At 70.2% G+C, this 56,885-nt stretch carries 52 protein-coding genes (2 of these 52 only partly in view); 14 read left to right on the top strand and 38 right to left on the bottom strand.

The annotated features are described in order from the left end of the window. The 6 genes from rodA (K5L01_RS10290) to K5L01_RS10265 form a co-directional block, all read right to left on the bottom strand. Positions 1-179, bottom strand: partial view of a rod shape-determining protein RodA gene (rodA, locus tag K5L01_RS10290; RefSeq protein WP_250064303.1) — the beginning only. Its footprint begins 919 nt before the window's first position; only the first 179 of its 1,098 coding nucleotides appear in the window; the start codon lies at positions 177-179; its stop codon lies beyond the left edge, outside the window. Between the two features lie 125 nt (positions 180-304). Further along, complete coding sequence (gene rodA / locus K5L01_RS10285; RefSeq protein ID WP_272494180.1) at positions 305-1,387, bottom strand: rod shape-determining protein RodA; 1,083 nt, start codon at positions 1,385-1,387, stop codon at positions 305-307. A 26-nt stretch (positions 1,388-1,413) separates the two neighbouring features. Continuing rightward, a complete protein-coding gene (mrdA, locus tag K5L01_RS10280) occupies positions 1,414-3,429 on the bottom strand; it encodes a penicillin-binding protein 2 (RefSeq protein WP_425603878.1) in 2,016 nt (671 codons plus the stop codon). A gap of 3 nt (positions 3,430-3,432) precedes the next feature. Then, positions 3,433-3,918: a rod shape-determining protein MreD gene (mreD, locus tag K5L01_RS10275; RefSeq protein ID WP_250064301.1), complete on the bottom strand. Its 486-nt coding sequence runs from the start codon at positions 3,916-3,918 to the stop codon at positions 3,433-3,435. Further along, positions 3,915-4,928 (bottom strand): rod shape-determining protein MreC, encoded by a 1,014-nt coding sequence (gene mreC, locus K5L01_RS10270; RefSeq protein WP_250064300.1) that lies wholly within the window; start codon positions 4,926-4,928, stop codon positions 3,915-3,917. Before mreC ends, mreD begins: the two co-directional genes overlap by 4 nt. 148 nt (positions 4,929-5,076) lie before the next feature. Further along, the gene (locus K5L01_RS10265; RefSeq protein ID WP_250064299.1) at positions 5,077-6,123 is read right to left on the bottom strand and encodes a rod shape-determining protein; all 1,047 of its coding nucleotides are present in this window, start codon (positions 6,121-6,123) and stop codon (positions 5,077-5,079) included. Positions 6,124-6,351: 228 nt separating this feature from the next. Here K5L01_RS10265 and K5L01_RS10260 point away from each other — a divergent pair, with 228 nt between their 5' ends. After that, on the top strand, positions 6,352-7,284 hold the full coding sequence (locus tag K5L01_RS10260; RefSeq protein WP_250064298.1) for a carbohydrate kinase family protein: 933 nt from the start codon (positions 6,352-6,354) through the stop codon (positions 7,282-7,284). A 27-nt stretch (positions 7,285-7,311) separates the two neighbouring features. Here K5L01_RS10260 and K5L01_RS10255 read toward each other — a convergent pair whose 3' ends face one another. From K5L01_RS10255 to ubiE, 7 genes are all read right to left on the bottom strand, one after another. Next, positions 7,312-7,884, bottom strand: coding sequence for an HAD family hydrolase (locus K5L01_RS10255; protein WP_250064604.1), 573 nt, complete (start codon positions 7,882-7,884; stop codon positions 7,312-7,314). Between the two features lie 47 nt (positions 7,885-7,931). Then, entirely contained in the window at positions 7,932-8,663 is a 732-nt protein-coding gene (locus tag K5L01_RS10250) for a hypothetical protein (protein WP_250064297.1), read from the bottom strand. Positions 8,664-8,730: 67 nt separating this feature from the next. Continuing rightward, the gene (locus tag K5L01_RS10245) at positions 8,731-9,132 is read right to left on the bottom strand and encodes a roadblock/LC7 domain-containing protein (RefSeq protein ID WP_250064296.1); all 402 of its coding nucleotides are present in this window, start codon (positions 9,130-9,132) and stop codon (positions 8,731-8,733) included. A 13-nt stretch (positions 9,133-9,145) separates the two neighbouring features. Beyond that, positions 9,146-9,751 (bottom strand): GTP-binding protein, encoded by a 606-nt coding sequence (locus tag K5L01_RS10240; protein ID WP_250064295.1) that lies wholly within the window; start codon positions 9,749-9,751, stop codon positions 9,146-9,148. Beyond that, entirely contained in the window at positions 9,748-10,185 is a 438-nt protein-coding gene (locus K5L01_RS10235) for a hypothetical protein (protein WP_250064294.1), read from the bottom strand. The genes K5L01_RS10240 and K5L01_RS10235 overlap by 4 nt, the downstream gene beginning before the upstream one ends. A 388-nt stretch (positions 10,186-10,573) precedes the next feature. After that, on the bottom strand, positions 10,574-12,508 hold the full coding sequence (locus K5L01_RS10230; RefSeq protein WP_250064293.1) for a M1 family metallopeptidase: 1,935 nt from the start codon (positions 12,506-12,508) through the stop codon (positions 10,574-10,576). Positions 12,509-12,586: 78 nt separating this feature from the next. After that, positions 12,587-13,351 carry a bifunctional demethylmenaquinone methyltransferase/2-methoxy-6-polyprenyl-1,4-benzoquinol methylase UbiE gene (gene ubiE / locus K5L01_RS10225; RefSeq protein ID WP_250064292.1) on the bottom strand — a complete coding sequence of 255 codons (765 nt, stop codon included), beginning with the start codon at positions 13,349-13,351 and terminating at the stop codon, positions 12,587-12,589. Between the two features lie 111 nt (positions 13,352-13,462). Between ubiE and K5L01_RS10220 the strand changes: the two genes are divergently transcribed. Beyond that, positions 13,463-13,915, top strand: coding sequence for a nucleoside deaminase (locus K5L01_RS10220; RefSeq protein ID WP_250064291.1), 453 nt, complete (start codon positions 13,463-13,465; stop codon positions 13,913-13,915). A 263-nt stretch (positions 13,916-14,178) separates the two neighbouring features. Here the strand turns inward: K5L01_RS10220 and smeE are convergent, their stop codons facing one another. Both smeE and K5L01_RS10210 read right to left on the bottom strand, forming a co-directional pair. Next, positions 14,179-17,325, bottom strand: coding sequence for a multidrug efflux RND transporter permease subunit SmeE (gene smeE / locus K5L01_RS10215; RefSeq protein WP_250064290.1), 3,147 nt, complete (start codon positions 17,323-17,325; stop codon positions 14,179-14,181). A gap of 12 nt (positions 17,326-17,337) precedes the next feature. Next, complete coding sequence (locus K5L01_RS10210; RefSeq protein WP_250064289.1) at positions 17,338-18,507, bottom strand: efflux RND transporter periplasmic adaptor subunit; 1,170 nt, start codon at positions 18,505-18,507, stop codon at positions 17,338-17,340. Between the two features lie 223 nt (positions 18,508-18,730). On the opposite strand from K5L01_RS10210, the gene K5L01_RS10205 reads away from it, so the two are divergent. Next, positions 18,731-19,402, top strand: a complete 672-nt coding sequence (locus tag K5L01_RS10205) for a TetR family transcriptional regulator (protein ID WP_250064288.1) — start codon at positions 18,731-18,733, stop codon at positions 19,400-19,402. 83 nt (positions 19,403-19,485) lie between these two features. Here the strand turns inward: K5L01_RS10205 and hslU are convergent, their stop codons facing one another. From hslU to K5L01_RS10165, 8 genes are all read right to left on the bottom strand, one after another. Further along, positions 19,486-20,859: an ATP-dependent protease ATPase subunit HslU gene (gene hslU, locus K5L01_RS10200; protein WP_250064287.1), complete on the bottom strand. Its 1,374-nt coding sequence runs from the start codon at positions 20,857-20,859 to the stop codon at positions 19,486-19,488. 98 nt (positions 20,860-20,957) lie between these two features. Continuing rightward, on the bottom strand, positions 20,958-21,509 hold the full coding sequence (gene hslV, locus K5L01_RS10195) for an ATP-dependent protease subunit HslV (RefSeq protein WP_250064286.1): 552 nt from the start codon (positions 21,507-21,509) through the stop codon (positions 20,958-20,960). 289 nt (positions 21,510-21,798) lie between these two features. Beyond that, a complete protein-coding gene (gene xerC, locus K5L01_RS10190) occupies positions 21,799-22,692 on the bottom strand; it encodes a tyrosine recombinase XerC (RefSeq protein WP_250064285.1) in 894 nt (297 codons plus the stop codon). A gap of 12 nt (positions 22,693-22,704) precedes the next feature. Further along, complete coding sequence (locus K5L01_RS10185) at positions 22,705-23,382, bottom strand: DUF484 family protein (protein WP_250064284.1); 678 nt, start codon at positions 23,380-23,382, stop codon at positions 22,705-22,707. After that, positions 23,379-24,224: a diaminopimelate epimerase gene (dapF, locus tag K5L01_RS10180; protein ID WP_250064283.1), complete on the bottom strand. Its 846-nt coding sequence runs from the start codon at positions 24,222-24,224 to the stop codon at positions 23,379-23,381. Before dapF ends, K5L01_RS10185 begins: the two co-directional genes overlap by 4 nt. Continuing rightward, a complete protein-coding gene (gene lptM, locus K5L01_RS10175) occupies positions 24,217-24,429 on the bottom strand; it encodes an LPS translocon maturation chaperone LptM (protein WP_250064282.1) in 213 nt (70 codons plus the stop codon). Before lptM ends, dapF begins: the two co-directional genes overlap by 8 nt. A gap of 47 nt (positions 24,430-24,476) precedes the next feature. Continuing rightward, positions 24,477-24,899, bottom strand: coding sequence for a YbaN family protein (locus K5L01_RS10170; RefSeq protein WP_250064281.1), 423 nt, complete (start codon positions 24,897-24,899; stop codon positions 24,477-24,479). A 13-nt stretch (positions 24,900-24,912) separates the two neighbouring features. Further along, positions 24,913-27,021, bottom strand: coding sequence for a S9 family peptidase (locus K5L01_RS10165; protein WP_250064280.1), 2,109 nt, complete (start codon positions 27,019-27,021; stop codon positions 24,913-24,915). Between the two features lie 112 nt (positions 27,022-27,133). Here K5L01_RS10165 and K5L01_RS10160 point away from each other — a divergent pair, with 112 nt between their 5' ends. Continuing rightward, the gene (locus K5L01_RS10160) at positions 27,134-28,327 is read left to right on the top strand and encodes a pyridoxal phosphate-dependent aminotransferase (RefSeq protein WP_250064279.1); all 1,194 of its coding nucleotides are present in this window, start codon (positions 27,134-27,136) and stop codon (positions 28,325-28,327) included. Positions 28,328-28,363: 36 nt separating this feature from the next. Here the strand turns inward: K5L01_RS10160 and K5L01_RS10155 are convergent, their stop codons facing one another. After that, a complete protein-coding gene (locus K5L01_RS10155) occupies positions 28,364-29,623 on the bottom strand; it encodes a threonine/serine exporter family protein (protein WP_250064278.1) in 1,260 nt (419 codons plus the stop codon). Positions 29,624-29,718: 95 nt separating this feature from the next. Between K5L01_RS10155 and K5L01_RS10150 the strand changes: the two genes are divergently transcribed. The 5 genes from K5L01_RS10150 to K5L01_RS10130 all read left to right on the top strand — a co-directional run bounded on the left by K5L01_RS10150 (position 29,719) and on the right by K5L01_RS10130 (position 34,057). Continuing rightward, on the top strand, positions 29,719-30,831 hold the full coding sequence (locus K5L01_RS10150; RefSeq protein WP_250064277.1) for an ABC transporter permease: 1,113 nt from the start codon (positions 29,719-29,721) through the stop codon (positions 30,829-30,831). Positions 30,832-30,841: 10 nt separating this feature from the next. Next, positions 30,842-31,654: an ABC transporter ATP-binding protein gene (locus K5L01_RS10145; protein ID WP_250064276.1), complete on the top strand. Its 813-nt coding sequence runs from the start codon at positions 30,842-30,844 to the stop codon at positions 31,652-31,654. A 3-nt stretch (positions 31,655-31,657) separates the two neighbouring features. Beyond that, on the top strand, positions 31,658-32,581 hold the full coding sequence (locus K5L01_RS10140) for an MlaD family protein (protein WP_250064275.1): 924 nt from the start codon (positions 31,658-31,660) through the stop codon (positions 32,579-32,581). After that, a complete protein-coding gene (locus K5L01_RS10135; RefSeq protein ID WP_250064274.1) occupies positions 32,578-33,222 on the top strand; it encodes an ABC-type transport auxiliary lipoprotein family protein in 645 nt (214 codons plus the stop codon). The genes K5L01_RS10140 and K5L01_RS10135 overlap by 4 nt, the downstream gene beginning before the upstream one ends. A 382-nt stretch (positions 33,223-33,604) precedes the next feature. Beyond that, the gene (locus tag K5L01_RS10130) at positions 33,605-34,057 is read left to right on the top strand and encodes an REP-associated tyrosine transposase (RefSeq protein ID WP_250064273.1); all 453 of its coding nucleotides are present in this window, start codon (positions 33,605-33,607) and stop codon (positions 34,055-34,057) included. A gap of 237 nt (positions 34,058-34,294) precedes the next feature. Here K5L01_RS10130 and K5L01_RS10125 read toward each other — a convergent pair whose 3' ends face one another. The 11 genes from K5L01_RS10125 to K5L01_RS10075 form a co-directional block, all read right to left on the bottom strand. Beyond that, positions 34,295-34,906, bottom strand: coding sequence for a response regulator transcription factor (locus K5L01_RS10125; RefSeq protein WP_250064603.1), 612 nt, complete (start codon positions 34,904-34,906; stop codon positions 34,295-34,297). Between the two features lie 14 nt (positions 34,907-34,920). Beyond that, the gene (locus tag K5L01_RS10120) at positions 34,921-35,979 is read right to left on the bottom strand and encodes a sensor histidine kinase (protein ID WP_250064272.1); all 1,059 of its coding nucleotides are present in this window, start codon (positions 35,977-35,979) and stop codon (positions 34,921-34,923) included. A 115-nt stretch (positions 35,980-36,094) separates the two neighbouring features. Further along, the gene (locus K5L01_RS10115; RefSeq protein ID WP_250064271.1) at positions 36,095-36,823 is read right to left on the bottom strand and encodes an MgtC/SapB family protein; all 729 of its coding nucleotides are present in this window, start codon (positions 36,821-36,823) and stop codon (positions 36,095-36,097) included. A 36-nt stretch (positions 36,824-36,859) separates the two neighbouring features. Beyond that, positions 36,860-39,634 (bottom strand): magnesium-translocating P-type ATPase, encoded by a 2,775-nt coding sequence (gene mgtA, locus K5L01_RS10110; RefSeq protein WP_250064270.1) that lies wholly within the window; start codon positions 39,632-39,634, stop codon positions 36,860-36,862. Positions 39,635-39,665: 31 nt separating this feature from the next. Beyond that, positions 39,666-41,120, bottom strand: coding sequence for an efflux transporter outer membrane subunit (locus K5L01_RS10105; RefSeq protein WP_250064269.1), 1,455 nt, complete (start codon positions 41,118-41,120; stop codon positions 39,666-39,668). Further along, positions 41,117-44,224 (bottom strand): efflux RND transporter permease subunit, encoded by a 3,108-nt coding sequence (locus K5L01_RS10100; RefSeq protein ID WP_250064268.1) that lies wholly within the window; start codon positions 44,222-44,224, stop codon positions 41,117-41,119. The genes K5L01_RS10105 and K5L01_RS10100 overlap by 4 nt, the downstream gene beginning before the upstream one ends. After that, positions 44,217-45,326 (bottom strand): efflux RND transporter periplasmic adaptor subunit, encoded by a 1,110-nt coding sequence (locus K5L01_RS10095; protein WP_250064267.1) that lies wholly within the window; start codon positions 45,324-45,326, stop codon positions 44,217-44,219. The genes K5L01_RS10100 and K5L01_RS10095 overlap by 8 nt, the downstream gene beginning before the upstream one ends. A 52-nt stretch (positions 45,327-45,378) precedes the next feature. Next, on the bottom strand, positions 45,379-45,705 hold the full coding sequence (locus K5L01_RS10090) for a hypothetical protein (protein ID WP_250064266.1): 327 nt from the start codon (positions 45,703-45,705) through the stop codon (positions 45,379-45,381). A gap of 400 nt (positions 45,706-46,105) precedes the next feature. Further along, positions 46,106-46,453, bottom strand: coding sequence for a disks large-associated family protein (locus tag K5L01_RS10085; protein ID WP_250064602.1), 348 nt, complete (start codon positions 46,451-46,453; stop codon positions 46,106-46,108). Positions 46,454-46,536: 83 nt separating this feature from the next. Continuing rightward, the gene (gene map, locus K5L01_RS10080) at positions 46,537-47,283 is read right to left on the bottom strand and encodes a type I methionyl aminopeptidase (RefSeq protein WP_250064265.1); all 747 of its coding nucleotides are present in this window, start codon (positions 47,281-47,283) and stop codon (positions 46,537-46,539) included. A gap of 69 nt (positions 47,284-47,352) precedes the next feature. Further along, positions 47,353-47,838 (bottom strand): DUF2938 domain-containing protein, encoded by a 486-nt coding sequence (locus K5L01_RS10075; RefSeq protein WP_250064264.1) that lies wholly within the window; start codon positions 47,836-47,838, stop codon positions 47,353-47,355. A gap of 76 nt (positions 47,839-47,914) precedes the next feature. Between K5L01_RS10075 and K5L01_RS10070 the strand changes: the two genes are divergently transcribed. Continuing rightward, complete coding sequence (locus tag K5L01_RS10070) at positions 47,915-48,334, top strand: helix-turn-helix domain-containing protein (protein WP_250064263.1); 420 nt, start codon at positions 47,915-47,917, stop codon at positions 48,332-48,334. Positions 48,335-48,390: 56 nt separating this feature from the next. Here K5L01_RS10070 and K5L01_RS10065 read toward each other — a convergent pair whose 3' ends face one another. After that, positions 48,391-49,587, bottom strand: a complete 1,197-nt coding sequence (locus K5L01_RS10065) for a serine hydrolase domain-containing protein (RefSeq protein ID WP_250064262.1) — start codon at positions 49,585-49,587, stop codon at positions 48,391-48,393. Positions 49,588-49,939: 352 nt separating this feature from the next. Between K5L01_RS10065 and K5L01_RS10060 the strand changes: the two genes are divergently transcribed. The 4 genes from K5L01_RS10060 (at position 49,940) to K5L01_RS10045 (ending at position 53,412) form a co-directional block, all read left to right on the top strand. Further along, on the top strand, positions 49,940-50,563 hold the full coding sequence (locus tag K5L01_RS10060) for a GntR family transcriptional regulator (RefSeq protein ID WP_250064261.1): 624 nt from the start codon (positions 49,940-49,942) through the stop codon (positions 50,561-50,563). Between the two features lie 235 nt (positions 50,564-50,798). Continuing rightward, a complete protein-coding gene (locus K5L01_RS10055) occupies positions 50,799-50,942 on the top strand; it encodes a benenodin family lasso peptide (protein WP_250064260.1) in 144 nt (47 codons plus the stop codon). 52 nt (positions 50,943-50,994) lie between these two features. Continuing rightward, the gene (locus K5L01_RS10050) at positions 50,995-51,672 is read left to right on the top strand and encodes a lasso peptide biosynthesis B2 protein (protein WP_250064259.1); all 678 of its coding nucleotides are present in this window, start codon (positions 50,995-50,997) and stop codon (positions 51,670-51,672) included. Beyond that, positions 51,673-53,412: an asparagine synthase-related protein gene (locus K5L01_RS10045; protein WP_250064258.1), complete on the top strand. Its 1,740-nt coding sequence runs from the start codon at positions 51,673-51,675 to the stop codon at positions 53,410-53,412. A 100-nt stretch (positions 53,413-53,512) separates the two neighbouring features. Here the strand turns inward: K5L01_RS10045 and K5L01_RS10040 are convergent, their stop codons facing one another. Beyond that, the gene (locus tag K5L01_RS10040) at positions 53,513-55,654 is read right to left on the bottom strand and encodes an Atxe2 family lasso peptide isopeptidase (protein WP_250064257.1); all 2,142 of its coding nucleotides are present in this window, start codon (positions 55,652-55,654) and stop codon (positions 53,513-53,515) included. Between the two features lie 99 nt (positions 55,655-55,753). Beyond that, positions 55,754-56,885, bottom strand: the 3' portion of a protein-coding gene (locus K5L01_RS10035; protein ID WP_250064256.1) for a TonB-dependent receptor plug domain-containing protein. It continues 1,292 nt past the right edge of the window; only the last 1,132 of its 2,424 coding nucleotides appear in the window; its start codon lies beyond the right edge, outside the window; the stop codon is at positions 55,754-55,756.

The following is a 56,885-nucleotide window of genomic DNA, read 5'->3' as shown; positions in this document are numbered from 1 at the left end:
AGCCACAGGGTGCCGAGCCCGAGCACGAAGTGCAGCGCCTGGCTGCGCACCGGGCCGCCGATGCTGTGCAGCACCGCCAGCCCGACCGCCATCAGCGCCAGCAGCGCACCCAGCAGTGGGAGGTCGAGGGTACGGAAGACCTCGCGGCCACCGCGGAGGATCCAGGGATAGACCCGCATGCGCGCTCCCTGCGCCCCGGTCGCCGATCCGTGCAGCGGCCCGGGGAGGCCGTGCTGCGCGTGCAGCGCCGGCGGCGATGCGGCGGGTACCCTAGCGGCGGCGGCTTGCGCGAACCTTGCACGGCTCAGCCATGGCCGCCGTGCACCGGGTTGTGGCTGCGCGCGGCCATCACCAGGCCGAAGCCGGCCAGCAGCGACACCGCCGCGGTGCCGCCGTAGCTGATCAGCGGCATCGGCACCCCCACCACCGGCAACAGCCCGGAGATCATGCCGCCGTTGACCAGCGCATAGACGAAGAACGACAGGCCGATGGCGCCGGCCACCAGCCGCGAGTAGCCGTCGCGCGACTGCACCGCGATCCACAGGCAGCGCCCGACCACGAACAGGTAGAGCGCCAGCACCACCGCGACGCCGGTCCAGCCGAACTCCTCGCTCAGCACCGAGAAGGCGAAATCGGTGGTCTGCTCGGGAATGAAGTTCAGGTGCGACTGCGAGCCCAGCCCCCAGCCCTTGCCGGTGAGCCCGCCGGAGCCGATCGCGATCTTGGACTGGATGATGTTCCAGCCCGCGCCGAGCGCGTCGCTCTCCGGGTCCAGGAACATCAGGATGCGGTCCTTCTGATAGGGCATCAGCAGCCAGAACCAGGCGATCGGCGCGACCGCCGCGACCCCGCCCACACCCATGCCCACCCACCACCACGGCAGCCCCGCCAGCAACAGCACGAAGACCCCGCTGGCGGCGATCAGCACCGCGGTGCCGAAGTCCGGCTGCAGCATCACCAGCGCGGTCGGCACCCCGATGATCACCGCCGCCGCCAGCACCGCGGGGATCCGCGGCGGCAGCGGTACCCGGTGCAGGTACCAGGCCACCATCATCGGCATGCTGACCTTGAGCAGCTCGGCCGGCTGCAGGTAGAACAGCTTCAGGTCCAGCCATTGCCGGCCGTACTTGCCGGTGCCCAGCACGAACACCGCCAGCAGCGGCAGCATCGAGACCGCGTAGATCATCGGCGTCCAGGCACGGATGCGCAGGATCGGCATGCGCGCGATCACCCACATCGCCAGCAGGCCGACGCCGAAGCGCACCCCCTGCGCCATCACCAGGCTGCCGCCGCCGGCGCTGTCCAGCACCGCCAGCCCCATGCCCATCAGCGCCAGCAGCGCGAACAGCAGCGGCCAGTCCAGGCCGCGGCCGAGCCGCTGCACCATCTCCAGCAACCAGCGCAGGAAATCCCTCACGGCCGTTCCTCCGGCGGCACTGCGGCCGGCGCCGCGGTGTCCGCTTCCCTTTCAGTGTCCGTGTCCGTGGCCGGCAGCGTCTCCTCCGGCGCGTCCGGCGTACCGGCATCGGCGGCCGGCGGGGCGCTTCCGGCCGCCGCGCCTCCGCCCTCGGGCGGCGCGTCGTCGGCATCGCCGGGCGTGACGCCCAGCAGCCAGGCGTCGAACACCTTGCGGGCGATCGGCGCCGCCGCGGCGCCGCCGTAGCCTCCGCCCTCGACCGCGACCGCGATCGCGATCCGCGGCTCGTCCGCCGGCGCGAAGCCGATGAACAGCGCGCGGTGGCGCAGGTGCATCGGCAGGCTCTTCGGATTCACCGCGGCCGTGCCCTTGCGGCTGACCACCTGTGCGGTGCCGGTCTTGCCGGCCATGCGGTACGGCGCGCCGGCGGCCACGCGCCAGCCGCTGCCGCCAGGCTGCATCGTGCCCATCATGCCTTCGCGCACCGCCTGCAGGTTGGCCGGATTGGGGCTGATCGGCCGGGCCGGCGGCTGCGGCAAGGGCGCCCAGTCATGGTCGAACGCCACGCGCTGCTCGACCGCCAGGTGCGGCCTGCGCAGCTGGCCGGACGCCAGCCCGCCGGCGCCGCGCACCAGCTGCAGCGGCGTCACCTTCCACAGTCCCTGGCCGATGCTGGCATTGACCATGTCGCCGGGATACCAGCGCTCGTTGCGCAGCCGGGCCTTGGCCGCCGGCGACGGCAGGATGCCGTCGATCTCGCCGGCCAGGTCGATGCCGGTGGGAGTGCCGAAGCCATAGCCGCCCATGTACTGGTCGTAGCGCTCCACTCCCATGTCGGTGCCGAGCTGGTAGTAGTAGGTGTTCACCGACTGCGAGATCGACTTACGCAGGTCGGTCCAGCCATGTCCGCCCCGGTTGGCGTCGCCCCAGCCGCGGCTCACCCCCGGCAGGTAGAACATGCCCCGCGACAGCACCTTGTCCTCCGGCCGCCGCAGGCCGCTGTCCAGCCCGGCCAGGCCGAGGAACGGCTTGACCGTGGAGCCGGGCGCGACCCCGCCGAGCACCAGCCGGTTGAACTGCGGCCGCGACGGGTTCTCGTTGAGCCGCTTGAAGTCCGCGTGGGAGATGCCGTTGACGAACAGGTTCGGGTCGTAGGACGGCAGGCTGACCATGGCCAGGATCTCGCCGCTGCGCGGATCGATCGCCACCGCCGAGCCCTCCTGGCCGGTGAAGGCCTCCACCATCGCCCGCTGCAGGTCGACATCGATGGACAGGCGCAGGTCGGTGCCCGACTGCGCCGGCACCCGGCCGACGGTACGGATCGCCCGCCCCTGCACGTTGGTCTCCACCTGCTCGTAGCCGACCTTCCCGCGCAGCTGGCGCTCGTAGAACCGCTCCAGCCCGGACTTGCCGATATGGGTCAGCGCGGCATTGCCCTCGCCCAGCTCCTTGAGGTCCTTGTCGTCGACCCGGCCGACGTAGCCGATGACATGCGCGAGCAGCTCGCCATAGGGATAGCGGCGGGTCAGGTAGGGCTCCAGCTCCACGCCCGGGTAGCGCCAGCGGTCCACCGCGAAACGGGCCATCTCCTCGTCGCTGACGCGCAGTTTCAGGGTCACCGGGATGAAACTGCGGCGCGCCTTGCGCGACTGCTCGAACCGCTCGATGTCCTCGTCGTCGAGATCGAACAGGGTGCGCAGGCCGGCCAGCGTGGCGGCCATGTCCTCGACCTTGTTGGGGGTGACATCGAGCCGGAACGCCGGCACGTTCTCGGCCAGCAGGCGGCCCTTGCGGTCGTAGATCAGGCCGCGCCCCGGCACCACCGGCCGCGCCTTGATGCGGTTGGCCTCCGAGCGGGTGGCGTAGACGTCGTGGTCGAGCACCTGCAGCTTGAAGTACCAGGCCCCGAGCACGCCCAGCCCCAGCACCACGCCGAGGAAGCCGAGCGCCGCACGCCGCCGGAACTGCTCGACCTCGGCCTGCGGGTTCTTCTGCTGGCGTCGCCCGTACATGGCCTAGCGCCCGCGCTTGCCCAGCCGCGCGGCGTCCAGCAGCAGGTACACCGGCAACCACAGCAGCATGCCCGGCAACGGCGCCCACCAGTAGCTCCACGGCAGCAGCGGCTCGACCGTGAACAGATGGATGGCGGCGTCGATGATGCGGTCGTTGACCAGCAGGCCGCCGATCGCCAGGGCCTGCTGCGACAACGGGAAGAAGCGGATGCGGGCACGGAAGCGCTGCAGGATGAAGGCCAGCACCACCAGCCGCAGCGCCTGCTCGCCGAGGATCCCGCCGTACAGCAGGTCGGCCAGCAGCCCGATGCAGAACGCGAAGCCCAGCCCGGCCCGTTCCGGGGTCTCGATCACCCAGTAGGCCAGCACCAGCGCCAGCCAGTACGGCCGGATCGGCTGCAGCAGCGCCGGCAGCGGCACCAGCCCCAGCAGCAGCGCGGCCGCCACGCTGACCGGCAACACCCAGCCGCGGTTGCGCAGGCGGCTCATGGACGCTCTCCCGCCGCGGCCGCCGGTGGGCCTGCCGGTGCCGGCGGCTCCGCGGGGCGGTCCGCGGGCGGCGGCACCGGCTCGCGGGCACTGCCGGCGGCAGGCGCCGCATCCGGGTCGGCCGGCCCGGGCGAAGGCGGCTCCAGCCCGCTGGTCACCGGCATCCGCGCGATTTCCGGTACCGAGCGCAGCAGCAGCACGTCGCGGCCGCGGTCGAGCTTGGCCGCAGGCTCCAGCCCGCCGACCAGGAACGCATGGGTATCGTCGGGGCTGAGCTCCAGGATGCGGCCGACCGGGAAGCCGGCCGGGAACCGGCCGCCGAGCCCGGAGGTGACGATCTCGTCGCCCACCTCCACGCCGGCGCTGAGCGGAATGTCGCGCAGCTCCAGGCGGTCGCCGCGGCCGTAGGCGATCAGCCGCACGCCGTTGCGCGCCACGGTCACCGGCACCGCATGGTCGGGGTCGGTCAGCAGCAGCACGGTCGAATGCAGCGGCGTCACCGCGATCACCTGGCCCATCAGACCGCCGGCATCGATCACCGCCTGGCCGACATGGACGCCCTTGCGGCTGCCCGCGTCCAGCACCAGGCGCTGGCGCACCGGGTCCAGGTCGATATCCAGGATCGGCGCCAGCTGCACGTCCAGACCGCTGCGCTCGGCCACGTTCAGCAGCTCGCGCAGCTGCGCGTTGTCCAGCGCCGCGGTCTGCAGCCGGGTGAGCCGGGCATTGGCCAGCAGCAACTGGTTGCGCAGCTCGCGGTTCTCGGCCACCAGTTGCTGGTGGCTGGCGGCATTGTCGCGGACCGACGCCCCCAGCCGCCCCGGCAGGCCGGCCAGCGCCCAGACCGGCTGCGCGACCACGCCCGCCTGCTGCCGCAGGCGCGCCAGCCAGCCGCCCTGGTCGTCGAGCACGATCAGGGTGATCGCCAGCGCCAGATAGGCGAGCAGCCGCAGCGTGCTGCTGGCGTCGCCCTGGCGGGAAGCTACGGGTGGTCCGGCGTAAGGAGGCACGGCACGACTGCTGGCAACGAAGGGAGAAAAGGCGGGAACGGGCCGGGCGTGCCCGGCGCGCGGACGGTGGGCGGGTGGCCGGCGCACGGCAGGCGCCGGGAAGCGCACCGCCCCGTCATGTCCCGTCCCCCGTCCGGTTGTGCGCCCATCACTCCGGCGCGAAGAACTCGTTGCCGTGCATGTCCACCAGCTCCAGCGCGCGGCCACCGCCGCGCGCCACGCAGGTCAGCGGATCGTCGGCCACCTGCACGTGCAGCCCGGTCTCCTCGGAGATCAGCCGGTCCAGGTCGCGCAGCAGGGCGCCACCGCCGGTCAGCACGATGCCGCGCTCGGCGACGTCCGCGCCCAGTTCCGGCGGGGTCTGCTCCAGCGCCAGCTTGACCGCCGAGACGATGCCCGAGAGGGGCTCGTGCAGGGCCTCGAGCACCTCGTTGGAACTGATCTTGATCATCTTCGGCACGCCTTCGGCGAGGTTGCGCCCGGTGATCTCCATCTCCTGCACCTCGGCCTGCGGGTAGGCGCAGCCCAGCTCCATCTTGATGCGCTCGGCGGTGACCTCGCCGATCAGCATGCCGTGGTTGCGGCGCACGTAGTTGGTGATGGATTCGTCGAAACGGTCGCCACCGATGCGCACCGAGGCCGAGTAGACGATGCCGTTGAGCGAGATCACCGCCACCTCGGTGGTGCCGCCGCCGATGTCGATGACCATCGAGCCGCGCGCCTCGGTCACCGGCATGCCGGCGCCGATCGCCGCCGCCATCGGTTCCTCGATCAGGTAGACGTCGCGGGCGCCCGCCTCTTCCGCGGACTCCTTGATGGCGCGCCGCTCGACCTGGGTGGACCCGGCCGGCACGCAGACCAGCACCCGCGGGCTGGGGCGCAGCACGCGCGACTTGTGCACCTTCTTTATGAAGTGCTTGAGCATCGCCTCGGTGTAGGTGAAGTCGGCGATGACGCCGTCCTTCATCGGGCGGATGGTGCTGATGTGCCCGGGCGTGCGGCCGAGCATCTGCTTGGCCTCGGCCCCGACCGCGGCGACCGAACGGGTGCCGCCGATGGCCCGGTCCTGGCGCACCGCCACCACCGAGGGCTCGTTGAGCACGATCCCCTGCCCGCGGACGTAGATCAGGGTATTGGCCGTGCCTAGGTCGATGGACAGGTCGTTGGAGAACATGCCGCGGAGCTTCTTGAACATCGGGGAACTGATCCTGAGGGCGCGCGCCCACGCCGGATGGCGAAAAAATGGGCAGAAAACGGGGGTTGGCTAGCCTATCAACCCACCCCCGCACGGGCAAGGAGAATCCGGCGGCCACGCGCGCGCCGGCGCGCCCGGGTTCTGGTCGCGCACCGCCGCAGCCAGTACCCTTGTCGCCTTTGGCGCCCCTCGCGCCGGTTCCCTCACACCCGCATAGGCCCGTACGCGATGCCCGCTCTGATCTGTGGTTCCCTTGCCTTCGACACCATCATGGTGTTCCCGGACCAGTTCAAGAACCACATATTGCCGGACAAGGTGCACATCCTGAACGTGTCGTTCCTGGTGCCGCGCATGCGCCGCGAGTTCGGCGGCTGCGCCGGCAACATCGCCTACAACCTGCACCTGCTGGGCGGCGACCCGCTGCCGATGGGGACGGTGGGCTCGGACTTCGGCCCCTACCGCGAGCACTTCGAGGCGCTGGGCATCGACCTGTCGCGGGTGCGGGTGATCGACGAGCTGTTCACCCCGCAGGCGTTCATCACCACCGACCATGACAACAACCAGATCACCGCCTTCCATCCCGGCGCGATGATGCGCTCCCACGAGAACCACGTGAAGGACGTTCCCGGGGTGACCCTGGGCCTCGTCGGCCCGGACGGCCGCGAAGGCATGCTGCAGAACGCGCAGGAATTCAAGGAGATGGGGGTGCCCTTCATCTTCGATCCGGGCCAGGCGATGCCGCTGTTCAACGGCCCCGAGCTGCGCACCTTCATCGAGCAGGCCGACTACGTGGTGGTCAACGACTACGAGTCCAACCTGCTGCAGGAACGCACCGGCTGGAACGAGAAGGAGATCGTCGGCCGGGTCGCGGCCTACATCACCACCCGCGGCCCCAAGGGCGCGGTGATCCATACCCCGGAGAAGAGCTACGACATCCCGCCGGCCCACGAGCGCCGCGTGGTCGACCCGACCGGCTGCGGCGACGCGTTCCGCGCCGGCCTGATCTTCGGCATCCAGAAGGGCTACGACTGGCTGACCATCGGCCGCATGGGCAACCTGATGGGCGCGCTCAAGGTCGAGCACCCCGGCACCCAGAACCAGCGCTTCGATTTCGACGAATTCAACGAGCAGTTCAAGCAGCAGTTCGGCTACGCGCTCTGAGTCCGGGCCCGGCCGCGCCGGCGCCGCTCACCCGGCCGGCGCGCGGCCCTGCCAGCAGGCGAGCAGTTCGCCACAGTCGCGCAGGCGGTACTCGGCCAGGCCCGGCCACGCCCCGTCGGGCTGGTTGACCAGCACCCCGGGCACGCCCGCCGCGCGCGCCGCGGCCAGGTCGTAATAGTGGTCGCCGACCATGCGCATGGCGGCCGGCGCCACCGCCCAGCGCGCGGCGAACGCCTGCAGCCCCGCCGGCGAGGGCTTGGGCTCCACCTCGCCGCGGCCGACGATGTCCACCTCGGCGAAGCAGTCCGCCAGCCCGATCGCCGCCAGCGTCACATGCGCCAGTTCGCGCGCGTTGCGGGTGAGGATGCCCAGCCGGCACCCGGCGGTCTGCAGCGCGCGCACCAGCGCCACCGCGCCCGGCGCCGGCGTGGCGGCCTCGGCCAGCGCCCGCTCGTGGTGCACCAGCCAGGCGTGGCCCGCGGCTGCCTGCGGCGGCGGCAGCCCGGCCAGGTGGTGCAGGATGTCGGCACCGGAAGGAATGCCCAGCTCGCGCCGGATCAGCTCGAAATCGTGCACCGGTTCGGTCAGGGTGCCGTCCATGTCGAACACCCAGTGGCGCACCTGCGGCAACGAGCGCACGCCGCCGCTCAATCCCAGCCCGGCATCTGCCCGCCGTCCAGGCCGCCGACCTCGAACACCGCGCGGCGCTCGCCGCCGGCCTTCACCGGGAAGCCGATCTCGATCGAGCCGGCCTTGCTCGCCTGCCGCCACAGGCCGCGGTTGTCGGTGATGAACATGGCGATGGCCTCGTCGGTGTCCGGCCGGTACGCGGCCATCGGCCGCGCCGCCTGTCCGTCCACCGCCACGCTCACCTGGCAGCGGCGGTAGCAGGTCCGGGCGAAATCGCCGGCCGGCAGCACCAGGTAGGCGTGCCGCTTCCATTCGGGATGGTCGCGGAACACCAGCTGCACCGGCCTGGGGCCGCTGCCGTCCACATCGACCGGGTCCTTGCTGTAGATCGCCGCCGAGCGCTGGGTGCCGCCCTGCGCGGCCACCTGGTTGTAATGCCACAGACCCTGCAGGCGCCGCTGCTCGCGCGCGGCCTCGGCCTTCCCGCGGACCTCGGCGAACCCCGGCTCGATGCGCCCGGCCGCTTCCGATTCGGGGAACTGGTCCAGCAGTGCGGCGCCATGGATCTTCGCCTTTTCCCAGTCGGTGGCGGTCACCGCGGCGTCGTACAGCTTGCCGATGCCCTCGGCATCCGCTTCGCGGCGCGCCTGCGCCTGGGCGGCGGCGGCCTCCTGCTGCCGGCGCTCGGCATCCGGATCGCGGCAGGCCGCAAGCGACAGGATCAGCAGGACAGGCAGGATCGGTTTCATGGGACCACGCTCTCCGGAGGGGACCGCCATGATCGGACAATCGCCGGCCGCGTGCAGCCCCCGGCCGTCAGGGCAGCGCCGCCAGCTGCCCGCTGACGCGCTGCGCATGCAGCAGCAGGCGGCCGAGATTGACCTGGTTGTCGGCTGCGATCAGCAGCACTTCATCCTCGCCGGCCGCACTGAACAGCATCGTCCGCTGCTCGCCGTTGAGGATGACCTGGCGCAGTCCGCCCAGCTCCACCTCGCGGCTGGCCGCCTGCGACAGTGCCAGCAGCGATGCGCTCATCGCACCGATGCGGTCCGGGTCCAGCCGCGGCGCCACCGAGGTGAGGACCCGCCCGTCGGCCGATACCCAGGCCAGCGCCTGCACCCGCGGTTCGTCGGCCTGCAGTCCCAGCAGGATGCGCCGTGCCGCGCTCTGCCGCTGTCCGTCCACGGCATCCGCCGCCTGCCTGTTGTCGATCGCCATCGTCCGTCCTTGCCTAGCCAAGCCGCTCGTGCAGCGCCGCTTCGGGAAACCGCTCGCTCATCTCCAGCAGCGCCGTCGCCACCAGCAACAGCCGTGCGACGCTGCCGCGGTCGCGGGTATCGACCGCCACCACCGGCGGCTGGCAGACGCTGCACGGGCAGTCGCCGGCGCGCGTGCGCAGGCGGAACCGCTCCAGTTCCACGGCCTGGCCGCGGTCGGCACGGGTGATGCCGATCAGCACCGCCGACAGCGCCCGCCCGCGCGCGACCGTGCGCTGCGTCACCTGCGCCAGGTAGTGCTGCAGCTGGCGTTCGGCGTCGGCGGCCGTGCCGTCCACCAGCACGATCGCCGCGCGCGCCTGCGCCAGCAGGATGTCCCACATGTAGTCGAAACGCGCCTGCCCCGGCGCGCCCAGCAGGCGCACCCGCGCACCCTCGCCCAGTTCCAGCGTGCCCATGTCCATCGCCACGGTGGTGGTCGGCTTGTCGCCTTCGCCGGACGCCGACAGGCGCACCTCGGTATCGACCGTGGCGATGTCGCTGGCGGTGCGGACCACCGTCGTCTTGCCCGAGCCCACCGGCCCCATGATCGCCACGCTCCAGTCTTTGGCCGCCGTCACCCGGTCGCTCCCCGCGGCGACAGCAGTTGCCGCCACAGCCGCCGCAGGGTGCCGTCGGCCGCGGCCGCCGGCGTCTCCACCGGCGCCGGGGCGTCGGCTGCACCGTCCATGAACTGCAGGTGCCCGCGCGCATGCAGCTCGACCAGGATCTCCTGGCTGGCGCGGCTGTCGACCTCGGCCAGCTGCGCCACCAGGAACGCCACGGTCTGGCGCCGCGACAGCAGTGCGCAGACCCGCGTCACCAGCGCCGGAGACAAATGCACCGACAGCCGGTCCAGGTCCGGCCAGCGGCCCATGTACACCACGCGCGAACGCAGCGCGGCCCAGGCGGCGCTGCGCTGCGCCTCGCTCATGCCGACGACCGGATCCTGCAGCGGTCCACCGACCAGGCACGCCCGCGCCAGCACCGCAGGGATGAATGACAGGCTCGACATCTCGTGTGCGCCCCCTTTTCAGACACAATCGCAAACGCCCGCGCGCGCCGGGCATCACCCCGTCGCGCCGTGCGGTTTCATTCCCGGAAGGGAACCCCGAAACGATCCACGGAGCCGCTTTCCCCCGAAACGCGGCATCCGGACATGCTCCTTGCACAGGAGCCCGGCGAGTGTCACACACTTCCCGGACAACGTCACCCTCGCCGCGGCCGGCCATGTCCGTGCGCGACCTCCGCCCGCCGCGCCGTGCCATGCCGCGTACGTCATGGGCACCCCGTTCCCGGCGTCCGGCCGCGCCTGCAGCACCGGCCCCCTGCGCACGCCGCCGGGCACCAACGAAAACGGCGGGCCGAAGCCCGCCGTGGAAAGCATCAGGACCGGCGCCGGCTCATTGCCGCTGCGCGGCCTCGGCCTTGGCGATCATGTCCTCCACCGAGACGGTGGTTATCGGGTGGTAGCCCGGCCGGGCCTTGGCGAACACCTCCTTGGCGAACGCCAGCCCCTCGGGGGTCTTCAGCAGCTCGGCATAGATCGGCAGGATCAGCTTGCGGCGGCCCACCGTCTGGATGAACTCCCCGGCCGCCGCCCGGGCGTCGGTGTAGCCGCTGCGGATGGCCAGCGGATACCAGCGCATGGCGACCTCGCCGTTCGGCGTGCCGGTGAAGTGGTAGCCCTTGTCCAGCTGCGCCAGCTTCTCCAGCGGCAGCGTGTCGCCCATGCCGTCGATGAAACGGACCCACTCCTGGGTGCTCCATGCGCCGGTCACCTGGCTGCTGGGCAGTTGCTCGCTGCCCAGGAAGGCGATGCGCGCGGTGTCGACCACGGCGAAGCTGCGCGAGCGCGCCTTGGGAGCGAACGCGGGGATGCCCGGTTCCTCCAGCCACGCCTGCAGCTCGGCATCGCTCACCGCGGCCGGGTTCTTCGGCAGCAGGTTCTTCTTCAGGTAGGCGACGAACTGGTCGGTGTCGGCGCTCTGGAAGGCGTTGTCGTCGAACCAGCCGCGCAGGAACGGATCGAACACCCCGCGCCCGAAACGCTGCTCCAGGAACTGCAGGAACCAGGCACCCTTGACGTAGGCGACGTTGCTCAGGGCCTCGTCCGGGTCGCGCTCGGCCAGCGGCGGCAGTGCCAGCGCCTGGTCGGCCGCGCTCATGCCCTTCACTTCATTGAGCAGGTCGGTCTGGTCGATCTCGCGCTCCATCTCGGCCGCTTCCTCGCCGTACAGGGCTTCGGTGATGCGCGCCTGCACGTAGGTGGTGAAGCCCTCGTTGAGCCAGATGTCCTTCCAGCTCGCGTTGGTCACCAGGTTGCCCGACCAGCTATGCGCCAGTTCGTGCGCGACCAGCGAGACCAACGACTTGTCGCCGACGATCACGGTCGGGGTCGCGAATGTCAGGCGCGGGTTCTCCATGCCGCCGAACGGGAACGACGGCGGCAGCACCAGCATGTCGTAGCGGCCCCAGCGGTATTCGCCGTACAGGTTCTCGGCGGCACCGATCATCTTCTCGGTGTCCTCGAACTCCTTGGCGGCCTTGCCGACCATGGCCGGCTCGGCCCACACCCCGGAACGTGTGGAGATCGGTTCGAACACCAGGTCGCCGGCGGCGATGGCCAGCAGGTAGGACGGGATCGGCTGCGGCATCTTGAAGGCGTAGTCGCCGTCACGCGCGGCCTGCGGATCGTTGTCGGCGCTCATCAACACCATCACGTCCGGGCGGCTGGCCACATGCGCGCTGTAGGTGAAGCGCACACTCGGGGTGTCCTGCAGCGGCACCCACGACCGGGCGTGGATGGCCTGCGACTGGCTGAACATGAAGGGCAGCTTCTTGCCCTCGGTCATGGCCGGCTCCAGCCACTGCAGGCCCGAGGCGGTCGGTGCGGTGTGGTAGGTGATGCGCACGCTGGCCGGCTGCTCCGGGGCCTCGATGCTCAGCTTGCTGCCGAACACCTTGTCGGCAGGGGCCAGGACGAACGCCAGCGGCGAGCCGGCGCCATCGGCGGCGACCGCCTCGACCTTCTCCACGGTCAGCTCGCGGGTGTCCAGCACCAGCTGCCGGGCGGCCTTGTCCTTCCACTCCAGCGTGTAGGTGGCGGTGCCACCGATCTGCTTGGCGTCGAAATCGACCTTCAGGTCCAGCGCCAGGTCCTTGATGACGACCTTGTCCGGTTCGGCGTAGGAGCTTTCATCGTGGCTGCGGCTGACGGTATTCACGGCGGCGGCGGGCTTCTCGGCGACGGGCGCGGCAACGGGTGCGGCGGGGTCCTTGGCGCAGCCGGCGGCAAGCGCGACGGCCAGGGGCAGCATCAGGAAGGGTGAACGCATGGGCTTACCTTTGCGGCGGAAAACGGAGGGTGTCGGCACCGCGCTCCGGACGCAGCCGCGTCCGGCACGCGCGCCGCGCTAGATCTTGTAGCCGGAATGGATGGCGACGATGCCGGCGCTGAGGTTCTTGTAGTGGCAGCGGTCGAACCCGGCCTCGCCCATCATCGCCTTGAGCGCGTCCTGCGGCGGGTGCTTGCGGATGCTCTCGGCCAGGTACTGGTAGCTGTCGCCGTCGCCGCGCGCGAACAGCCTGCCCAGCTTCGGCAGCACCTTGAACGAGTGGAAGTCGTAGATCGGCTTGAACCAGTCGGCGGTGACCTCGGAGAATTCCAGCACCCGGGCCTGGCCGCCGACCTTGAGCACGCGGTACATCTCGCGCAGCGCGGCGTCCTTGTCGGTGACGTTGCGCAGGCCGAAGGAGATGGTCACCAGGTCGAAGCTCTGGTCGGGGAACGGCAGCGCCTCGGCGTTGCACTGCACCCACTCGAAGCCGGCGACGTGGCCGCGGTTGGTGAGCCGGTCGCGCCCCACCGACAGCATGCCGGCGTTGATGTCGCCCAGCACCACGCTGCCGTCGGCACCCAGCCGCTCCTTGAGCAGCACCGCGATGTCGCCGGTGCCGCCGGCCAGGTCCAGCACCCGGTCGCCGGGCTTGACCTGGGCGGTGGCGACGAAATAGCGCTTCCACAACCGATGGATGCCCAGGCTCATCAGGTCGTTCATCAGGTCGTAGTTGTCGGCCACCGACGTGAACACCTGCCCGACCAGCTTCTGCTTGTCCTTGGCCGGCACGTCGCGGAAACCGAAGTGGGTGGTGCCGCTCTTGTAGGGGGATTCGCTCATGGGCCGATTATCGCACTCCCGCGCCGGCGGCGCGCCGGCGGCGCGTCGGCGCCCGGGAAGCCCGGTGGAACGGGCCGCTATGATGGGCGCTCCTCCCGCCAAGGCCCGCCCATGATCGCCACCCCCGACTACCGCGCCCTGCTCGACACCGCCATCGCCGAGGCCCGGCAGGGCCTGGCCGAGGGCGGCATCCCGATCGGCGCGGCGCTGTACCACCGCGACGGCCGCCTGCTCGGCTGCGGCCACAACCGCCGCGTGCAGGAGGGCGACCCGTCGATCCACGGCGAGACCGACGCCTTCCGCAAGGCCGGCCGCCAGCGCGGCTACCGCGACACGGTCATGGTCACCACTCTGGCGCCGTGCTGGTACTGCAGCGGCCTGGTGCGCCAGTTCAACATCGGCACCGTGGTGGTGGGCGAGTCGGTGAGCTTCCGCGGCGGCATCGACTGGCTGCGCGAGAGCGGGGTCGAAGTCATCGACCTGAACGATGCCGGCTGCATCGACATGATGCAGGGCTACATCGGCGCGCACCCGGACGTCTGGAACGAGGACATCGGCGAATAGCCGCGGAGCCCCCCGCCGCGCCTGCACAGCGCGGGGGACGCGCCCCTGGTGCCGGCGTCGCCCTGCGGCGCGATGCTCCACCCCGATGCATGCCCGGACCCGGGCAGCGGCCGCGACGGTGCCGGCGTCGCCCTGCATCGGGCGCTCCCGCCTCCCCTGCACCGTGAGGCAGCCTGCCCCTCGGCCTGCCTCGCGGTCCCCGGAACGCGGAACGCCGGGCGATGCCCGGCGTTCCGCGTCCTGCATTCTCCGGCCCGGCCGCGTCAGCCGCCGGCGGTGCCGTCCTGGGCCGGCAGGCGCCGGCGGTTGAACACCCGCTGCACCACCACGAAGAACAGCGGGATGAAGAACACGCCCAGCACGGTGCCGGCCAGCATGCCGCCCAGCACGCCGGTGCCGATGGCGCGCTGCGCCCCCGAACCGGCGCCCGAGGCGATGGCCAGCGGCAGCACGCCGAGGCCAAACGCCAGCGAGGTCATGATGATCGGCCGCAGGCGGTCGCGCACCGCATGCATGGTCGCCTCGATCACGCCCACGCCCCGGTCCAGGTTCTCCTTGGCGAACTCCACGATCAGGATCGCGTTCTTCGAGGTCAGGCCGACCGTGGTCAGCATCGCCACCTGGAAGTAGATGTCGCGTTCCATGCCGCGGAAGGTGTTGGCCAGCACCGCGCCGAGGATGCCCATCGGCGCCACCAGCAGCACCGCGGTCGGCACGCTCCAGCTTTCGTACAGCGCGGCCAGGCACAGGAACACGATCAGCAGCGACAGCGTATACAGCAGCGGTGTCTGCGACCCGGCTTCACGCTCCTGGTAGGACAGCGCGGTCCATTCGATGCCGAAGCCCTCCGGCAGCTGCTTGGCCAGGCGCTCGATCTCGGCCATGGCCACGCCCGAGGCGACGTCCGGCGCGGTCTCGCCCTGGATCTCCACCGCCGACACGCCGTTGTAGCGCTCCAGGCGCGGCGAACCATAGTCCCAGCGCTGGCTGGCAAAGGCCGAGAACGGCACCATCTGCCCGTCCTTGTTCTTCACCGACCACAGCTGGAAGTCCTCCGGGTTCATGCGGAAGGCGTCGTCGGCCTGCACATAGACCCGCTTGACCCGGCCACGGTCGACGAAGTCGTCGATGTAGTTCGAGCCCCAGGCCGCCGACAGGGTGCCGTTGATCGCATCCAGCGAGAGCCCGTGGGCACCGGCCTTGGCCGCATCGATGTCGATCCGCAGCTGCGGGGTGTCCTCCTGGCCGTTGGGACGGACGTTGGCGAGCTTGTCGCTCTCCCCGGCCAGGCCCAGCAGCGTGTTCCGCGCGGCCACCAGGGCCTCGTGGCCGTGGCCGCCGTTGTCCTTGAGGAAGAACGAATAGCCCGACGCGATGCCCAGCTCCGGCATCGCCGGCGGCGGGAAGGCGAAGATGAAGGCATCCTTGATCTGGCCCAGCGCCATCATCGCCCGGCCGGTGATCGGCATCACCCCGTCCTTGCCGCCGCGCTCGCCCCAGTCCTTGAGCTTGATGAAGGCGATGCCGGCGTTCTGGCCCATGCCGCCGAAGCTGAAGCCCTGCACCGAGAACACCGATTCCACGGCGTCCTTCTCGTTTTCCAGGAAGTGTTCTTCCAGCTTGTAGATCGATTCCAGGGTGCGCTCCTGGGTGGCGCCGACCGGCGCCTGCACCATCGCCATCAGCACGCCCTGGTCCTCGTTGGGCAGGAACGAACTGGGCAGGCGCATGAACAGCAGCACCATCGCCAGCGACAGCGCCACGAACACCGCCATGAACCGCCAGGGCCGCGCCAGGATGCCGCGCACGCCGCGCTGGTAGGTGGCGCTGGAGCGGTCGAAGCCGCGGTTGAAGGCACCGAAGAAACGGCCGGCCGGACCGCGGTGGGTCACATGCTGCTCGCCCTTCTTCAACGGCTTGAGCATGGTCGCGCACAGCGCCGGGGTCAGCACGATCGCCACCAGCACCGACAGGGCCATCGCCGAGACGATGGTGGCCGAGAACTGGCGGTAGATCACCCCGGTGGAGCCGGACATGAAGGCCATCGGCACGAACACCGCCGACAGCACCAGGCCGATGCCGACCAGGGCGCCGGTGATCTGGCTCATGGACTTGCGGGTGGCCTCCAGCGGCGACAGGCCTTCCTCGGCCATGATCCGCTCGACGTTCTCCACCACCACGATGGCATCGTCCACCAGCAGGCCGATCGCCAGCACCATGGCGAACATGGTCAGCATGTTGATCGAGAAGCCCAGCACCGCGAGCACGCCGAAGGTGCCCAGCAGCACCACCGGCACCGCGATCGTCGGGATCAGCGTGGCGCGGAAGTTCTGCAGGAACAGGTACATCACCAGGAACACCAGCGCGATCGCCTCGAGCAGGGTCTTGACCACGCCCTTGATCGACACCTTCACGAACGGCGTGGTGTCGAACGGCACCACCGCGGTCAGCCCGCGCGGGAAGCCCGGCTTGAGGTCGTCCAGCGCCGTGCGCACGCCCTCGGCGGTGGCCAGGGCGTTGGCGCCGGTGGCCAGGGTGATGGCGATGCCGGTGGAGGGCTTGCCGTTGTAGCGGGTCACGAACTCGTAGGTCTCCGCGCCCAGTTCGACCCGTGCGATGTCGCCCAGCCGCAGCACCGAGCCGTCGGCCTCGCTGCGCACCACGATGGCGCGGAACTGTTCGGGCGTCTGCAGCCGGTCCTGGGCGTTGATGGTGGCGTTGAGCTGCTGGCCCTTGATCGCCGGCGCGCCGCCGAGCTGGCCGACCGCCACCTGGGCGTTCTGCGCCCGCACCGCCGCGGTCACCTCGTCCACCGACACCTGGTAGCTGTGCAGCTTGTTGGGATCCAGCCAGATGCGCATGGCGTACTTGCCGCCGAACACCTGGATGTTGCCGACGCCGGGCACGCGGCTGAGCGGATCGACGATGCTCGAACCGACATAGTCGGCGATGTCGTTCTCGTCCATGCTGCCGTCATCGGAGACGAAGCCCACCACCTGCAGGAAGCCGCTGGAGGACTTGGCCACATTGATGCCCTGGCGCTGCACTTCCTGCGGCAGCAGCGGCATGGCCAGCTGCAGCTTGTTCTGCACCTGCACCTGGGCGATGTCCGGATCGGTGCCGCTCTGGAAGGTCAGGGTGATGGTGGCCAGACCGTTGGAGGAGCTTTCGGACGAGAAGTACAGCAGTCCGTCCAGCCCCTTCATGTTCTGCTCGATGATCTGCGTCACCGAATCCTCGATCACCTTGGCCGAGGCGCCCGGATAGGTGGCGCTGATCTCCACCGACGGCGGCGCGACCTCCGGGTACATGGAGATCGGCAGCTTGAGCATCGCCAGTGCGCCGGCGAGCATGATGATGATGGCGATGACCCACGCGAAGATGGGCCGATCGATGAAAAAACGAGCCATGGATGTCTCCGCTTACGGCTGTGCGGCCGGCGCGGCCGGCTTGGCGGTTTTGGCGTCTGCACCCTTCTCAGTGGCCTGCACCGGCATTCCAGGGGCGATCTTCTGCAGCCCTTCGACGATCACCTTGTCGCCGGCCTCCAGGCCCTCCTCGACCAGCCAGGTGTCGCCGACGGTGCGGCTGACGGTGACCGGACGCACGGCGACCTTGCCCTCGGCATCGACCACCATCGCGCTGGTATCGCCCTTCGGGTCGCGGGCGATGCCCTGCATCGGCACCAGCAGGGCCTGCTGGCGGACGCCGCTGCCGACCACCGCGCGCACGAACATGCCCGGCATCAGCACCTGCTCGGGGTTGTCCACGCGCACGCGCAGGGCGTAGGTGCCGGTGGAGGGATCGACATTGACCTCGGAGAATTCCAGCACGCCCTGGTGGGCGAACGGCGTGCCGTCCTCGAGCAGGATCTCCACCGGCATGCCGGCGACGTCCTGCAGGCGGCCGGCGTTCAATTCCCGGCGCAGCTGCAGCAGCTCGGCCGAGGACTGGCTGACGTCGATGTAGATCGGATCGAGCTGGCTGATCGTGGCCAGCGGATCGGCCTGGCCGGCACTGACCAGCGCCCCCTGGGTGACGCTGGACTTGCCGATCCGGCCGCTGATCGGCGCGGTGATGCGCGCATAGCCGAGAGTGACGTTGGCCGCGTCCAGCGCGGCGCGCGCGGCACCGACATCGGCCACGGCCTGCTGCATCGCCGCCTGCGCGTTCTCGTCGTCCTGGGTGCTGATGACCCGCGAGGCGATCAGCTCGCTGCTGCGGCGGGCGGCCAGGCGCGCGGCGTTGGCGCTGGCCTCGGCACGCGCCAGCTGCGCCCGCGCGCTGTTGGCCTGGGCACGGTAGGCGGCGTCGTCCAGCTGGTACAGCGGCTGCCCCTGCGCGACCACGCTGCCTTCGGTGAACAGCCGCTTGGCGACGATGCCGTTGACCTGCGGGCGCACTTCGGCGATCTGGGTGGCGGTGGCGCGGCCGGCCAGCTCGCGGGTCAGGGTGACCGGCTGGGTCTTGAGGGTGACGACGGTGACGTTCCCGGCGCCGCCCTCGGGCTGCGGCGGCTGGCCGCCACAGGCGGCCAATGCGCCGGCGACCAGCAATGACAGGATGGCGGGACGGGCGATCGATCGGCTCATGGCGCAGGACTCGGGAAGTAGTGAGAGGCCGCATGCCGCAGGCCAGGCCGGACGATGCGGCAGGCCCATGGCGGCGTTCGGCGGCGCACGGGACGGGGAAACCCCGCACCGTACCGCGATGGCTGGCGGACTGAACGCGGAAGAATACATACATACACGTCTGTTTGTAAATTGCTAGAATTCAGACAGGTTTCATGTGGACCGTGCACAACAAAACGAGGCGATGGCACGCAAGAGCAAAGAGGAATCACAGGCCACCCGCGAGGGCATCCTCGACGCGGCCGTGGCCTGTTTCCACGAACGGGGGGTGGTCGCGACCACCCTGGCGATGATCGCCGCGCGCGCCGGCTACACCCGCGGCGCGGTGTACTGGCATTTCAAGAACAAGACCGAAGTCCTGGAGGCGATGATCGAGCGCGAGCGCATGCCGTTCGTGCAGCGCCTGCAGCGCACCTATGCGCCGCAGCGGCAGACGCCGGTGCAGGACCTGCGCTCGGTGATCCGCGTCTCGCTGGCGGAGCTGGCCAACGACCCGCGCCAGCGCCACCTGATGGAGATCCTGCTGCGCTGCGAGCAGTCCAGCGAAAGCCGGAGCATCCAGTCCATGCAGCGGCAGAACTCGCAGGAAGAACTGGACATGGTGGGCCGGGCGCTGGAACGGGCCCGCGAACTGGGACAGCTGCGCGAAGGCACGGATGCGGCCATTGCCAGCCGCATCCTGCACATCGGCCTCACCGGCGCGCTCTACAACGCCATGGCGCAGCCGGAGGAATACGACCTGGAACGCGACGGACTGAAGATCATGGACGTGGTGCTGCAGGCCTACGTGCGCGACGGCGTGTTCGAGCCGGGCGTATTCCCGCAGGACGACGACAGCGCCGCCTGGGACCTCTGAGACGGGCGGCGGCGCCGCGCCCCCGCCGGCGCGGCCCGGGGAAGCCCGCAGGCGGCGGGCCCCGGCTTTGCCGCCGGCCGCGGCTACAGGATGTAGCGGCTCAGGTCCGGGTCCTGCACCAGCTCGCCCAGGTACCGGTCGACATAGGCCACATCGATGGTGACCGATTCGCCATCGCGGTCCGGCGCCTCGTAGCTGAGCGTATCCAGCAGCCGCTCCAGCACGGTGTGCAGGCGGCGGGCGCCGATGTTCTCCTGGCGCTCGTTGACCTGGAAGGCGATCTCCGCCAGGCGCTCGATGGCATCGCCGGTGAAGCCGGCCTTGACGCCCTCGGTGGCCAGCAACGCTTCGTACTGCTTGGTCAGCGCGGCCCTCGGCTCGGTCAGGATGCGCACGAAGTCGGCCTTGCTCAGCGCCCCCAGCTCCACCCGGATCGGGAAGCGGCCCTGCAGCTCTGGGATCAGGTCGCTGGGCTTGGCCAGGTGGAATGCACCGGAAGCGATGAACAGGATGTGGTCGGTCTTGATCGTGCCGTACTTGGTGGACACCGTGGAGCCTTCCACCAGCGGCAGCAGGTCGCGCTGCACGCCCTCGCGCGAGACGTCGCCGCCGGAGGCGTTGGCATCGCCGCGCTTGGCGACCTTGTCGATCTCGTCGATGAACACGATGCCGTGCTGCTCGCAGGCCTCGATCGCGGCGGCGCGGACGTCGTCCTCGTTGACCAGCTTGCCGGCCTCTTCCTCGACCAGCAGCGGGCGCGCGGCCCTGATCGTCAGGGTGCGCTTGTTCGACTTGCCGCCGCCGAGGTTGGCGAACATCGACTTCAGCTGCTGGCCCATCTCCTCCATGCCCGGCGGGGTCATGATGTCCATGCTGACGTTGGCGGCCATGTCCAGCTCGATCTCGCGCTCGTCCAGTTCGCCGGCGCGCAGCATGCGCCGGAACTTGACGCGGGTCTCGCTGTCGGCCGCCGACGGCTCGTTGCGCGCGGCTTCCGCGTCGAAGCCGATACCGGCGCTGCGGCGCGGCAACAGCGCGTCGAGGATGCGGTCCTCGGCCTTCTCCTCGGCCTGGGTGCGCACCCGCACCTTGGCCTGCTCGCGGTACAGCTTGACCGCGGTATCGGCCAGGTCGCGGATGATCTGCTCCACGTCCTTGCCGACATAGCCGACCTCGGTGAAGCGCGTGGCCTCCACCTTGACGAACGGCGCATTGGCCAGCGTGGCCAGGCGGCGCGCGATCTCGGTCTTGCCGACGCCGGTGGGGCCGATCATCAGGATGTTCTTCGGCATCACCTCGTTGCGCAGCTCCGCCGGCAACTGCATCCGCCGCCAGCGGTTGCGCAGGGCGATGGCGACCGCGCGCTTGGCGTCGTGCTGGCCGACGATGTGGCGGTCCAGTTCCTGCACGATCTCGCGCGGGGTCATGGTGGCGGAGGAAACTTCGATCTTCGACATGGATGTGCTCACGGATTCGGGGGAAGTGCCGGCCGTGGGCCGGCAGCCCTGGCAGGCCAGGAACGCTGCGGTTGCCGGCCGGGGCCGGCGCGGCCGCCTTACAGTTCCTCGACCACCACGTTGGTGTTGGTGTAGATGCAGATGCCGCCGGCGATGCTGATCGCCTCGGTCGCCACCGACTTCGCGTCCATCTCGGTGTGCGCGAGCAGCGCGCGCGCCGCACTCAGCGCGTACGAACCACCGGAGCCGATGGCGATGATGCCGTCCTCCGGCTCGATCACGTCGCCGGTGCCGCTGATGATCAGCGAGGTCTCGCGGTCGGCCACGGCGAGCAGTGCTTCGAGCTTTCCGTAGCGGCGGTCGGTACGCCAGTCCTTGGCCAGCTCCACCGCGGCGCGGGTCAGCTGGCCGTGCTTCTCGAGCTTGGCCTCGAACAGCTCGAACAGGGTGAAGGCGTCGGCGGCGGCGCCGGCGAAACCGGCCAGCACCTGGCCGTCGCGGCCCAGCCGGCGCACCTTGCGCGCATTACCCTTCATCACCGTGTGGCCCAGCGTCACCTGGCCATCGCCGGCGATCGCCACCTGGTCGCCGCGGCGCACGCAGCAGATGGTGGTGGCATGGAAAACGTTCGGGTTCTGGCTGGGATCCATTGCGGGGCCTCCGGGGGGTCCCGGAAACAATGGGGACGTCCCCGGAGGGTTCAAGCGCGGCCCCGCGGACCCGGGCATGCGATTCAGGTCGGCCGTCCGCCGGGCGCGGGCAGGATGCAGGCCTGGCCGCCGCGACTGTCGACGGTCGGACCGGCGCCATCCCGCACCGGCGGAGGGCGGTGCGCGTGCCGGGGACCCCGGCACCGCGCTGCGCGACGCGCGGCCGTCGCGCGATGTCCGTTCAACGCGCCCCCGCCGGCATCATCCGCCGGCCAACGTCGTCCGCCGCTCACTCGGGATCGGCCGCACCGCGCCGTTTCGCGCGCGGATGTGCGGCATCGTAGACCTTGGCCAGGTATTGGAAATCCAGGTGGGTGTAGATCTGCGTGGTAGCGATGTCGGCATGCCCGAGCAGCTCCTGCACGCCGCGCAGGTCGCCGGAGGATTCCAGGATGTGGCTGGCGAAGCTGTGCCGCAGCATGTGCGGGTGCACGTGCTTGAACAGGCCCTGCCGCTGCGCCAGCTGCTTGATGCGGATCTGCACCGCACGCTGGCTAATCGGGCCACCGCCGCGTCCGGGGAACACCGGCGCCTCGGCCGTGCCGCCGCTGTCGCCGCGCCATGCCTGCAACGCCGCCAGCGCATGCGAACCGACCGGCACCGTGCGCTCGCGGTTGCCCTTGCCGTGCACCCGCACCATGGCGCTGGCGACATCGATATCGCGCCAGCGCAGCGCGCACAGCTCGCTCAGCCGCAGGCCGGAGGAATAGAACAGCTCCAGCAGGGCGCGGTCGCGCAGGCCCAGCGGCGCGTCGGTCGGCAGCTCCACCAGCTGCACCGCCTCATCGGCGTCCAAAACCTGCGGCAACTTGCGCGGCGCCTTCGGCGCGCGCAGGCCGGCGGCCGGACTGGTGGCGATCACCCGGTTGCGGAGCAGCCAGGCGTAGAAACTGCGCAGGGCCGACAGGCGCCGCTGCAGGCTGCGCGGCGCGAGCCCGCGCCGGTGCCCGCTGGCGATGAACTCGCGCACCTGGTCGCTGTCCAGTCCGGCGGGTGCGCCGGCCTGCTGCGCCTCGCACCACTGCGCCAGCGCAGCAAGATCGCGGCGGTAGGCGTCGAGCGTATGCGCGGACATCCGCCGTTCGACCTGCAGATAGGACAGGAAAGCCTGGATGGCGTCCATCCTGCGCGCGCCTCAGCCGGCGCGGAACCGCTGCAGCGCCACCGCCAGCGCCTCGCCCATCATGCGCAGGAACAAGGTGCCCATGCCCGGATAGAACCGGTTCGGATCGTGGCTGCCGACCGCGATCAGGCCGACCCCCGGCAGCGGCAGCAATGCGGTGGACAGCACCTCGCCGACGCGCTCGCCGTACAGCACCTCGTTCTTCTCCGGCTGCAGCCGGCCGCAGATCGGCTCGCCGTCCTGCAGGCAGTCGTGGAACGGCGCCAGCCGCGCATCGCCGGTCGCGATCACCTGCAGCCAGGGCGCCTGTTCCAGCTCGGGCACCGCCTCCAGGCTGACGATGCGCACCAGGTCGCCGGCGAAGTCCTCCTCCAGCGACGCGGCCATCGCCCGCAGCGTGTCGGCGGCGCTGGTCTGGCGCATCAGCGCCAGGGTCAACTGATGGGTGCGCACGGCCAGCCGCTCGTTGATCTGCGCGTTGCCGCCAAGGTCGGCCAGCCGCCGCAGCAGTTCACGGTTCTTGTCGCGCAGGACCTCCAGCTGGTAGCTGGCCAGCGAGGCGGTGGGGCCGTCGTCGCGCGGCACCACCAGGGTCAGCGCCAGGTCGGGGAACTGCTTGAGGAAGCCCGGGTGGCGCCGCAGCCAGGCGGCGATCTCATGGGCGCCGATTTTCTCGAGGGTCTCGTTCATCCCATCCACTCTCCATCGAAAACGAAGGCCGCCGGGCCGGACATCACGACCTGCGCCGCATCGTCCGGCCACTGGATCCGCAGCTCGCCGCCGGGCAGCGACAGCACCGCATCGCGCGCCAGCCGGCCGCGCTGCATCAGCACCACGGCCGCGGCGCAGGCACCGCTGCCGCAGGCCAGGGTCTCGCCGACGCCGCGTTCGAACACGCGCAGCCGCGCACGGCCGCGGTCCAGCACCTGGATGAAACCGACGTTGACCGATTCCGGGAACGAGGCGTGCTGCTGCAGCAGCGGCCCCAGGCGCTCCAATGGCGCGGCATCGATCAGCCCCACCTCCAGCACCGCGTGCGGATTGCCCATCGAGACCGCGCCGAAGCGCACGTTCTCGCCCTGCAGCGGCACCACGTATTCCTCGCGCGCGCGCGGGAAGCCGATCAGCGGGATCCGCGCGGGCTCGAAATCCGGATGGCCCATGGCCACCGCGTACCGCCCGCCGTCCAGCCGCCGCACCTCATGGGTGCGCAGCGGACTGTCGATCAGGAACGCCTCGCCCGCGGCACTGCCGTCGCGTACCAGCCACGCCGCCACGCAGCGTGCGCCGTTGCCGCACTGCTGCGAGTGGGAGCCGTCGGCGTTCCAGATCCGGTAGGACGCCACCGAGCCTTCGCCGCGCGGCGGCTCGATGGTCAGGATCTGGTCGCAGCCCACGCCACGGTGGCGGTCGGCCAGACGCGCCGCCAATGCGGCGTCCGGTGGCGGCGTGCCATCGCGCAGGTCCAGCACCACGAAGTCGTTGCCGGCCCCGTGCATCTTGCTGAAGCGCAGCCGCGGCGCGCTATTCATGCGGGACGCCGTCGGCCGGCTCGGCATCGGCGGCATCGTCGTCGGCATCGGTCGCGGCGGGTGCGGGCGCCTCGCCGGGCACCGGTTCTTCGACCGGCACCGGCTTCTGCGGCATCACCAGCGGCCCCTTGTTGCCGCAGGCGGTGAGGAACAGCAGCACGCACGCGGCCGCAATGAGCATCGGGGAGAGGGACAGCTTGTTCATGGCCCGAGTATATCCATTGCCCTGCGGTGCCGAGCGTCGCGTCGCGCTCACGGCCCCGGCGGGCGGCGCTCCCGTGGCGGCAGCGGCCGCGCCCACAGCCAGGCGCAGACCACGGCCATGCTGCCGATCGAGAACCCCTTGACCCAGGCCACCGGCACGCACCAGAGCATGATCAGGGCGCAGGCCAGCATGGTCAGGCTGGCCATCCACTTGCCCTTGCGGCTGACCGCGCCATGCGCCTGCCAGTCTTCGATGGACCTGCCGAAGCGCGGATGGGTCACCAGCCAGCGGTGCAGGCGCTCGGAGCCGCGCGACGCCGCCCATGCCGAAATCAGCACGAACACCGTGGTCGGCAGCCCCGGCACGAAGATGCCGACGATGCCGACGCCGAGGCTGGCATAGGCCAGCAGCCACCAGGCCCAGCGCAGGCGCACCGGGCGTTGTTGTGGAGGCCTGGCGGGTTCCGGCATGGTCCGGCCGCCGTCAGTGCGCCACGTCCAGCTGCGACAGCACGAACGCATAGGACTCGGCCAGTTCGCGGTACCGCTGGAAGCGGCCGGACTTGCCGCCGTGGCCGGCTTCCATGTTGGTGCGGAACACGATGGGGTATGTGCCGGTGTTCAGGTCGCGCAGGCGCGCCACCCACTTGGCCGGTTCCCAGTACTGCACCTGCGAGTCCCACAGGCCGGTGCCGACGAACAGCGCCGGGTAGGCCTGCGCCCGCACGTTGTCGTAGGGCGAATAGGCCAGCATGTAGTCGTAGTAGCGCTTCTGCTCGGGGTTGCCCCACTCGTCGTACTCGTTGGTGGTGAGCGGGATGCTGGCGTCGAGCATGGTGGTCACCACGTCCACGAACGGCACCTGCGCCACCATCACCCGGTAGTCCTGCGGCGCCTGGTTGGCGACCGCGCCCATCAGCAGGCCGCCGGCGCTGCCGCCGGACGCGGCCACCCGGTCCTTGGCCGCCCAGCCCTGCGCGACCAGCGCGCGGGTGACGTCGATGAAGTCGTTGAAGGTGTTCTGCTTGTTGAGCAGCTTGCCGTCCTCGTACCAGCCGCGGCCCATCTCCTCGCCGCCACGGATGTGGGCGATGGCGTAGACCATGCCGCGGTCGAGCAGGCTGACCACGGTCTGGTTGAAGCCGGGGTCCATCGACATGCCGTAGCTGCCGTAGGCGTACTGGTACAGGGCGGCGCTGCCGTCCTTCTTGAAGCCCTTCCTGTAGACCAGCGACACCGGCACCCGCGCGCCGTCGCGCGCGGTGACCCAGACGCGCTCGGTCTGGTACAGCGACGGGTCGTAGCCGATCACCGGCTGCTGCTTGAGCAGGCGGCGCTCGCCGCTGTTCACGTTCAGCTCGTAGGTGGTGGCCGGCGTGGTCAGCGAGGTGTAGGTGTAGCGCAGCCACTCGCTGTCCGGCTCCGGGTTGGTCGACAGGCCCATCGAGTACGCCGGCTCGTCGGCCTTGACGAACTCGCTGCGGCCGTCGGCGAACAGCAGGCGCACGCGCTCCAGGGCCTCGGCCCGCTCGGCGATGGCGGTGTGGCCGTCGAACAGTTCGAAGCCCTCGATCAGCACCTGCGGATCGTGCGCGATCCAGTCCTGCCACTGCCCGCGGCCGCTGGCGCCTTCCGGCGCCGTCATCAGCTTGAAGTTGGTGGCGCCGTCGGCGTTGGTGCGGATCACCCAGCGGCCGTCGTAGTGGTCGGCGTCGTACTCGACGTCGCGCGCGCGCGCGGCCAGCACCGTGAATGCCCCGGGGTCGGCGGCCGGGGTGTAGCGCAGTTCGGAGGACACCGTGCTCTCCACGCCGATGGTGATGTAGCGGTCGTCGCGGGTGCGGCCGATGCCCATGTAGAAGCTGTCGTCCCGCTCCTCGTAGACCTGCCGGTCGGCGCTGGCCGGGGTGCCCAGCACATGGGTCTTGACCCGTACCGTCAGCAGGGTTTCCGGATCGTTCTCGACATAGAACAGGGTGCGGTTGTCGTCGGCCCAGACCACGTTCGGCGACACGCCCTCGATCACGTCGTCGAGCACCCGCCCGGTTTCCAGGTCCTTGAAGCGCAGCGTGTACTGGCGGCGGCCGACCGCATCCTCGGCCCAGGCCAGCAGGCGGTTGTCCTGGCTGACCTCCATGTCGCCGACGCTGAAGTAGCCCTTGCCTTCGGCCATCGTGTTCAGGTCCAGCAGGACCTCCTCCGGCGCCTGCATGTCGCCCTTGCGGCGGGCGTAGACCGGGTAGTCCTTGCCGGCTTCGTAGCGGCTGTAGTACCAGTAGCCGCGTTCACGGTAGGGCACGCTGGCGTCGTCCTGCTTGATGCGGCCGACGATCTCGCCGTACAGCGACTCCTCCAGCGGCTTGAGCGGGGCCATCAGCGCATCGACATGGCGGTTCTCGGCGGCCAGGTAGGCCAGCATCGCCGGGTCCTTGCGGGTGTCGTCGCGCAGCCAGTAGTACTCGTCCGCGCGCTCCGCGCCGAAGGGCGCCTTGACCGTGTGGGGACGCTTCTCGACATCGGGCGGGACCGGCTGAGCGGCGGCGGCGGTATTCATCATCAGGCTGGCAACCAACAGGCAGAGGGTGGGTTTCACGCGGTGCGCTCCGGCAGGGCGGGTTGGACGCCAACCACGCATGGCCCACAGTTTGCCACGCCCCGCCGGCACGGCAACGCCGCGGCCACCACGGCCGGCCTATCATTGCCCGATGGACACCCCCGCCCCCGGCGCCCGCGGCTACAGCCGGCGCAGCAGTGAAATCGCCCCGTTCCACGTCATGTCCCTGCTGGCGCGCGCCAACGCGCTGGAACAGCAGGGCCACGATGTGATCCACCTGGAGATCGGCGAACCCGATTTCACCACCGCCGAGCCCGTCGTCCGTGCCGGCCAGGCGGCGCTGGCCGCCGGGCATACCCGCTACACCGCCGCGCGCGGGCTGCCGGCGCTGCGCGAGGCCATCGCCGGCTTCTACCGGCAGCGCTACCGCCGGGACATCGATCCGGACCGCATCCTGGTCACCCCTGGCGGCTCCGGCGCACTGCTGCTGGCATCCAGCCTACTGGTCGATCCCGGCCGGCACTGGCTGCTGGCCGACCCCGGCTACCCCTGCAACCGGCATTTCCTGCGCCTGGTGGAAGGAGCCGCGCAACTGGTGCCGGTCGGGCCCGACAGCGGCTACCAGCTGACCCCGGAGCAGATCGCCCGGCACTGGAACGCGGACAGCGTCGGCGCGCTGGTGGCCTCCCCCGCCAACCCCACCGGCACCACCCTGGACAGCACCGAGCTGGCCGCGCTGTCGGCCGCGCTGAAGGCCCGCGGCGGGCACCTGGTGGTGGACGAGATCTACCACGGGCTGACCTACGGCTTCGATGCGCCCAGCGTGCTGGAAGTGGACGACGAGGCGTTCGTGCTCAACAGCTTCTCCAAGTACTTCGGCATGACCGGCTGGCGCCTGGGCTGGCTGGTGGCGCCGCCGGCGGCGGTGCCCGAGCTGGAGAAGCTGGCGCAGAACCTGTACATCAGCGCGCCGTCGATGGCCCAGCATGCGGCCCTGGCCTGCTTCGCCCCGGAGACCATCGCGATCTTCGAGCAGCGCCGCGCGCAGTTCCGCCAGCGCCGCGACTACCTGCTGCCAGCGCTGCGCGCGCTGGGCTTCCGCATCGACGTCGAGCCGCAGGGCGCGTTCTACCTGTACTGCGATGTCAGCGCGTTCACCGACGACGCACAGGCCTTCTGCGCGCACTTTCTGGAAACCGAGCACGTGGCGTTCACGCCGGGGCTGGACTTCGGCCACCACCGCGCCGGCCAGCATGTCCGCATCGCCTATACCCAGGAAGTCGCACGCCTGCAGGAGGCGGTGGCGCGCATCGCGCGCGGGCTGGAACGCCTGCCGCGGCGGTAGCCGCGGGGCCCTGCCGACCGCGCCCCGGGGGGCGCCTCAGAGGTTCTTGCGTGCCGGGATCAGCAGGTTGCCGAACAGCAGGCCGGCGACCAGCGCCATCACCACGTTCAGCACCGTCAGCAGCGCCGACTCGCCGGCATCCACGTTCTGCTGCTGCAGCAGGCTCAGCACGCCGCGCAGGCTGATGCTGCCGGGCACCAGCATGATGATGCCGGGCAGGCGGATGATCGCGCCGGGCCGCTGCTTGAGGCGCCCGAACAGGTTGCCGGCCGCGGTCAGCAGCATCGCCGCCAGGAAGATGCCCGCCGGCCCGCCCCAATGCTGCCCGGCATAGCGGGAAATGGCATAGCCGGCCAGCGACGCCGCGATCACCCACGGGTAGTCCCTGATCGCGGCCCGGAACAGCATGGCGAACGCGAAGGCCGCCACCATCACCGAAGCCCACTCCACCCAGTCCGCCTGCGGGCGCGAGGCGCGCACCACCGGCTCCAGGCCCATCAGGTTGGCCAGGGTCACCGCGATCATCGCGCCTACCGTCAACTTCATGATGGTGGTCAGCGCTCCGGCGAAACGCGCCGTGCCCGATACCCAGTGCTGGCTGGCCAGTTCGTTGACCGCGTTGGTCAGCGCCATGCCCGGCAGCAGCACCACCAGCGAAGCGATGATCACCGAGTTCTGGTTCAGCGGCCCGATGTAGCTGGCCACCAGCACCGCGATGAACCCGGCCAGCAGTGCGGCCAGCGCATCGCTGGCCTCGCGGGTGGCGACATGGCGGTCGGTATAGAACTGCAGCAGGCCGATCAACAGCCCGGTGACGCCGGCGGTGACCACATCCAGCCAGGGCAGCCGCCACATGCCGGCGACGCCGGCCGAGCCCAGGCAGAACGACAGCAGCATCTGCGCGTTGTCGCGCCAAGTGGCGTCCCGGTCGAGCTGGCGCAGCGCGGTATGGCCCTGGGCGATGCTCATCTGCCCGCCGGCCACGGCGTCGGCGATCTGGTCGGCCAGCGCCAGCTTGTGCAGGTCGTTGCTGCCCGGCCCGAGGCGGATCACCCGGGTGATGTCGCTGGAGCCGATCGCCTGGGTCGGATCGCTGAAGCTGAGGATGATGCCGGTGGGGTTCGACCACGGCTCGCAGTCCAGGTCCAGCCGCTGCGCCAGCGCCACCACCGCCAGTTCCAGCCGCTGCGCGGTGGTGCCGTAGCTGTGCAGCCGGCCGGCGATCTCCGAGACGAACGCAACGCGCTGCGCATAGGTCGCGCGGTTGGAGACGGGTGCGGTGGCATCGGTGGACATGGCGGCTAGTATCACCCGGAATCGCTCCCGCGCCCCATGCTCATGCGCGGCCGACGGGGGACGGGGTATGCTTCGGGCATCCCACGTCCACCACCATGAAAGCCGCCGAACCGCCCCACTGCACGATGGACCCCGATGTCGACGGCCGGTTGCGGCTGTCGGGCACATGGACGCTGTCCACCGCGCTCCAGTCCGCCGACCTGCTGCAGGGGGTGAAGGCGCCGGTGCAGGCACTGGACGCGCGCGGCATCGCGCAGCTCGACTCGGCCGGCGTCCTGCAGCTGCTGCGCTTCTCGCGCCAGGCCGGGCTGGACGAGGACGCGCTGCTGTTCCGCGACGAGCACCATGCCCTGGTCTGCACCATCGACGAAGTCGCCGACGAGCGGCCGCGCGCGCAGCGCGACTACGGCTTCGCCGCCGCGCTGGACCGGTTGGGCCGTTCGGTGCATGCCATCGGCACCAACATCGTGGTGCTGCTGGGCTTCTTCGGCGAGAACCTGGCCAAGCTCGGCCGCCTGCTGCACCAGCCGCGGCGGCTGCGGCTCACCGCCACCGTGCACCAGATGGAGCAGGTGGGGCTGGACGCGGTCCCGCTGATCGCCCTGCTGTCCTACCTGGTGGGCGCGGTGATCGCCTTCCTCGGCTCGACCATCCTGCGCGACTTCGGCGCGGAGGTGTACGTGGTCGAACTGGTCAACATCGCCTTCCTGCGCGAGTTCGGCGTGCTGCTGACCGCCATCGTCCTGGCCGGACGCACCGCCAGCGCCTTCACCGCGCAGATCGGCGCGATGAAGGCGCGCGAGGAGATCGACGCGATCCAGGCCCTGGGCCTGGACCCGATCGACCTGCTGGTGCTGCCGCGGGTGCTGGCGCTGGTGGTGATGCTGCCGCTGCTGACCTTCATCGCCATGATCGCCGGCCTCGCCGGGGGCGTGACCGTGGGCGCGTTCGACCTGGACATCCCGCCGCAGATGTACCTGGCGCGCATGTACGACACCATGCAGGTGCGGCACCTGCTGGTGGGCATGTCCAAGGCCCCGGTGTTCGCGCTGATCATCGCCCTGATCGGCTGCCTGGAAGGCTTCAAGGTGCGCGGCACCGCGCAGTCGGTCGGCGAGCGCACCACCTCCAGCGTGGTGCAGACGATTTCGCTGGTCATCATCCTCGACGCGCTGGCCGCGTTGTGGTTCATGTACGTGGACTGGTGAGGCGGGCACGATGGCGATTCCCTCCAGGAACGACGGACAGGACGACGACACGCTGGCGATCCGCGTACGCGGGATGGTCAACCGCTTCGGCCCGCAGACCGTGCACGAGGACCTGGACCTGGACGTGCGCCGCGGCGAGATCCTCGGCGTCGTCGGCGGTTCCGGCACCGGCAAGTCGGTGCTGATGCGCTCCATCCTCGGCCTGCGCACGCCCGATGCCGGCAGCGTCGAGGTGCTGGGCGTGGATGCGCGCTCGGACGACACCCAGGCCCGGCTGCACATCCAGCGCAACACCGGCGTGCTGTTCCAGGACGGTGCGCTGTTCTCCTCGCTGACCGTGGGCGAGAACGTGCAGGTGCCGCTGAAGGAACACCATCCGGACCTGCCCGAACGCTGGCACTACGAACTGGCGCTGCTGAAGGTGAAGCTGGCCGGCCTGCCTGCCGACGCCATCAACAAGCTGCCCTCGCAGCTGTCCGGCGGCATGCGCAAGCGCGCCGGCCTGGCGCGGGCGCTGGCGCTGGACCCGCCGCTGCTGTTCCTGGACGAGCCCACCGCCGGGCTGGACCCGATCGGCGCGGCCGCCTTCGACCGCCTGATCAAGACCCTGCAGGAAGCCCTGGGCCTGACCGTGTTCCTGATCACCCACGACCTGGACACGCTCTACGCCATCTGCGACCGGGTCGCCGTACTGGCCGAACGCAAGGTGATCGCGGTCGCCTCGCTGCCGGAGATCGAACGCCTCGACCACCCGTGGATCCGCGACTACTTCCACGGCCCCCGCGCCCGCGCCGCGCGCGGCCACACGCCCGAGCCTGCCTGAGCCATGGAAACCAAAGCCCACTACGTCCTCATAGGCGCCTTCACCCTGATCGTCGGCGTCGCCCTGCTGGCCTTCGGGCTATGGGCCGCCAAGTACTCCTCCGACCGCACCTGGCAGGAATACCGCGTGGTGTTCAACGAAGCGGTCACCGGCCTGTCGGTCGGCAGCCCGGTGCAGTACAACGGCATCTCGGTGGGTTCGATCACCGACCTGTCGCTGGCCCCGGACGACCCGCGGCAGGTGGTCGCACTGCTGCGCCTGAACTCCACCACCCCGGTCAAGACCGACACCCGCGCCAAGCTTGCGATCACCAGCGTCACCGGCCCGGCGATCATCCAGCTCAGCGGCGGCAGCCCGCAGGCGCCGGCGCTGACCACGGTCAGCAAGGAGACCGCGCCCACCATCCAGACCTCGCCGTCGGCGCTGCAGAACATCACCGACGTCGCCAACCGGGTGGTCGAGCGCATGGACGAACTGCTCAGCGACGAGAACGTGGACCGCATCTCCAACACCCTGGCCCACCTGGAGACCATCAGCGGCGGCCTGGCCAGCCGCGACCAGGGCACCCAGGCGCTGCTGGTCGAGGCCCGCGATGCCGCCCGCAACCTCAATACCGCGCTCACCACCGCCAACGGCACCCTGCAGCATCTGGACCAGAACATCGTCCGCCGCCTGCCGGCGACCCTGGAAAAGCTCGACGCCAGCCTGTCCAAGCTCGACGCGGCCGCCGGCAACGCCGACGCGATCCTCGGCGAGAACCGCGCCGCCATCAACAGCTTCGCCAACGACGGCCTGGCACAGCTCGGTCCCACCCTGGGCGAGCTGCGCGGCCTGATCCGCGACCTGCGCCGGGTCAGCGACCGGCTCGAGAACAACCCGGCGCGCTACCTGCTCGGCCGCGACGCCCCGAAGGAGTTCGAACCGTGACCACCCTCCTGCCGACACGCCTGCTCGCCCCGCTCTGCCTCCTGGCCCTGGCGGGCTGCTCGGTGCTCGCCAGCGGCGAGCGCACCCCCGTCACCGTGTATGCACCGCAGGCGCGGATCGCCACCGACCCGCACTGGCCGCAGGTGCCCTGGCAGCTGGCCATCGCCAAGCCGGTCGCCGCGCGCATGGTGGACAGCCCGCGCATCAACGTACGGCCGACCCCGGGCGAACTGGAGGTGTACCGCGGCGCGACCTGGTCGCAGCCGGCCACCGACATGCTGGAGGCGGCGCTGCTGCGCGGGTTCGAGGATTCCGGACGGATCGGCGCGGCCGCCCGCACCGCCACCGGCATCCGCTCGGACTACAAGCTCGCCATCGACCTGCGCCGCTTCGAGTCCGACTACGCCGGCAAGGCCCTGCCCAGCGCCACCATCGAACTCAACGCCAAGCTGATCCACAGCCTGGACCAGCGCGTGGTCGCCGCCCGCACCTTCCTGGTCGCCGAACCGTCCGCGCGCACCGATGTCGGCAGCGTGACCGCCGCCTTCGAGACCGCCCTGGGCCGCACCGCGACCGACCTGGTCGGCTGGACCCTGACCACCGGCCAGAACGACTGGCAGGCCCTCCCCGCCCGCCCCTGACCCCGGCCGCCGGCGCCCCGACATCCGCAGCCTCTCTGTAGAGCTGGGCCCCGCCCCGCTGACGCCTTCCCGGCAAAGCCCACGCCGGGCATGGCCCGGCGCTACAGCACCCCGACCAGCCCGACATCCGCAGTCTTCCTGTAAAGCGGGGCCCCGCCCCGCTGACGCCTTCCCGGCAAAGCCCACGCCGGGCACGGCCCGGCGCTACAGCGCCCCGACCAGCCCGATGTCCCTGTAGAGCGGGGCCCCGCCCCGCTGGGGCTTCCGCGACACCCCATCCTCGAACACATACCTGCCTCCACCCCATTCCCGGCATTCCCCCACGTCATGCCGGGACACGCACCGACATGCCCTGTCCGTGCATGCACGGCATGCTGGTTCCATGGCCAGCCCCAAACTGCTTCTGGGACGGGTGTCCCGCGTTGGCTACGTCTATTCGGTAACCACCGTGACTGCTCGCCGGCATCCCTGGTTCCTCGATGACGCACACGTGCATGCCCTGTTGGAAGCGCTCCGGACATCCGACCGACTCAAGCGCACGCTGACCCTTGCGTGGGTGGTCATGCCTGATCATCTGCACTGGCTGTTCCAACTGCGCCAGGGAACACTGTCCGCGTGCCTTCGGGACATGAAGGCCGGCTCGGCCAGGCGCATCCACCGGCTGCGGCGGACCCGTGGCCGCCTCTGGCAGCCCGGCTACCACGACCATGCCGTACGCCATCACGAATCGCTGCACGCCCTCGTCACCTACCTGATGCAGAACCCCGTGCGCGCCGGCCTCTGCCGGCATGCGGACGACTACCCCCATGCCTGGCGCCGCTGGCCCACGCACTGATGGGATCCGAAACACCCCACCCCCGCCTTGGCCTTCCGCGCTCCACGCCGGGCACGGCCCGGCGCTACAGCGCCCGACCAACCCGATATCCGCAGCGTCCCTGTAGAGCGGGGCCCCGCCCCGCTGGCACCTTCCCGGCAAAGCCCACGCCGGGCACGGCCCGGCGCTACCGCGCCTCAGCCGCCCCGACATCCGCAGTCCCGGTAGCAGCGAGCCTCCGCCCCGCGGGCGCGGTGCTCAGAATCCCAGCTGCGCGGTGAGCCGCACCAGGTCGGCCAGCGAGGTCGCCTGCATCTTGCGCATAGCGTGGCCGCGGCGGACCTTGACCGTGATCTCGCTGATGCCCAGTTCGGCGGCGACCTGCTTATTGAGCAGGCCCTGTACCACCAGGCGGACGACCTCCTGCTCGCCGGCGCTCAGCGATGCCCAGCGCGCACGCAGGCCAGCCAGCCGTGCGGCCCCCTGCAGCCGGCAGCGGTCCTGGTCGATGCCGGCATGGATGGCATCCAGCAGGTCCTGGTCGCGGAACGGCTTGGTCAGGAACTCCAGGGCGCCGTTCTTCATCGCTTCCACTCCCATGGCGATGTCGCCATGGCCGGTGATGAACACCACCGGCAGCGCCACCCCCAGTTCGGCCATCTGGCGCTGGAAATCCATGCCGCTCTGCCCCGGCATGCGCACGTCCAGCACCAGGCAGCCCGGGGCGTCGCCGCGCGGGAAGGCGAGGAATTCCCGGGTCGAGCCGAATACCCGCACCTCCAGGCCGACCGACGCCAGCAGGTCCTCCAGCGCCGCGCGCACGGAGGCGTCATCGTCCACCACATAGACCACGGGCTCGGCCAGGGACACCTGCGGATCACCGGTCATGCCGCGGCCTCCCCGTCGGCGACCGGCAGGGTGAAGCGGAACACCGCGCCGCCGCGGGCGCCCGGCTCGGCCCAGATGCGGCCGCCATTGGCCTCGACGATCGCCCGGCTGATGCTCAGGCCGACGCCGATGCCTTCGTCCTTGCTGGTCCAGAAGGCATCGAACAGGTGGTCGATCATGCCCGGCGCGAGTCCCACCCCGGTGTCCTCCACGCACAGAAGGAGCATGCCGTCCTCGCTGCATGACGCCAGCCGCAACCGGCGCGCGGCGGGCGCCACCGGCAGCAGCGCCTCGATCGCGTTGAGCAGCAGGTTGCCGACCACCTGCTGCACCTGCACCCGGTCGGCCAACGCCGGCGGCAACGTCCCGGCCAATTCCAGTGACAGCACGATGTGGTGCATCGCGATGTTCGCCTGCGACAGCTCCACCACCTCGCGCACGGCCTCGTCGAGATCGAAGGGCGCGCGCTGCGGCGGCTCGCCGCGGGTCAGGCTGCGCACCCGGGCGATGATCCCGCTGGCGCGCCCGGCATCGGCGAGGATCCGTTCCAGCGCCTGGCGTGCCCGCTCCAGGTTCGGTGCGTCCTGCGCCAACCAGCGCTGGCAGGCGTTGCCGCTGGTGACGATGGCCGCCAGAGGCTGGTTGACCTCGTGCGCGATGGAGGTGGTCAGCCCTTCCAGGCTGGTGATGCGGGTGATCCGCAGCAGCTGCGCCTGCGCCTCGTGGGCCGCCGCGCGCGCGGCCTCCATCTTCAGCGCCAGCCAGGTGGTCATGACGATGGCGGCGATGCTGATGCCCATGTTGACCAGCCCCGAACGGAGGTCGCCATGCGGCGTGAGCACCAGGCTGGCCACGGTCAGCACGATGCAGGCGGCGCACAGCAGCAGCAGCGCGGTACGCCCGACCAGGCGCACCGCGGTCAGGACCACCACGGTGTAGAACACGGCGGCGGCGACCTCGTAGCGGGTCGTGGTGTCGACGACGAAGATCACCGCCATCACCGTGGCGATGAGCGCCAGCCTCAGCACGAGGGGCATGCGCTGCGATGGGGACATGGAAGGCACCTGCGGCGTCGGGAGGCCCGGTGGCCCGCGCCGGGAACCGCGCGTCCGCCACTGGGGCCCGGTATTGTCGCCGATCACGGCCGACGCGGCCCCGGGGGCGCCCGGTTCAGGTGTCCTCGCCGGCATTCCAGAACGCCTGCGTCACGCCCGGCAGGGCTTCCACGCGCTCGACCACCGCATCCAGCTCCTCGGCCTGCACCGCTGTGGCGTACAGGGTGAACTCGATCTCGACCTCGCCACCGCCGAACGGGTGGTCCTCGACTTGGCGCGGCGGATAGCTGGCGTCCTCCAGCAGCTCGGCCACCTGCTCGCGCACGTCCGACTGGGTGTCGCGCGCGCAGATCACGTAGACCCGGTAGGTGGCCTCGCCGGTCTCCTCGCGGAACGGACGGCGGTTGATCTGGTTGACCACCGGCCGCAGCAGGGTATTGGCGGCCAGCACGAACAGCGCCGCCAGCAGCGCCTCGCCCAGCAGCCCGGAGCCGGCGCAGGCGCCCACCGCGCCCGAGCCCCACAGCGTCGCCGCGGTGTTCAGCCCGGAGATGCTCGCGCCCTCCTTCATGATCGCGCCGGCACCGAGGAAGCCGATGCCCGAGACCACGTAGGCGACGACGTGGATCGGGGTCTGCGAACCGCCGTTGATCTCGAACAGGCGCGTGCCCAGCGATACGAAGATCGCCGCGCCCACCGCCACCAGGGTGTTGGTGCGCAGGCCGGCGGTCCGCTGCCGCACCTGGCGCTCGATGCCGATCGTGGCCCCCAACAGGAATGCCGCGCTGAGGTTGACGAAGGTGGTGACCAGCGTCTCCAGGCTGCTGAAATGGATGGCGTGCATCGGTCCTCTCTGTCCCTGGGCGGTGGGCCCGGCCGGCTACTGCCAGCCGAAGCGGCGGATGTACAGCGTCTTCATGGCCGTGGTCAGCGCCGCGTAGCCGAGCAGGATACCCACCAGCCACGGGAAGTAGGCCGGCGGCAGCGGCTGCAGGCCGAACCAGCCGCCCAGGCGGGTCATCGGCAGCACCACGCCGATGGCCATGATGACCAGCGTGGCCAGGGTCAGCGGCCAGGCCGCCCGGCTCTGGATGAACGGCAGCTTCGGGGTGCGGATCATGTGCACGATCAGGGTCTGGGTCAGCAGTCCGACGACGAACCAGCCGGACTGGAACAGGCCCTGCCCGGCCAGGCTGTTGGCCCCGAATACATACCACATGACCAGGTAGGTGATGATGTCGAAGACCGAGCTGATCGGCCCGAAGAACAGCATGAAGCGGCCGATGTCCGCCGGGTTCCAGCGCAGCGGCCGCGCCACCAGCTCGGCGTCGACGTCGTCGAACGGGATCGCCGTCTGCGACACGTCGTACAGCAGGTTCTGCACCAGCAGCTGCAGCGGCAGCATCGGCAGGAACGGCAGGAACGCACTGCCCACCAGCACCGAGAACACGTTGCCGAAGTTGGAGCTGGCGGTCATGCGGATGTACTTGAGCATGTTGCAGAAGGTCTTGCGGCCTTCGATGACGCCCTCCTCCAGCACCATCAGGCTCTTCTCGAGCAGGATGATGTCGGCCGCTTCGCGGGCGATGTCCACCCCCGAGTCCACCGAGATGCCGATGTCGGCCGCGCGCAGCGCGGGCGCGTCGTTGATGCCGTCGCCCATGAAGCCGACCACGTGGCCGTTGCCGCGCAGCACACGCACGATGCGCTCCTTGTCGTGCGGGGTGAGCCGGGCGAACACCGCGTGCGTCTCCACCGCCCGCGCCAGTGCCGCATCGTCCATCGCCTCCACCTGCGGCCCGAGCACGATGTCGGCATGCGCCAGCCCCACCCGGCCGCAGACGTGGGCGGCGATCAGCTCGCTGTCGCCGGTCAGCACCTTGACCTGCACGCCGTGCGCATCCAGCGCGCGCAGCGCCGGGGCGGTCGATTCCTTGGGCGGATCGAGGAAGGCGATGTAGCCGACCAGGGTCAGCCCGGCCTCGTCGCGCACCGAATACACCGACTGTGCCGCCGGGCTGTCCTTGACCGCCACCGCCACCACCCGCAGACCCTGGCCGTTGAGCTCGCGGGTGACCGCGCGCACCCGCTCCAGGCGCGCGCCGTCCAGGGCGACGTCCGCACCCTCCACGCGGATGCGGCCGCAGCCGGCCAGCACCTCTTCCACCGCGCCCTTGCAGATCAGCGTGCGGCCACCGTCGCGGTCGGCCACCACCACCGACATCCGCCGGCGCTGGAAATCGAAGGGGATCTCGTCGACCTTGCTGTATTCCTCGGCGACGCGCATTTCCCGCTGCAGTTCGGCATGCTCGAGCACTGCATGGTCGAGCAGGTTCTTCAGCCCGGTCTGGTACCAGCTGTTGAGGAAGGCGTAGCGCAGCACCTCGTCCGACGGCACGCCCTCAGCATCGGTATGCCGTTCCAGGGCGATCCGGTCCTGGGTCAGGGTGCCGGTCTTGTCGGTGCACAGCACGTCCATCGCACCGAAGTTCTGGATCGCGTCCAGGCGCTTGACGATCACCTTCTTGCGCGACAGCAGCACCGCCCCCTTGGCCAGGGTCGAGGTGACGATCATCGGCAGCATTTCCGGGGTCAGCCCGACCGCCACCGACAGTGCGAACAGGAACGCTTCGGTCCAGTCGCCCTTGGTGAAGCCGTTGATCAGCAGCACCACCGGCGCCATCACCAGCGCGAAGCGGATCAGCAGCCAGCTCACGCCGTTGACGCCGGCCTGGAACGCGGTCGGCGTGCGGTCGCTGGCGGTGACCCGCTCGGACAACGCGCCGAAGTAACTGCGCGGCCCGGTCGCCACCACCAGTGCGGTGGCCGAGCCGGAGGTGACGCTGGTGCCCATGAACACCAGGTTGGGCGCATCGAACACCGACTCGAACGGCCGGCCGATGTCGGCGAACTTCTCCACCGGCAGCGATTCGCCGGTCATCGCCGCCTGCGACACGAACAGGTCCTTGGCGGCGAGCAGCCGGCAGTCGGCCGGGATCATGTCTCCGGCCGACAGCAGCACGTGGTCGCCGGGCACCAGGTCGCGGATCGGCACCTCCACGGTGGTGGCCCCACGCTGCGCATGCAGGCGCACGCCGAAGTACTTCGCGCCGATGTCGGCCACCTCCGGGTCCAGCGCCTGCCGGCGCAGCACCGTGGCGGTGTTGCCGACCATCGCCTTGAGCCGTTCGGCGGCGCGGTTGGAGCGCCCCTCCTGCACGAAGCGGATCAGGGTGCTCAGGGTCACCATGATCCCGATCACCGCGGCCGCGGTCAGGTCCTCGGTCAGGAGCGAGATCACCGCCAGCAGCGTGAGCAGCAGGTTGAAGGGGTTGCGGTAGCAGTGCCACAGGTGCTCCCACCACGGCAGCGGCTTCTCGTGGCCGGCCTCGTTGGGACCGAAACGGTCGCGCAGCTCGGCCGCTTCGGAGGCGCCCAGGCCGTCGGCGTGCGAGGACAGCCGCGCCAGGGCGGCGGCCACGTCCTCGCTGGCGGCACGGCGCAGGCCGCGCGCCACCTGCGCGAACGCCGGGCCCGAGGCATCGCCGCGGTCCATGCCGTCGAGCACGGCGGGACGACCGAACAGGCCGCTGGCGCGACGGCGGCGTACGAAGGCGCTGAACAGGTTCTTCAGCAGGGTCTCGATGGGCTTCATGGAACGTCTCCCGTTGCAGAGGGGGGTGCGCTCATTCGCGCGCGGCGGTGGCGTCGGCGGCCGCCTGCCAGCCGCCCCCCAGCGCCTGGTACAGCGCCACGGTGCTGGCCAACCGCTCGGCACGGGCCTGGACCAGGGCGATCGCGGTGTCCTCGCGCGCCTGCTGGGCGAGGAGCAGGTCGGCCTGCGACGTGGCGCCCAGCGCGCGCTGACGGATGGCCATGGCCAGGCTGCGGTGCGCGGCGGCATCGGCGGCGTGGGCGGCCTGCAGCGCCTGGGCGTCGCTGACGATGGCCTGCAGCGCGTCGGCGGTGTCCTGGAAGGCGCCCAGGACCGTGGCGCGGTACTGCGCCTGGGCCTGCTCGTAGGCCGCCACCGCCGCGCGCTGGCCATGGCGCAGCGCACCGCCACGGAACAGCGGCTGCAGCAGCTCCGCACCGATCGACCAGAAGCCGCTGCCGGTCTGGCCGAACGGCGACGCCCGGGTGCCGTAGCGGCCGGCGCCGGCACTCAGCGTGATCGACGGCAGCCGCGCCGCCGCCGCCACCCCGATGGCGGCGCTGGCCGCCTGCAGCCGGGCCTCGGCCGCGCGCACGTCCGGGCGCTGCCGCACCAGCTGCGAGGGCACCCCGAGCGGCAGTTCGACCGGCAGCGACAGGCTGTCCAGGCGCAGCTCCGGCAGCGCCGCCGCGCCCGGCAGCTGCCCGGTCAGTGCCGCCAGCTGGTGCCGGCGCGCGGCCAGCTCCTTGTGCAGCGGCGGCAGCTCGGCCCGTGCCTGCGCCAGCTCGGCTTCCTGGGCAGCGACCTCGCTGCCGCCCGCATCGCCGGCCCGGTGCTGCCGCTGCACGATCTCCAACAGCCGCTGCGACTGCGCCACCCGCGCCTCGCTGGCAGCCAGCTGCGCGCGCAGCGCGGCCCCGCCGATCGCGCTCTCGACCACGTTGGCCACCAGCGTCAGGTACACCGCCTCGCGCTCGAAACGCTGCGCGTCCAGCTCCGCGCCCAGGGCCTCCGCTTCGCGGCGCCTGCCCCCGAACACGTCGGGCGCGTAGCTGATGGTCAGCTGTGCGGTGTGCAGGCTCAGCGCGCTGCTGTCCTCCTCGGCGGCCCTCTCGCGCAGCGGCTGCAGCTGCAAATCGGCCTCGGGCCAGAATCCGCCGCGCTGTGCGGCCGCATTCTCGCGGGCCTCGCGCAGCGCCGCCTCGGCCGCCTGCAGATCGGGATTGGCCTGCAGCGCGGCCGCCACCAGGGCATCCAGTTCGGTCGACCCGAAGGCCGTCCACCAGCGCGCCGGGACGGGGCGGTCGTGCAGGAAGCGCTGGGCGTCGCCCACCGGCCCCGGTGCGGACACCGTGGTCCCGGGCAGGCGCCCCTGGATCCAGGCGTCGGTACGCGGTGCCTCCGGCCGCTGGAAGTCCGGCCCGACCGCGCAGCCGGCGGCCATCAGCGCCACGGCCAGGGTGGCGATGCGTGCGATGTCGTTCATGGGGTCTCCTGCGCCGGCGTCGCGGATCCACCGCCACGGCGACGGGCGAAACGGTCTTCGATGAGGTGGTAGAGGGAGGGCAGCAGCAGCAGCGTCAGCACCGTGGCGCTGAGCAGCCCGCCGACCACCACGGTGGCCAGCGGGCGCTGCACATCGCTGCCGAGCCCGGTGGCGAGCATGGCCGGGGTCAGGCCGATGGCGGCCACCGAGGCGGTCATCAGCACCGGCCGCATGCGGCTGCGGGCGCCCTCGATCACCGCCTCGCGCAGGCCGCGTCCTTCTTCACCGCGCAGGCGGTTGATCTGCGCCAGCATCAGCACGCCGTTGAGCACCGCCACCCCGAACAGGGCGATGAAGCCGACCGCGCTGGAGACGTTCAGGGTCATGCCGCGCAGGTGCAGTGCCGCCAATCCGCCCAGCATCGCCAGCGGCACGGTGCACAGCACCAGCAGCGGCTGGCGCAGGTTGCCGAACGCGCCGAACAGCAGCAGGAACATGATGCCCAGGGTCATCGGCAGGATCAGCGCGAGGCGCGCCTCGGCACGTTCCAGGTTCTCGAACTGGCCGCCCCACTCCACCCGCAGGCGCTTGTGGTCGAACGCCGCTCCGCGCTCCACCGCCTGCTGCGCATCGCGCAGGAAGCCGGCCAGGTCGCGGCCACGCACGTTCAGTCGCACGATGATGTTGCGCTCGGACATCTCGCGCACGATCACGCTCTCGCCGGAGGTGGTGCCGATGCGGGCCACGTCCGCCAGCGGCACGCGGGCGCCGTCGGGCGTGGTCAGGGTCAGCGCGCCGATGGCGTCGGGACTGTTCCGGTGCTGCTCGGGGAACCGCACCGCGATGTCGTAGTTCTTCTCGTCCACGTACAGCTGCCCGATCGGCGCGCCGCCGATGCCGGTGGCGATCAACTCGGCGACGTCGGCCGCGTTGAGGCCATGGCGCGCCGCCGCGGCCCGGTCCAGGTCGATCTTCAGGTTGGGCAGTGGCGGCTCCACGTCGACCGCGACATCGGCCGCGCCGGGCACCTGCTCCAGCACCGAGGCGATGTGCTCGGCCAGGCCGCGCACCTCTCCCAGGTCCTGGCCGAACACCTTCACGGTGAGATCGCTGTGGGCACCGGACAGCTTGTCCTGCACACCGTCGATCATCGGCTGCATGAAGGCCACCGAGTAGCCCGGCATCTGCGCATAGCGCGCGGCCAGACGGTCGATCAGCTGTTGCTTGGTCAACCCGGAGGTCCATTCCCGGTAGGGGTGCAGGCCGACGCTGGCCTCGATGTGCGAGGGCGTCCAGTAGTCGGTGCCGTCGTCGTTGCGCCCGGTCTGGGTGACCATGTACGACACCTCGGGAAACTCCAGGGTCGCCGCGCGCAGGGCATCGGCCATCTCCGCGGCCTTGTCCAGGGTGATGCCGGAGGGCATCTGCACCTGGAGCCACAGCGAGCCCTCGTCCAGGTAGGGCAGGAAATCGCGGCCGAGGCTGGAAAACAGCACGCCCAGGCCCAGCAGCGCCGCGCCACAGCTGGCCAGCAGCCAGCGGCCACGCCCGACCCGGCGTTCGAGGAACCGCCCGTAGCGCACCGACAGCGCTTCCAGCACGCGATTGTGGAACACCCGCCGCGGCGTGCGGAACGCCAGCCATGCCAGTGCCGGCACCAGTGTCAGCGCCACCACCAGGGCGCCGGCCAGGGCCGCGCCCACCGCATAGGCCATCGGCGAGAACAGCTTGTATTCGATGCGCTGGAAGGCGAACAACGGCAGGTAGGCGCAGACGATCACCGCCATGCCGAAGAAGATCGGCCGCGCCACCTGCAGCGTGGCCTGGATCGCATCGCGTGCGCGCAGGGGCCGTCCGGGCTCCTGCTCGCGCCGGCGCAGCACGTTCTCGACCAGTACCACCGCGCCGTCCACCAGGATGCCGAAGTCGATGGCGCCCAGCGACAGCAGGTTGGCCGGGATGGCGAAGTGGTGCATGAAGATGAAGGCGATCAGCAGCGACAGCGGAATCGTCAAAGCGACGATCGCCGCCGCGCGCGGGCTGCCCAGGAACAGCAGCAGCACCAGGCTGACCAGCACCATGCCTTCGGCCAGGGTGAAGCCGACCGTCCGCAGGGTGGCGTCGATCAGCTCGGTACGGTCCAGGAACGGCACCAGGCGGACGTCGCCCGGCAGCAGGTTGTCGTTGAGGTCGGCGACCGCGGCATGGATGCCGGCCAGTGCGTCGGAAGGGTTGTGGTCCTTGAGCAGGAGCACGATGCCTTCGATGGTGTCCGGGGTGTCGTCCTTGCCGAGGATGCCGCGCCGCTCGACGTTGCCGTAGGTCAGCGTGCCCAGGTCCTTGACCAGCACCGGCACGCCGCCCTCGCTCTTCACCACCACGTTGCCCATGTCCTCCAGCGAGCGCAGCAGGCCCACCCCGCGCACCACGTAGCTCTGCTCGCCGCGGTCGATCACGCTGCCGCCGCCATTGGCGTTGTTGGCATTGATCGCGTCGCTCACCTCGCCCAGCGACAGCGCGTACTGGTGCAGGCGCAACGGGTCCAGCTCCAGCATGAACTGCGTGGTCAGCCCGCCGAAGTTGGTGACGTCGACCACGCCGCGCACCTTGCGCAGCCGCGGAATCACGGTCCAGGCCTGCAGCTCGGACAACTCGCGCAGGCTGCGCGTCTGCGACTCCAGGGTGTAGCGGTAGACCTCGCCGGTGGGCGAGGTGTAGGGGTCCAGCTCCGGCCGCGCGTCATAGGGCAGGGACACTTCGGCCAGCCGTTCCTGCAGCCGCTCGCGGGCGAAATAGCCGTCGGTGCCGTCCTCGAACACGATGGTGACCAGCGACAGCGCGAACAGGCTGCGCGAACGCAGCACGTGCATGCCCGGGGTTCCCAGCAGGGCGCGCTCCAGGGGGATGGTGATCTGCTGCTCGATCTCTTCCGCGCCCAGGCCCGGCACCTGCACCACGATCTGCGAGGTGACGTCGGCGATGTCCGGATAGGCTTCGACCGGCAGTTGCTTCCAGCTCCACAGGCCGTACAGGGCGACCAGGGCGAACACCAGCCAGGCGATGCCGCGGCGCCGGAAGCAGGTGGTGACGATGGCGTCAATCATTGAGCAGCACCCCGTTCCTGACCACGATCCGCTCGCCGGCACGCAGCCCGGACAGCACCTCCACGGAATCGCCGGCGCTGGCTCCCACGGTCACCGTGCGCGGCTGGAAACGCCCCGGCGCGCGCTCGACGAACACCTGGGTATGCAGGCCGTTCTGCAGCAGCGCGGTGGCCGGCACCAGCAACGCCTGACGGTCGGCGGCGACGAAGCTCGCGCGCGCGAACATCCCCGGCTTCATGCGCCCGTCGCCGTTCTCGATCGCCACCCGTACCGGCACGGTGCGGGTGGCGACGTCGAGCAGGTCGCCGATGTACGCCACCTCACCCTCGAACGCCTGCCCGGGCCAAGCGTTGAGTTCGATCCGCGCCTGCTGCCCGACCGCGATGCGCGGCAGGTCGCGCTCGGTAACGCTCGCGGTGAGCCACACCTGCGACAGATCGGCCACCGTCATCAGCGCCGCGGTGTTGTCGTTCCAGAACCCGCCCTGGGCGGCCTCCATCTCCACCACCCGGCCGGCGATCGGCGAGCGCAGCACATACTCGCGGCGCGAGCCGCTCTTGGCCGAGACCCCCACCTGCGCGAGGTGGTCGGCCGCCGCGCGGGCATCGCCCTCGGCCTCGGCCAGCGCCACCCGTGCCGCTTCCAGCTCCTTCGCGGCGGCGATGTCCTCGTCGTGCAGCGCACGCTGCCGTGCATGCTCCTTCCGGGCCTGCTGCAACTGGGCCTGGGCCTTGGCGTGCTCGGCATGGGCCGCACCCAGCTCCGGCGAATCCAGCGTCGCCAGCGCATCGCCGGCGGCGACCGCATCGCCCAGCCGGCGGTGCAGGCGCACCACCCGTCCAGCCAGCGGCGGCACGATCTTCAGCAGCTTCTCCGGCTCGGCCTCCACGGCGGCCGGCGCGTCCACCCGCGGTGCGAACGCACGCTCCTGGACCGCGGCCACCACCAGCCGCGCGCCGAGCGGCGACTGCTCGGGCACCACGATGGCGTCGCCGTCGTGATGGAACATCGCACCGCCCTCCCGGGCGGCGGAGGGATGCGGGCCGGCGCAGGCCGCCAGCAGGGCGCCGGCCAATGGCAGTACGGCGAAATGGATCTTCATGGGAACGGTCCCGGAAAGGGTGGACGGAAAGGAGCGGGCGCTGGCGCCGGCGCTACCAGGAAGCGAACAGGCGCGGGGCCCACGCCACGCGGTGCGCGGCGACGGGCTGGCGCGGATCGCCGCCTTCGATCTCGTGCAGGCGCTTGCGCGCGGCACGCGGCAGATGGCGCAGCACGCCACCGCGGGCGGCGGCCGGCAGCATGGACAGGGCGTCGGCGACGACACGCCCGGACAGGTCGCCCAGGGCGCGGGCGAATGCCCGCTCGCCCCGGGCGTGCAGCAGCGCACGCAGCGCCGCGGGGCGGTGCGCGGCGACCGCTGCCCGCAGGGCGCGCTGCAGGACGTCGTGGGAATGGGTATCGAGGATGCGGAACAGCATGGGAACCTCCTCCGGCACACGGCCACGGAGGTCCCCCGCGATCACGCGGGTGGCAACCCCGGAGCCGGCATCCGGTCGGTGTCTTGGATCATGGAAACGGACAGTCGTGCGGGCGCAGGCAAGCGCCGATGCGGGTCGGGGTCCATGGCGTCCTCCTTGTCATGCGGCCGGCACCGGCCGGCGTGGCCGACGGGGGTGGGGCTCGGGTTGCGAGGGATCGGCGGCGCGGCGCGCCTTGCCGTGGTTGCGGGCCGGAAACCGTGTTCCCGGCGACGGAGAAGATTTTCCCACCGCGCTCCCGGCACGGCCAGCGGGCATTGGCACACCCGCCATGCACATGCGGATGCGCGGGATATACCAAGGTATAGGCACCGCCGGTCACGGTGCGCCGGGCAGGGGCTCAGGACCCGCGGCCGGTGGCCGCGTCCACGGCCAGGCCGGCATACCAGGCCGCGTAGGGGGTGTTCCTGGCCAGGTGGCGGTTGTAGTCCGGCGCACCGTCGTCCCACCAGACCGGCCCGCGCTCGCCCAGCTGCCGCTTGGCCGCATCGACCGCGGCGCCGGCGCGCGCCAGCGCTTCCCGGTCCCCGCGCCGCCGCGCCAGCCCCACCGCGCGGCGTGCGGCCATCAGCGCCCGCACCGCCTGCTGGCGCTGCGCATCCGGCAGGCGGGGATCGGCCATGCGCCACAGCCGGCCGCGTACGACCAGGTAGCGGCCATCGGGGGTCCGTGGCGGCGGCGTCTTCATGCGGCAGGGAGGGGGCAGCGGGACCTCCACCCTGGCCGTGCCCACGTGCACGCCGCGTCGATGCCGCGCGGCGGGCGGCACACTCAGTGCAGCGTAACCACGATCGGCTCGCCGCGGGTGACGATCAAGGTGTGCTCGTACTGCGCCGACCGGTTGCCGGGAGTGCCCAGCAAGGTCCAGCCGTCGTCCCCCTCCTCGACCCGGCGGCTGCGCGTGGACAGGAACGGCTCGATGGTGATCACCATGCCGTCGTGCAGCCGGCGCGTGTCCTGCGGGTCGTAATAGCCGGGGATATGCTCCGGCTCTTCGTGCAATGCGCGCCCCACGCCATGGCTGCCGAGGTTCTCGATCACCCGGAACCCGAAACGGCGCGCGGTCTGCTCGATCGCCGCGCCGATCAGGTTCAGCGGCTGCCCGGCACGCGCCACCTTCAAGGCATTGTCCAGGGCGCTGCGCGCGGCATGGCACAGCCGCAGATCGCGCGGCGCGGCCTCGGGCAGGACCCGGGTACCGCCGGTGTCGGCGAAATAGCCGCCCAGCTCGGCCGACACGTCCACGTTCAGCACGTCGCCGGCGGCAAGCACCCGCTCGCCGGGCACGCCGTGGGCGGCCTCTTCGTTGACGCTGATGCAGGTGATGCCCGGAAACCCGTAGGTCAGCCGCGGCGCGGGCTGCGCGCCCTGGTCGGCAAGCAGCCGCTCGCCGACACGGTCCAGCTCGGCGGTGGTCATGCCCGGCCGTGCCGCGGCGAGCATGGCCTCGCGCACCTGCGCGACCAACCGGCCGACGCGGCGCAGGCCGTCGATGTCCGACTGCGAATCGATGGTCATGGCGTTGTTCCGTCCACAAGGGAAGGAAAGGCTAGCAGCCCCGCAAGCGGATCCATCAACCCGTTGATTTCAAACAATAAAAATCGACAACACCCGCGCCCCCAAGTACAGCCCCAGGCCGAACAGCGCATGGGTGGCGACGCTCTGCAGCCGTGCCGGCCACGGCCGCGGCACGCGCGCGGCGGCGATGCCGGCCCCGAAGGCCGGCTGCATCACCAGGAACGGCAGCGCCACGCTGACGACCCCGAAGGCCAGCGCCGGCGCCAGCGTCGGTGCCCGCAACCAGCCGCTGCCCAGCACGGCCAGCAATGCCGCGGCCATGCCGATGCCGATGGCGTAGTGCGCCAGCCAGCCCAGCAGGCGCTCGCACCGGACCGGCGCGGCGGCCTGGATCGGTGCATGCCGCCAGCGCCCGCGGCGCAGGTGCCCGAGCCAGCGGCCAAGCAGCGCATAGTCCAGGACAGGACGCCCGAGCCGTCGCAGCATCGCCGCCCACAGATCGGTCACCGCCGTGGCGACGGCACCGACCGCCATGACCCGCATGACGACTTCCACACTCTGCATCGTTTTCCCGCCTTCATGAGACCCTGTTGCGCGCAGTCTCGCGGTTGAGGCCGACTTGAGGTCAAGCATGCAGGAGATCGACATCGGGCAGGTCGTACGGCAGAGCGGCATTCCCGCCTCCACCCTGCGCTACTACGAAAGCCGCGGGCTGATCGCGCCGCTCGGCCGCAACGGCCTGCGCCGGGTCTACGACGCCTCGGTGATGCAGCGCCTCGCCCTGATCGCGCTGGGGCGCGCCGCCGGTTTCTCGCTGCAGGAGATCGGCAGCATGCTCGGCGACGACGGCGTTCCGGTGATCGACCGCCCGCAGCTGCAGCGCCGGGCCGATGACCTGGACCGGCACATCGCGCGCCTGCAGGCGCTGCGCGACGGCCTGCGGCATACCGCGCACTGCCGCCACGCCGACCATCTGCAGTGCCCGACCTTCCAGCGCCTGATGCGCAGCGCACTGCGCCGGCAGCGCCGCGAGGGCGACGGGCGCCGCTAGCCGGCAGCCCGCGCCCGTACAGGTCGTCACGGCCCTGACCGCGGCCCACCCAGCACTCAGGGCTGGGTCAGCGCTTCCTCGACCGCCGAGAACGCCGAGTGCGTTCCCTGCCGCGCCTCCGGAAGGCCGGTGGCGAAATAGGTCACGCCGGTGCCGCTGACCGGGTCGATCCACAAGCCCGACAACAGGCCATAGGCCGAGCCGGAATGGCCGACACGGGCCACCCCGTCACCGAACGGATCGTCATGGCAGCCCGCTACCGGCGTCGCCAGGGTCTGCATGGCCAGGCCATAGCGGCAGAAGAATCCATCGCCGCCCTGCCCGCTGTCGTCCTCCTCGGACGTCACCCCGGCACCGGGCGCATAGGTCCACAGCGGCTGCGCCAGCAGGCGCACCGAGCCCGCGCTCAACAGGCGCACACCGTCCACCTCGCCTTCGCCCAGCAGCAGGCGCCCGATCCTGGCCAGGCCGTTGGCGGAAATGCGCAGCCCGCCCTGCGGCGCGAACAGTGCACCGTTCTCGCCGGCACGCCAGCGGGAAAGATCACAGTTGCCATCGGCCGCGGCCACCACCGCGCACGCCGGCCGCTTGCCACGGTTGTCGTCGCGCACCGGCTGGTGGGCTTCGTCGTACAGGACCACCGCGCGTGCCACGGTCGCATCGTCGCAGCTCTCCCAGTTGTAGCAGGCGGCGATGCCCAGCGGCTGCAGCACAAGGCGCTGCATCAGGCGGTCGAAACGCTCGCCGCTGGCCTTCTCCATCACCGCGGCGATGATCGGGAAGTTGACGTTGGCGTAGCGGAAGAACGTGCCCGGCGCGTGCGCCGCGTCCCAGGCCCGCGGATCCTCCAGCACCTCGCGCAGATGCCCGCCCACGGGGACGGCGTAGTATCCGGCCGCATCGGTGAGCCCGGCGCGGTGCGACAGCAGCAGGCGCAGGGTGATCGGCGTCTGCGGATGCTGCGGATGGCGCACCGGCCATTCCAGCCACTCCGACACGTCCGTATCCAGGTCCAGCTGCCCGGCCTCGACCATGCGCATCACACCCAGCGCCGCCACCAGTTTGGAGATCGAGGCGATGCGTACCGGATCATCGGCGCTGAGAGCACGCCCGGCGGCGATGTCGGCCATGCCCTGGACCCGTACACCGGTAACGCCCGCACGGTCGAAACCAACCCGCACCGTCGCCACCGGCTCGGCCGCCTGCGATGTACCGACGGCCAACAACAGGCCCAACAGATATCCAGCACGCATTGCCGCTCCCCACAGTTGTCGAAGCCCCGACGATAGGCAAGAACGGCCACCGCGTCGAGGTGCACCGAAGGCCGGACACAGGCGCTTTCCGCTGAAACGGATCGCCTGGCCGGCATCCCCGCAGCCCCCCCGCCGCCCCGCGTGAAAGAACCAAAGGCCATGAGCCCACGCCCCTGGCCACCGGCATTCCATCGAACAGGTCACATACGCGGCCGGGACATTGCTGCACCATGCGCGTTTGGCGACCCCAGGCGCGAGGCATGCAGCGCGGTCGCCTGGCCGGGCGCCCGCCGACCGGCACCGGGTCCGGTTCCATCCGCACCACCGGCGTATGCAGACAAGGAGTCCCGCCATGTGCGCGATCCACTCCAAGAGCGCGTATCTCCACGGACAGATCGGACAGGCACTGCGATCGGGCCGCTACCTGCCGGGGCAACGCATCGACCCGATGGCCCTGGCCGCCGAATTCGCGACCAGCCCGACACCGGTACGCTACGCGCTCGCGCGGCTGGCCGGCGAGGGCCGGGTAGCCGATCACGCCCGCAACGGACTGCTGGTACCGCTGCCCACCGAGATCGCCTTGCGCGACCAGTACGACTGGCAGGAACGCCTGCTGTCGATGGCCCTGGAGGCCGGCGTGCCACCGGCCGCGGACACCGTCGACCGTGGACGCTCCGCAGATGGCCAGGAGGCCCTGGAGACGTGGCGGCTGTTCGACGCCATCGCCCGCGCCACGTCACTGCGGCCCCTGCAGGATGCCTTGAGGCAGGCCAACGACCGGCTCGCACCGATACGGTGGGCGAAACAGGCGCTGGTCGTCGACGCCTCCCCGACGCCGGCCGAGCTCGCCGGGCACTGGCAGCGGCGCGACCTGCCCGCGCTCAGGGCCGGACTGCAGCGCTACCATGCCCTGCGCCGGCACCTGGTTCCGCAGATCATCGCCCTGCTGGTCGACCGCCGCGACCGCCTTTCCTGAGCCAACCCGCCGTCCGCGCGACGCACCGCCACACCGATCCCGCGCACAGGCGGAATGGGGTGCCGTTCGCACCTGCACGGTATTTCGCGACGATCATGAATCCGCCTTTCCCCGACCCGGCGCACAGACCGGAACAATCATCGCGTGGCAACGCAATAATCATTTGAGAATGAACCGTCGCGCCTCCTACGCTGCCACGCGTCATGACTGTCCATGACACCACCAGGAGAACGAGATGAACAGCACCGAGAGCACCGTCCGCCATGATGCGGATGCGGTCATCGAACTGGGCGTTGCCAGCGTGGAGACGAAGGGAGGCATCCCGGGCAACACCGAGTTCCTGGCCGTCAAGCAGGACATGGGAATCTCGCAGGACTGACACCAGAGGGCGCATCTTCCGATGCGCCCTTCTTTCCACTGGAGGATCGGGCATGCGTCTGGGCTTGCGGCACGGCCTTTCCTACTGCGTCTCTGATGGCATCGTCATTTTCCTGGATGTGGATCTCGACCGCTACTTCCGCCTGCCACCACCGTTGGAGCAGGCGTTCCTTGCCTACGCAGATACCGGAACCGCACACGTTGTCACTCTCCAACCCCTGATCGACGGGGGCATTCTGTCGGACGCGTCCGATGCCCTTCCTCTTCAGGAAGCACCACGTATCGCGGCGCCATCCGACAGTGCAATCGAGTGCATCACGCAGCAGAAGCGCTCTGCCATCACGCTGCTCCCTGAAGTGTCCATCACCACGTGGTGGATGCGCCGCCAGCTGATGAACCGGCCACTGAAGGCCGTTCTCGAAACCGCCGCGGAACATCGCCGGAGGTGTGTACGGTCGGTACGTTCTCCGCGTCATCGAGCGGAGGAATGGCTGCTGGAAACAGTCCAGGCATTCCAGCGTGCACGCCGGCAGGTGCCGGTCCCGACTCGTTGCCTCCTGGACTCATTGACGCTCACACGCGTCCTGGCCTGCCGCGGGCAGGACTCGAGGATCGTGTTCGGCATCGCCCATGCGCCCTTTTCCGCCCATTGCTGGGTCCAGGTGGACGGACTGGTCCTCAACGAAAGCGTCGGCACCGCGATGGCGCACACCCCGATCAAGGTGGTCTGAATGGCTTATCGCTATATCGCCCTGCTGGGTGCTGCCTGCGTCGATGACCCGACACGTCGTCCGCTCGCCGCGGCGGCCCTCCGCGATCATGGCCTGGAAGAACACCGCCATGGCAACCACTTCCGGCTCTTCGCAGCCGAGAATACCCCGCTGCTGGACACGCCATGCGGAGGGGTCCTGGTGGGATGCGTATTCCACCGTGACGGCCGCAGGATCGACGACAGCTCACAGCTGCCCCAGGAGGGCGATCCGCAGGCCTTCCGCACCGCATTGACGCACCGTTGCTGGGGCGATTATGTACTGCTGCAGGAAACACGCGGGCCGTCACCAGCGACCGTGGTCAGCCGGGATCCGTCCTGCGGTATTGCCTGCTACTACGCGACGGACTCCGAGCGTCGCTTCATCACCTCGGATGTCGCTCTCGCCAGCCACCTGGGACTTTTCGACAGGGCGGTCGATTGGGATACCGTTGCGCAACTTCTCGTCTACACCTTCGTGAAGAGCTCGCGCACGGCACTGCAGGGCCTGCGGGAACTGTTGCCCGGCTGCAGCCTGCACCTCGGACAGGGGGACGACTCTCTCAGCCACACCTGGTCCCCCTGGGATTTCGTCTCCCCCAGGCATCACCAACCCGGTTTCGAGGAGGCCGCCAGCAACCTTCGCGGCGTCATCGATACCGTGGTCCGGAGCTGGAGCCGGGTGGACGGTTCGATCCTGGTGGAGCTGTCCGGCGGACTGGACTCCTCGATCATTGCTGCCTGCCTCGGAAGAACCTCTTCCCACGTTGTCTGCGCAACGCTGGTCACTGCCCTCCCAGGCGCCGATGAGCGCCGCTATGCCGGCGCGATCGCGACGCATGCGGGACTGCCCTTGCGGAGTCTTGCGCTCACTGCCGAGCACAGCTGCGTTGATCCGGCAGTGGCTCCCTGGCTGGTCATGCCGCGAGCGGGGCCGCTGCAACAGCTCACCGACGAGATCGTGCGGGACACCACCCGGCGGGAAGGCCTGCGTGCCAGCTATTCGGGCGGCGGAGGCGACACGGTCTTTTCCTATCTGACGAGTGCCGCGCCTGCCGCGGATGCCTTCATCAAGCAAGGGCCGATTGCCGGACTGAAAGCCATCCGCGACCTCTCCGAGCTCCATCACTGCACACTGTGGCTGGCGGCCCGCCTCACCCTAAAGAAGCTCCGCACGCGTCACCCCGGACCGGCGGCCGCGGACTGGAGCTTCCTGAAACCGGCCACGGTGGATCCACCCGACGCCCATCCCTGGCTCAAGGGCGCCGCAGAGCAGGCACCCGGTGACAGGGAGCGCGTGACCGGGCTCATCGGCACCCAGGTCCTCCGGGACGGTTTGCCACGCAGTGCCGTGTCGTGGCTGCGGCTTCCCCTGCTTTCGCAGCCGGTCATGGAGGCCTGCCTGGCCATTCCCTCCTGGATGTGGATTTCAGGGGGCATCAATCGCGCCGTTGCCAGGGCCGCGTTCGCCGATGCCCTTCCCGCCAGCGTCGCCCAGCGAAGAAGCAAGGGAGACTTCCTTCAACTGTGCGCAGCGATCTACCGGCACAACCAGGCGCGCATAGGCGAGCTCCTGCTGTGTGGCGAGCTCGCGGCCAGAGGCCTCCTGGATGTCGATGCGTTGCGGGCGTTCCTCGACCCGTCCTCATCGGCACGGGGCCACGCGTTCATGCGCATATTCGATCTATGCAGCATCGAAAACTGGATCCGTCACCAACGCTGAAGCCGTGCGGAATCCCTGATCGCCACACCCGTGGTCCTCCTGCCTGCATCGGAGATCACTCCTGGCGCCCCCAGCCCATGCCGCCGCGACATCGGGGCCGCTATCCGGCCTCCGCTGGAGGATCCCCGCCGACATCCGCGGCCCTGTCCGCGGCGGCATCCTTCATCGCGCGCCAGCGGCGATACTGCGCGGCCTTCGCAGGCACGCGGTCCTCCGCGTCCAGCAGCCAGAACCGGAACCAGTCCAGATTGCGCTGGTAGACGGCCGCCTTGTGCCTGGGCAGGAACTTGTTATGCGCCTCGTCCGGGAAGACATAGGCCTCCGCACGCCGCGTGCGCACCAAGGGTATGACGTAGTCCAGCGCATACCCATACTCTTCCTCGGCCATCTGGAAAAGCACCGGCACCCTGATCCGGTCCAGATTGTAGGCCGGGGAGAGCGTCCGCCATTGTTCGGGTGTCTCATCCGGTGCACCAAGCCCCCAGTTGCCGCGCATCGCCGACAGGGCCGCTTCACCCCGCAGGCTGGCCAAGGTGTACCAGAGCGGCGAACCAAAAGGCGAGGCAAGCGAAACCGTCGCGAGCAGGCTGGACTTCATCGTGGTCCACAAAGCGACCTCGCTCCCAAAGCTCAGCCCCCCCATGCCCACCCGGGCTGGATCGATGCGCCCTTCAGCCGCAAGGCGCCGGACCACGCTTCCGACGGCATCGGCACCCTCGTGGTAGCGGATGAGGGGATCCACGTTGTACGGCAGCGCATTTATGCACAGCGCGGAAATCCCCGCCGTGGCAAGCGAAGGCGCAGGCCATTCGTCACCCATCCCGCCCCCCTGCAGGAAGCCGTCGCAGCTGTAGTAGTTGATGAACAACGCCGACCGTACAGGCACCCTGTTCCTGGCTTCCAGCAGGTAGCCCGAGAACGCCCTCCCCTCATCGCTGGTCCAGCGCAGCAATCTCGCCGAAACGGTCTTTTGGAGATCGGAGTCCAACGCCGCGTTGGGCGCATGGAGTACATGCCGCAGCCCACTTTCGATGCCGATCCGTTCCAGCCTCGGCGGCCGGTTGGCTTCGGCTGCGACGCAGACCATCACCTCACGCGTCACCCCGCACGGGGCCTGCCGCCCGCTGCTTGCCTGGACAGGATTCCCCCGCCCGCCGTTGAGCAGGCCGTCCGAACTCACCACGGGGGCGACCTCATTGCTCCGGACATTCCATCGGAACACCGATTGCCTGCGCCCATGCGCCTGGTCGATCACGGTGAAGAGCAGGTCATCGGTTCCCGGGCGCCACCGCATCGTGGCGATCGCGCTGCCGAGACATGCCTTGGCGGGGCAGCGGACCACAGTCCCCGACCGCTCATGGGGCATCACCGCCAGGTCGCCACGGCCTGCCAGCTGCGTATTGTGGGAATCCCGGGCCGGCAGCAGCAGCGCCACCCGTCCTGAATCCGGTTCCCTTTCCACGCCGAGAGGTGCCGCCGTGCCCTCGGGAATCGCCCATTCCCGTGCCGTGCCCTGCACCCCGGGTGCGGCGATTTCGTGCGCGACACCTGTCTGAAGGTCGATCTCCTTCCAGCGGTCGGGCGCATCCCATAGATAGGCACGCCGGTCGTAGCCAAGGTTCGAGTAGCGCGGCGACGATGCCCTCCCCCGGGTACGGCTCGAATGGACCAGGGCACCGACCACGGGCACCTGCGCATCCAGGCGGACGCCGCTTTCGTAGGCGTCCCGCTCCGCTTGTTCCACCTCCGCGCGCGCTGCGCCTACGCTGTATTTCAGCCGCCTTCCATCCCGGCTGACGACGAAGTCGCGGACATCGCCGGGATCACGGGTCACCCGCTCCGCCTCCCGGCCGTCTATGGCTGCCCGCCAGACATCCAGCTGCTGGTCGATCGATGCGAGGTAGTAGATGGCAGCGCTGTCCGGTGACCAGACCACCTGCGGGTGATCGATCAGGCCCGACGAGTTCCGGAGCGGGAATCCTCCGTCGCCCAGCTTCCTGGGTGGCGAGGTCCCCTCGATCGCCTGCACGTACCAGGTGGACTCGTTGCGGTCCCGATCAATCGACGCCTGCTCGGCCCGGAACGCAACATAGCGCCCATCCGGCGATACCGTCGGAGCGGACAGATTGATCACCTCCACCAGACGTTGCGATGCGATGACTCCGGCATGCCCCTTCCAGGGCAACACCCCCTGCACGACGAGCAGGAGTAGCCAGGCACGTCCACTTGAAGTGCACATCATTTGGATTCCTCATTCATGGCCGACCGAGCCGGTCGTCCGGCTACCCGTGTTCCTCCGGACGGCCGGACGACCCGATCGGTGCAGGGGCCGCTGCGACGGCTAGAAGCGCTTGGACACGGACAGGCTCATGAAGCGGCCAATCGCCGAGTAGTTGGTGGAGTCGTAAGGCGGATCCGCCGGCCCCAGCGGGGTGTAGAACGGAGGATCCCGATCGAGGAGGTTCTGCACGGAGAAGGCAACCGCCATCCCTCGCCAGATGCCCGTGCTGTCCGGCTCATAGCGCAACGTCGTGTCCACGGTGGTGAATGCCGAGGTCTTCTCCGTCGAGCCCTGGACCAGCCTGTTGGTGACTCCACCGGTGTAGTTGACGAAGGCCGAGGCACTCAACCCTCCCTGCGACCACACGGCGCCTGCTCTGGCGTTGATCTTCGCGGGACTGAACAACGATCCGGCAATGTCATGCCAAGGCGACATCTCCGACGTCTGCTGCGCGCTGTCCAGCCAGCTTCCCGAACCGCGCAGTGTCAGCCGGCCTGCACCGACGTCGAACCGGTACGAGATCGACAGATCAAGACCCTTGATGTGCTGGCGGGCAACATTGGCATAGTTGTCGTACAGGATCGCGGCAACCTGATCGGGATCGTAGGGCACCCCAGCGAGATTCCAGAAAGTGTCGGCGAGCGCGATGAGCTCCGCCTGCTCCTGGTGCGACGGGCGATAGCTGATGAACCGGTCGTAGACCGGATTGCCCATCGCCCTTCCAAAGTTGGTGATCGGCTCGACAACGCGATCCGTGTAGTCGATGTCGAACCACGTCACCTCTGCCTGGAGCGCCGGAAGCGCCTCCGGATGGAACGCCAGAGACGCGCTCCAGGTTCTTGCACGCTCCGGCCCCAGGTCCGGATTGCCACCGTAGAGCGCCAGGACCGTTGCCTCCGGCGGGTAGCCGATGCCGCCGTAGTACGCCGGCGGGCTGAGCGAGGCACTCCTCATCCAGTAGCGCTGCAACAGGGTGGGCGTCTTGAACGACTTGCCCCAGGACCCCTTCACCGTGAAATCGGCACTCGGGCTGTAGATCAAGCCGACCTTCGGCGTGGTGACCCGGCCGAAACTGTCGTAATGCTCGCTGCGCGCCGCCAGATTCAGTTCGAGCCGATGCACGCCGGGAATACCCGCATCCCGGCCGACAAACGGAAGGTTGACCTCCGCATAGACGAAGCGGCTGCTCTCC

The sequence above is a fragment of the Stenotrophomonas mori genome, assembly GCF_023556335.1.
Taxonomy (GTDB): domain Bacteria; phylum Pseudomonadota; class Gammaproteobacteria; order Xanthomonadales; family Xanthomonadaceae; genus Stenotrophomonas; species Stenotrophomonas mori.
The sequence above is the reverse complement of the archived record's forward strand: the minus strand, read 5'-3'. Positions and strand labels throughout refer to the sequence as shown.

Bases quoted from the DNA above. Each gene is read 5' to 3' on its own strand.
- K5L01_RS10120 (WP_250064272.1), bottom strand. From the start codon at position 35,979: ATGTCCCCATCGCAGCGCATGCCCCTCGTGCTGAGGCTGGCGCTCATC.
- K5L01_RS10130 (WP_250064273.1), top strand. From the start codon at position 33,605: ATGGCCAGCCCCAAACTGCTTCTGGGACGGGTGTCCCGCGTTGGCTAC.
- K5L01_RS10115 (WP_250064271.1), bottom strand. From the start codon at position 36,823: ATGCACGCCATCCATTTCAGCAGCCTGGAGACGCTGGTCACCACCTTC.
- K5L01_RS10105 (WP_250064269.1), bottom strand. From the start codon at position 41,120: ATGAACGACATCGCACGCATCGCCACCCTGGCCGTGGCGCTGATGGCC.
- K5L01_RS10150 (WP_250064277.1), top strand. From the start codon at position 29,719: ATGAAAGCCGCCGAACCGCCCCACTGCACGATGGACCCCGATGTCGAC.
- K5L01_RS10050 (WP_250064259.1), top strand. From the start codon at position 50,995: ATGCGTCTGGGCTTGCGGCACGGCCTTTCCTACTGCGTCTCTGATGGC.
- K5L01_RS10145 (WP_250064276.1), top strand. From the start codon at position 30,842: ATGGCGATTCCCTCCAGGAACGACGGACAGGACGACGACACGCTGGCG.
- K5L01_RS10230 (WP_250064293.1), bottom strand. From the start codon at position 12,508: ATGCGTTCACCCTTCCTGATGCTGCCCCTGGCCGTCGCGCTTGCCGCC.
- K5L01_RS10140 (WP_250064275.1), top strand. From the start codon at position 31,658: ATGGAAACCAAAGCCCACTACGTCCTCATAGGCGCCTTCACCCTGATC.
- K5L01_RS10235 (WP_250064294.1), bottom strand. From the start codon at position 10,185: ATGTCGAGCCTGTCATTCATCCCTGCGGTGCTGGCGCGGGCGTGCCTG.
- K5L01_RS10055 (WP_250064260.1), top strand. From the start codon at position 50,799: ATGAACAGCACCGAGAGCACCGTCCGCCATGATGCGGATGCGGTCATC.
- K5L01_RS10070 (WP_250064263.1), top strand. From the start codon at position 47,915: ATGCAGGAGATCGACATCGGGCAGGTCGTACGGCAGAGCGGCATTCCC.
- K5L01_RS10045 (WP_250064258.1), top strand. From the start codon at position 51,673: ATGGCTTATCGCTATATCGCCCTGCTGGGTGCTGCCTGCGTCGATGAC.
- K5L01_RS10040 (WP_250064257.1), bottom strand. From the start codon at position 55,654: ATGATGTGCACTTCAAGTGGACGTGCCTGGCTACTCCTGCTCGTCGTG.
- K5L01_RS10265 (WP_250064299.1), bottom strand. From the start codon at position 6,123: ATGTTCAAGAAGCTCCGCGGCATGTTCTCCAACGACCTGTCCATCGAC.
- K5L01_RS10210 (WP_250064289.1), bottom strand. From the start codon at position 18,507: ATGAGCCGATCGATCGCCCGTCCCGCCATCCTGTCATTGCTGGTCGCC.
- mreD (WP_250064301.1), bottom strand. From the start codon at position 3,918: ATGAGCCGCCTGCGCAACCGCGGCTGGGTGTTGCCGGTCAGCGTGGCG.
- hslU (WP_250064287.1), bottom strand. From the start codon at position 20,859: ATGTCGAAGATCGAAGTTTCCTCCGCCACCATGACCCCGCGCGAGATC.
- smeE (WP_250064290.1), bottom strand. From the start codon at position 17,325: ATGGCTCGTTTTTTCATCGATCGGCCCATCTTCGCGTGGGTCATCGCC.
- K5L01_RS10060 (WP_250064261.1), top strand. From the start codon at position 49,940: ATGTGCGCGATCCACTCCAAGAGCGCGTATCTCCACGGACAGATCGGA.
- map (WP_250064265.1), bottom strand. From the start codon at position 47,283: ATGACCATCGATTCGCAGTCGGACATCGACGGCCTGCGCCGCGTCGGC.
- K5L01_RS10095 (WP_250064267.1), bottom strand. From the start codon at position 45,326: ATGAAGATCCATTTCGCCGTACTGCCATTGGCCGGCGCCCTGCTGGCG.
- K5L01_RS10100 (WP_250064268.1), bottom strand. From the start codon at position 44,224: ATGATTGACGCCATCGTCACCACCTGCTTCCGGCGCCGCGGCATCGCC.
- K5L01_RS10155 (WP_250064278.1), bottom strand. From the start codon at position 29,623: ATGTCCACCGATGCCACCGCACCCGTCTCCAACCGCGCGACCTATGCG.
- ubiE (WP_250064292.1), bottom strand. From the start codon at position 13,351: ATGAGCGAATCCCCCTACAAGAGCGGCACCACCCACTTCGGTTTCCGC.
- K5L01_RS10205 (WP_250064288.1), top strand. From the start codon at position 18,731: ATGGCACGCAAGAGCAAAGAGGAATCACAGGCCACCCGCGAGGGCATC.
- K5L01_RS10065 (WP_250064262.1), bottom strand. From the start codon at position 49,587: ATGCGTGCTGGATATCTGTTGGGCCTGTTGTTGGCCGTCGGTACATCG.
- hslV (WP_250064286.1), bottom strand. From the start codon at position 21,509: ATGGATCCCAGCCAGAACCCGAACGTTTTCCATGCCACCACCATCTGC.
- mrdA (WP_425603878.1), bottom strand. From the start codon at position 3,429: ATGTACGGGCGACGCCAGCAGAAGAACCCGCAGGCCGAGGTCGAGCAG.
- K5L01_RS10255 (WP_250064604.1), bottom strand. From the start codon at position 7,884: ATGGACGGCACCCTGACCGAACCGGTGCACGATTTCGAGCTGATCCGG.
- mgtA (WP_250064270.1), bottom strand. From the start codon at position 39,634: ATGAAGCCCATCGAGACCCTGCTGAAGAACCTGTTCAGCGCCTTCGTA.
- lptM (WP_250064282.1), bottom strand. From the start codon at position 24,429: ATGAACAAGCTGTCCCTCTCCCCGATGCTCATTGCGGCCGCGTGCGTG.
- K5L01_RS10085 (WP_250064602.1), bottom strand. From the start codon at position 46,453: ATGAAGACGCCGCCGCCACGGACCCCCGATGGCCGCTACCTGGTCGTA.
- K5L01_RS10260 (WP_250064298.1), top strand. From the start codon at position 6,352: ATGCCCGCTCTGATCTGTGGTTCCCTTGCCTTCGACACCATCATGGTG.
- K5L01_RS10090 (WP_250064266.1), bottom strand. From the start codon at position 45,705: ATGCTGTTCCGCATCCTCGATACCCATTCCCACGACGTCCTGCAGCGC.
- xerC (WP_250064285.1), bottom strand. From the start codon at position 22,692: ATGGACGCCATCCAGGCTTTCCTGTCCTATCTGCAGGTCGAACGGCGG.
- K5L01_RS10220 (WP_250064291.1), top strand. From the start codon at position 13,463: ATGATCGCCACCCCCGACTACCGCGCCCTGCTCGACACCGCCATCGCC.
- K5L01_RS10245 (WP_250064296.1), bottom strand. From the start codon at position 9,132: ATGGCGATCGACAACAGGCAGGCGGCGGATGCCGTGGACGGACAGCGG.
- K5L01_RS10160 (WP_250064279.1), top strand. From the start codon at position 27,134: ATGGACACCCCCGCCCCCGGCGCCCGCGGCTACAGCCGGCGCAGCAGT.
- K5L01_RS10170 (WP_250064281.1), bottom strand. From the start codon at position 24,899: ATGCCGGAACCCGCCAGGCCTCCACAACAACGCCCGGTGCGCCTGCGC.
- rodA (WP_272494180.1), bottom strand. From the start codon at position 1,387: ATGGTGCAGCGGCTCGGCCGCGGCCTGGACTGGCCGCTGCTGTTCGCG.
- K5L01_RS10250 (WP_250064297.1), bottom strand. From the start codon at position 8,663: ATGAAACCGATCCTGCCTGTCCTGCTGATCCTGTCGCTTGCGGCCTGC.
- dapF (WP_250064283.1), bottom strand. From the start codon at position 24,224: ATGAATAGCGCGCCGCGGCTGCGCTTCAGCAAGATGCACGGGGCCGGC.
- K5L01_RS10185 (WP_250064284.1), bottom strand. From the start codon at position 23,382: ATGAACGAGACCCTCGAGAAAATCGGCGCCCATGAGATCGCCGCCTGG.